General features: G+C 59.6%; 54 protein-coding genes and 1 riboswitch (1 of these 55 only partly in view). Of the genes, 27 read left to right on the forward strand and 27 right to left on the reverse strand.

Annotation, left to right across the window (positions count from 1 at the left end; all coding sequences use genetic code 11):
* A protein-coding gene (dgt, locus tag G5221_RS18285) for a dGTPase (protein ID WP_216952917.1) crosses the window boundary here: on the reverse strand, positions 1-377 show its 5' portion. It extends 988 nt beyond the left edge of the window; 377 of the gene's 1,365 nt are visible here — the first part of the coding sequence; it begins with the start codon at positions 375-377; the stop codon falls past the left edge of the window.
* Between the two features lie 51 nt (positions 378-428).
* Positions 429-2,741, reverse strand: a complete 2,313-nt coding sequence (arcB, locus tag G5221_RS18290) for an aerobic respiration two-component sensor histidine kinase ArcB (protein ID WP_216952916.1) — start codon at positions 2,739-2,741, stop codon at positions 429-431.
* A 204-nt stretch (positions 2,742-2,945) separates the two neighbouring features.
* Here arcB and G5221_RS18295 point away from each other — a divergent pair, with 204 nt between their 5' ends.
* Positions 2,946-3,941, forward strand: coding sequence for a DUF2860 family protein (locus G5221_RS18295; RefSeq protein ID WP_216952915.1), 996 nt, complete (start codon positions 2,946-2,948; stop codon positions 3,939-3,941).
* Positions 3,942-4,008: 67 nt separating this feature from the next.
* Here the strand turns inward: G5221_RS18295 and G5221_RS18300 are convergent, their stop codons facing one another.
* The 4 genes from G5221_RS18300 to G5221_RS18315 all read right to left on the reverse strand — a co-directional run bounded on the left by G5221_RS18300 (position 4,009) and on the right by G5221_RS18315 (position 6,931).
* On the reverse strand, positions 4,009-4,710 hold the full coding sequence (locus G5221_RS18300) for a DUF3334 family protein (protein WP_227341980.1): 702 nt from the start codon (positions 4,708-4,710) through the stop codon (positions 4,009-4,011).
* Positions 4,711-4,799: 89 nt separating this feature from the next.
* Positions 4,800-5,246: an HIT domain-containing protein gene (locus tag G5221_RS18305; RefSeq protein WP_266135438.1), complete on the reverse strand. Its 447-nt coding sequence runs from the start codon at positions 5,244-5,246 to the stop codon at positions 4,800-4,802.
* A 72-nt stretch (positions 5,247-5,318) separates the two neighbouring features.
* Positions 5,319-5,960, reverse strand: a complete 642-nt coding sequence (locus G5221_RS18310) for a DUF2057 domain-containing protein (RefSeq protein WP_266135439.1) — start codon at positions 5,958-5,960, stop codon at positions 5,319-5,321.
* Positions 5,961-6,031: 71 nt separating this feature from the next.
* A complete protein-coding gene (locus G5221_RS18315) occupies positions 6,032-6,931 on the reverse strand; it encodes a LysR family transcriptional regulator (RefSeq protein WP_266135440.1) in 900 nt (299 codons plus the stop codon).
* Positions 6,932-7,028: 97 nt separating this feature from the next.
* Here G5221_RS18315 and G5221_RS18320 point away from each other — a divergent pair, with 97 nt between their 5' ends.
* Positions 7,029-7,631 (forward strand): short chain dehydrogenase, encoded by a 603-nt coding sequence (locus tag G5221_RS18320; RefSeq protein ID WP_266135441.1) that lies wholly within the window; start codon positions 7,029-7,031, stop codon positions 7,629-7,631.
* A 128-nt stretch (positions 7,632-7,759) separates the two neighbouring features.
* Here G5221_RS18320 and G5221_RS18325 read toward each other — a convergent pair whose 3' ends face one another.
* The 3 genes from G5221_RS18325 to dapA form a co-directional block, all read right to left on the reverse strand.
* Complete coding sequence (locus tag G5221_RS18325) at positions 7,760-8,863, reverse strand: phosphoribosylaminoimidazolesuccinocarboxamide synthase (protein WP_245147344.1); 1,104 nt, start codon at positions 8,861-8,863, stop codon at positions 7,760-7,762.
* Between the two features lie 168 nt (positions 8,864-9,031).
* Positions 9,032-10,159 (reverse strand): outer membrane protein assembly factor BamC, encoded by a 1,128-nt coding sequence (bamC, locus tag G5221_RS18330; RefSeq protein WP_005349235.1) that lies wholly within the window; start codon positions 10,157-10,159, stop codon positions 9,032-9,034.
* A complete protein-coding gene (gene dapA / locus G5221_RS18335) occupies positions 10,152-11,039 on the reverse strand; it encodes a 4-hydroxy-tetrahydrodipicolinate synthase (RefSeq protein WP_266135442.1) in 888 nt (295 codons plus the stop codon). The genes bamC and dapA overlap by 8 nt, the downstream gene beginning before the upstream one ends.
* Positions 11,040-11,244: 205 nt before the next feature.
* On the opposite strand from dapA, the gene G5221_RS18340 reads away from it, so the two are divergent.
* The 3 genes from G5221_RS18340 to G5221_RS18350 all read left to right on the forward strand — a co-directional run bounded on the left by G5221_RS18340 (position 11,245) and on the right by G5221_RS18350 (position 12,931).
* Positions 11,245-11,778: a glycine cleavage system protein R gene (locus G5221_RS18340; protein ID WP_216949630.1), complete on the forward strand. Its 534-nt coding sequence runs from the start codon at positions 11,245-11,247 to the stop codon at positions 11,776-11,778.
* A gap of 24 nt (positions 11,779-11,802) precedes the next feature.
* Entirely contained in the window at positions 11,803-12,267 is a 465-nt protein-coding gene (gene bcp / locus G5221_RS18345; protein ID WP_005358255.1) for a thioredoxin-dependent thiol peroxidase, read from the forward strand.
* A gap of 163 nt (positions 12,268-12,430) precedes the next feature.
* A complete protein-coding gene (locus tag G5221_RS18350; protein ID WP_005341125.1) occupies positions 12,431-12,931 on the forward strand; it encodes a YfbU family protein in 501 nt (166 codons plus the stop codon).
* Between the two features lie 59 nt (positions 12,932-12,990).
* On the opposite strand, the gene yfbV is transcribed toward G5221_RS18350, so the two are convergent.
* Entirely contained in the window at positions 12,991-13,431 is a 441-nt protein-coding gene (gene yfbV, locus G5221_RS18355; RefSeq protein ID WP_005339116.1) for a terminus macrodomain insulation protein YfbV, read from the reverse strand.
* A 304-nt stretch (positions 13,432-13,735) separates the two neighbouring features.
* Between yfbV and G5221_RS18360 the strand changes: the two genes are divergently transcribed.
* From G5221_RS18360 to G5221_RS18380, 5 genes are all read left to right on the forward strand, one after another.
* Entirely contained in the window at positions 13,736-14,938 is a 1,203-nt protein-coding gene (locus G5221_RS18360) for an acetate kinase (RefSeq protein WP_005349210.1), read from the forward strand.
* Between the two features lie 54 nt (positions 14,939-14,992).
* On the forward strand, positions 14,993-17,173 hold the full coding sequence (gene pta / locus G5221_RS18365) for a phosphate acetyltransferase (protein WP_005339119.1): 2,181 nt from the start codon (positions 14,993-14,995) through the stop codon (positions 17,171-17,173).
* Between the two features lie 377 nt (positions 17,174-17,550).
* Entirely contained in the window at positions 17,551-17,871 is a 321-nt protein-coding gene (locus tag G5221_RS18370) for a ComEA family DNA-binding protein (RefSeq protein ID WP_216952910.1), read from the forward strand.
* A gap of 96 nt (positions 17,872-17,967) precedes the next feature.
* Positions 17,968-18,879 carry a UTP--glucose-1-phosphate uridylyltransferase GalU gene (galU, locus tag G5221_RS18375; protein ID WP_266135443.1) on the forward strand — a complete coding sequence of 304 codons (912 nt, stop codon included), beginning with the start codon at positions 17,968-17,970 and terminating at the stop codon, positions 18,877-18,879.
* 213 nt (positions 18,880-19,092) lie between these two features.
* Complete coding sequence (locus G5221_RS18380; protein WP_047436211.1) at positions 19,093-20,490, forward strand: peptide MFS transporter; 1,398 nt, start codon at positions 19,093-19,095, stop codon at positions 20,488-20,490.
* Positions 20,491-20,564: 74 nt separating this feature from the next.
* Here G5221_RS18380 and G5221_RS18385 read toward each other — a convergent pair whose 3' ends face one another.
* Positions 20,565-21,536, reverse strand: coding sequence for a response regulator (locus tag G5221_RS18385; RefSeq protein WP_266135444.1), 972 nt, complete (start codon positions 21,534-21,536; stop codon positions 20,565-20,567).
* A gap of 289 nt (positions 21,537-21,825) precedes the next feature.
* Here G5221_RS18385 and G5221_RS18390 point away from each other — a divergent pair, with 289 nt between their 5' ends.
* The 3 genes from G5221_RS18390 (at position 21,826) to G5221_RS18400 (ending at position 24,207) form a co-directional block, all read left to right on the forward strand.
* Complete coding sequence (locus G5221_RS18390) at positions 21,826-22,515, forward strand: DnaT-like ssDNA-binding domain-containing protein (protein WP_421252551.1); 690 nt, start codon at positions 21,826-21,828, stop codon at positions 22,513-22,515.
* Between the two features lie 68 nt (positions 22,516-22,583).
* Positions 22,584-23,438, forward strand: coding sequence for a DnaA ATPase domain-containing protein (locus G5221_RS18395; protein ID WP_021231966.1), 855 nt, complete (start codon positions 22,584-22,586; stop codon positions 23,436-23,438).
* 133 nt (positions 23,439-23,571) lie between these two features.
* Entirely contained in the window at positions 23,572-24,207 is a 636-nt protein-coding gene (locus tag G5221_RS18400; RefSeq protein ID WP_266135446.1) for an NAD(P)-dependent oxidoreductase, read from the forward strand.
* A 109-nt stretch (positions 24,208-24,316) separates the two neighbouring features.
* Here the strand turns inward: G5221_RS18400 and G5221_RS18405 are convergent, their stop codons facing one another.
* From G5221_RS18405 to G5221_RS18420, 4 genes are all read right to left on the reverse strand, one after another.
* The gene (locus tag G5221_RS18405) at positions 24,317-25,513 is read right to left on the reverse strand and encodes an ABC transporter permease (protein ID WP_266135447.1); all 1,197 of its coding nucleotides are present in this window, start codon (positions 25,511-25,513) and stop codon (positions 24,317-24,319) included.
* Positions 25,513-26,667: an ABC transporter permease gene (locus tag G5221_RS18410; RefSeq protein ID WP_266135448.1), complete on the reverse strand. Its 1,155-nt coding sequence runs from the start codon at positions 26,665-26,667 to the stop codon at positions 25,513-25,515. The genes G5221_RS18405 and G5221_RS18410 overlap by 1 nt, the downstream gene beginning before the upstream one ends.
* The gene (locus G5221_RS18415; RefSeq protein WP_080764873.1) at positions 26,667-27,671 is read right to left on the reverse strand and encodes an HlyD family secretion protein; all 1,005 of its coding nucleotides are present in this window, start codon (positions 27,669-27,671) and stop codon (positions 26,667-26,669) included. Before G5221_RS18415 ends, G5221_RS18410 begins: the two co-directional genes overlap by 1 nt.
* 73 nt (positions 27,672-27,744) lie before the next feature.
* Entirely contained in the window at positions 27,745-29,166 is a 1,422-nt protein-coding gene (locus G5221_RS18420) for a TolC family protein (protein ID WP_040065000.1), read from the reverse strand.
* Positions 29,167-29,458: 292 nt separating this feature from the next.
* Here G5221_RS18420 and dusB point away from each other — a divergent pair, with 292 nt between their 5' ends.
* From dusB to G5221_RS18450, 6 genes are all read left to right on the forward strand, one after another.
* Positions 29,459-30,424 (forward strand): tRNA dihydrouridine synthase DusB, encoded by a 966-nt coding sequence (gene dusB, locus G5221_RS18425; protein WP_203119965.1) that lies wholly within the window; start codon positions 29,459-29,461, stop codon positions 30,422-30,424.
* Between the two features lie 26 nt (positions 30,425-30,450).
* A complete protein-coding gene (gene fis, locus G5221_RS18430; protein WP_005309538.1) occupies positions 30,451-30,747 on the forward strand; it encodes a DNA-binding transcriptional regulator Fis in 297 nt (98 codons plus the stop codon).
* A gap of 112 nt (positions 30,748-30,859) precedes the next feature.
* Positions 30,860-31,741, forward strand: coding sequence for a DMT family transporter (locus G5221_RS18435; RefSeq protein ID WP_266135449.1), 882 nt, complete (start codon positions 30,860-30,862; stop codon positions 31,739-31,741).
* 258 nt (positions 31,742-31,999) lie between these two features.
* A complete protein-coding gene (locus G5221_RS18440) occupies positions 32,000-32,818 on the forward strand; it encodes a DUF3100 domain-containing protein (protein ID WP_005339140.1) in 819 nt (272 codons plus the stop codon).
* Positions 32,815-33,264, forward strand: a complete 450-nt coding sequence (locus G5221_RS18445) for a hypothetical protein (protein WP_033114935.1) — start codon at positions 32,815-32,817, stop codon at positions 33,262-33,264. Before G5221_RS18440 ends, G5221_RS18445 begins: the two co-directional genes overlap by 4 nt.
* Positions 33,264-34,445, forward strand: a complete 1,182-nt coding sequence (locus tag G5221_RS18450; protein ID WP_236283346.1) for a M20 metallopeptidase family protein — start codon at positions 33,264-33,266, stop codon at positions 34,443-34,445. The genes G5221_RS18445 and G5221_RS18450 overlap by 1 nt, the downstream gene beginning before the upstream one ends.
* A gap of 89 nt (positions 34,446-34,534) precedes the next feature.
* Here the strand turns inward: G5221_RS18450 and G5221_RS18455 are convergent, their stop codons facing one another.
* From G5221_RS18455 to G5221_RS18490, 8 genes are all read right to left on the reverse strand, one after another.
* Complete coding sequence (locus G5221_RS18455) at positions 34,535-35,494, reverse strand: LysR substrate-binding domain-containing protein (protein WP_266135450.1); 960 nt, start codon at positions 35,492-35,494, stop codon at positions 34,535-34,537.
* Positions 35,495-35,629: 135 nt separating this feature from the next.
* Positions 35,630-36,256, reverse strand: a complete 627-nt coding sequence (locus G5221_RS18460; RefSeq protein WP_266135451.1) for a LysE family translocator — start codon at positions 36,254-36,256, stop codon at positions 35,630-35,632.
* A 104-nt stretch (positions 36,257-36,360) separates the two neighbouring features.
* Positions 36,361-36,855: an acetolactate synthase small subunit gene (gene ilvN / locus G5221_RS18465; RefSeq protein ID WP_005311605.1), complete on the reverse strand. Its 495-nt coding sequence runs from the start codon at positions 36,853-36,855 to the stop codon at positions 36,361-36,363.
* A complete protein-coding gene (locus G5221_RS18470; RefSeq protein ID WP_005339146.1) occupies positions 36,855-38,573 on the reverse strand; it encodes an acetolactate synthase 3 large subunit in 1,719 nt (572 codons plus the stop codon). Before G5221_RS18470 ends, ilvN begins: the two co-directional genes overlap by 1 nt.
* 389 nt (positions 38,574-38,962) lie before the next feature.
* The gene (locus G5221_RS18475) at positions 38,963-39,115 is read right to left on the reverse strand and encodes a hypothetical protein (RefSeq protein ID WP_005339147.1); all 153 of its coding nucleotides are present in this window, start codon (positions 39,113-39,115) and stop codon (positions 38,963-38,965) included.
* A gap of 37 nt (positions 39,116-39,152) precedes the next feature.
* Positions 39,153-40,262 (reverse strand): MJ1255/VC2487 family glycosyltransferase, encoded by a 1,110-nt coding sequence (locus G5221_RS18480; protein WP_266135452.1) that lies wholly within the window; start codon positions 40,260-40,262, stop codon positions 39,153-39,155.
* Positions 40,259-40,762: a phosphatase PAP2 family protein gene (locus G5221_RS18485; RefSeq protein WP_266135453.1), complete on the reverse strand. Its 504-nt coding sequence runs from the start codon at positions 40,760-40,762 to the stop codon at positions 40,259-40,261. Before G5221_RS18485 ends, G5221_RS18480 begins: the two co-directional genes overlap by 4 nt.
* A gap of 126 nt (positions 40,763-40,888) precedes the next feature.
* Positions 40,889-41,509 carry a TetR/AcrR family transcriptional regulator gene (locus G5221_RS18490; protein WP_005349170.1) on the reverse strand — a complete coding sequence of 207 codons (621 nt, stop codon included), beginning with the start codon at positions 41,507-41,509 and terminating at the stop codon, positions 40,889-40,891.
* Between the two features lie 408 nt (positions 41,510-41,917).
* On the opposite strand from G5221_RS18490, the gene leuA reads away from it, so the two are divergent.
* The 5 genes from leuA (at position 41,918) to G5221_RS18515 (ending at position 47,787) form a co-directional block, all read left to right on the forward strand.
* A complete protein-coding gene (gene leuA, locus G5221_RS18495; RefSeq protein ID WP_266135454.1) occupies positions 41,918-43,480 on the forward strand; it encodes a 2-isopropylmalate synthase in 1,563 nt (520 codons plus the stop codon).
* 132 nt (positions 43,481-43,612) lie between these two features.
* Positions 43,613-44,698: a 3-isopropylmalate dehydrogenase gene (gene leuB, locus G5221_RS18500; RefSeq protein ID WP_111900669.1), complete on the forward strand. Its 1,086-nt coding sequence runs from the start codon at positions 43,613-43,615 to the stop codon at positions 44,696-44,698.
* 33 nt (positions 44,699-44,731) lie between these two features.
* On the forward strand, positions 44,732-46,129 hold the full coding sequence (leuC, locus tag G5221_RS18505) for a 3-isopropylmalate dehydratase large subunit (protein WP_266135455.1): 1,398 nt from the start codon (positions 44,732-44,734) through the stop codon (positions 46,127-46,129).
* A 12-nt stretch (positions 46,130-46,141) separates the two neighbouring features.
* Positions 46,142-46,741 carry a 3-isopropylmalate dehydratase small subunit gene (leuD, locus tag G5221_RS18510; RefSeq protein ID WP_421263672.1) on the forward strand — a complete coding sequence of 200 codons (600 nt, stop codon included), beginning with the start codon at positions 46,142-46,144 and terminating at the stop codon, positions 46,739-46,741.
* A 116-nt stretch (positions 46,742-46,857) separates the two neighbouring features.
* Entirely contained in the window at positions 46,858-47,787 is a 930-nt protein-coding gene (locus G5221_RS18515) for a transglutaminase domain-containing protein (protein ID WP_266135457.1), read from the forward strand.
* 30 nt (positions 47,788-47,817) lie between these two features.
* Here the strand turns inward: G5221_RS18515 and G5221_RS18520 are convergent, their stop codons facing one another.
* Positions 47,818-48,108 (reverse strand): PilZ domain-containing protein, encoded by a 291-nt coding sequence (locus G5221_RS18520; RefSeq protein ID WP_005339160.1) that lies wholly within the window; start codon positions 48,106-48,108, stop codon positions 47,818-47,820.
* Positions 48,109-48,197: 89 nt separating this feature from the next.
* A riboswitch (TPP riboswitch) is annotated at positions 48,198-48,288 on the forward strand.
* A gap of 60 nt (positions 48,289-48,348) precedes the next feature.
* On the opposite strand from G5221_RS18520, the gene thiB reads away from it, so the two are divergent.
* From thiB to thiQ, 3 genes are read left to right on the forward strand one after another with little or no spacing between them, the layout of a single operon-like run.
* Positions 48,349-49,329, forward strand: coding sequence for a thiamine ABC transporter substrate binding subunit (gene thiB / locus G5221_RS18525; protein WP_236271637.1), 981 nt, complete (start codon positions 48,349-48,351; stop codon positions 49,327-49,329).
* On the forward strand, positions 49,326-50,945 hold the full coding sequence (gene thiP / locus G5221_RS18530; RefSeq protein WP_421263673.1) for a thiamine/thiamine pyrophosphate ABC transporter permease: 1,620 nt from the start codon (positions 49,326-49,328) through the stop codon (positions 50,943-50,945). Before thiB ends, thiP begins: the two co-directional genes overlap by 4 nt.
* Complete coding sequence (gene thiQ / locus G5221_RS18535; RefSeq protein WP_368208303.1) at positions 50,932-51,627, forward strand: thiamine ABC transporter ATP-binding protein; 696 nt, start codon at positions 50,932-50,934, stop codon at positions 51,625-51,627. Before thiP ends, thiQ begins: the two co-directional genes overlap by 14 nt.
* 78 nt (positions 51,628-51,705) lie before the next feature.
* On the opposite strand, the gene G5221_RS18540 is transcribed toward thiQ, so the two are convergent.
* The 3 genes from G5221_RS18540 to G5221_RS18550 form a co-directional block, all read right to left on the reverse strand.
* Positions 51,706-53,076 (reverse strand): PhoH family protein, encoded by a 1,371-nt coding sequence (locus G5221_RS18540; protein ID WP_005358170.1) that lies wholly within the window; start codon positions 53,074-53,076, stop codon positions 51,706-51,708.
* A 220-nt stretch (positions 53,077-53,296) separates the two neighbouring features.
* Entirely contained in the window at positions 53,297-53,980 is a 684-nt protein-coding gene (locus G5221_RS18545) for an NrdJb (protein WP_144713660.1), read from the reverse strand.
* Positions 53,981-53,990: 10 nt separating this feature from the next.
* Positions 53,991-56,138: an adenosylcobalamin-dependent ribonucleoside-diphosphate reductase gene (locus G5221_RS18550; protein WP_421263674.1), complete on the reverse strand. Its 2,148-nt coding sequence runs from the start codon at positions 56,136-56,138 to the stop codon at positions 53,991-53,993.
* Positions 56,139-56,165: the final 27 nt, after the last annotated feature.

The raw sequence follows: 56,165 nt of genomic DNA on the forward strand, positions 1-56,165 counted from the left end.
AGGGGATCGAGCATCTCGCCGAGCCACTGGCTCATCACCTGCTCGCCAAAGTGGCCAAACGGCGGGTTGCCCACGTCATGAAGCAGGCAGGACATCTCCACCAGATTGATAAAGGCCCCTTCGCAGACCATCCCGGCTGGCAAGGCGGCCAGAATACGGCGGCTGATCTGGCGACCGGTCTCCTGCACCTCCAGCGAGTGGGTGAGGCGACTGCGCACCGAGGCCTTCACATCGAGCGGAAAGACCTGGGTCTTCTGCTGCAACCGGCGCACCGGCGCCGCCTGCACGATACGGGCGCGATCCTGCTCGGTCGCCTCCAGCAAATCCTCGTCCCCCCAAGGGTGGATGCGCGCAGGGGTAATCAAACGGCTATACATCTTGCAGCTCCTTGCCAGCCACTTCCATCAGACTCAAGACAACCTCCAGCCTCAAGACAGCAACCAGCGCCGCAGCCGGGCGATATCGCCCGGATATTCCCGGCGCAACGTCTCAATCCAGTCTTCCACGTTCTCCCACCAGGCGGGATGATCCGGGCTCTGGATCAGCTGAGCCGTCTGCTGCAAACGACGCAGGCCAATGGAGCCTGCCGCCCCTTTTATCTTGTGCGCCTCCTCCACCACCCCCGCCTGATCCCGGGCGATCATGTTGGAGTCGAGCACCGCCATGTAGTCCGGCATCATCTTCTCGAACAGCTCGACGCTGGAGAGCAGCACCGGCTTGCCCACCGTATCGGCATAATCAGTGAGGAAGGGAATATCCAGCAGGGCATCCTGATTGCCCGCATCAGCTTGCTCGTCCGCTTCATCCTCGGCCAAACCGGCAAACAGATGGCCAATCACCTCCCGCACAGCCTTCGAGCCAAGCGGTTTGTTGATCACATCCCGCATCCCGCGCTCCAGATAATACTGGCGATCGCCGGTAGAGTTGGCCGTTAGTGCCACCATGGGCGGCAGGCTGTCGCCATAACGCTCCAGCAGGGTTTTCGCCACATCGAAGCCGGTCATGTCCGGCAGCTGGATATCGAGCAGAATGAGGTCGAAATCATCCGGATTGGCCATCGCCAGCGCCTGGGTGCCATCCCGTGCCACCTGCACCTGATGACCCAACTTGCCCAGCAGGGCGCAGGCCACCGTCACGTTGAGCTCCACATCTTCCACCAGCAGGATATCGAGGGAGGGCATCTCCTCCTCCTGCTCCTGCGGCACTGGCTCGGCGCAAGCTACCTCCAGCTCGGCGGTGAAGCAGGAGCCTTCGCCCGGCTCACTGTCCACATAGAGCTGGCCGCCCATCGCCTGCACCAGCTGACGGGAGACCGCGAGGCCAATACCGGTGCCGGTGGCGTGTTTCTTGCCCTGCACCTGATAGTACATGGCGAAGATCTTCTCCTGCTGGGCGCGCGGGATGCCGATGCCGGTATCCTCCACCTCGAAGTGCAGGGCCAGCTTGCCCGGCTCGTCGGCAGGATGAGAGAGGCAGCGCACGGTGACGCCCCCCTCGTCGGTAAACTTGACCGCATTGCCCACCAGATTCCACAGCACCTGACGCAGACGGGTACCGTCGGCTATCACGAATTGCGGCATGTCGCCATCGCGATCGAAATGCAGATATAGCCCCTTCTGCTCCGCCTGAATGCGCGACAGGGTCTCCAGCTCGTCGAGGAAGGCAGGCAGATCGATGCGGGTCGGCGCAATTTCGAGGCGACGCCGATCGAGTTTGTCCAAATCGATGATGTCGTTGAAGATATTGCCAAGGGTCACCGCACTCAGGTGAATGGTCTTGAGCTGCTGGTGCTGCTTGGGATCGAGGGGGGTATCCATCAGCATCCGGCTTAAGCCCACGATGCCGTTGAGCGGGGTGCGCAGCTCGTGGCTGATGGTGGAGATAAAGGTAGTCTTGTCGCGGCTCGCCTTCTCCAGTTTGTCCTGATACTGCTTGCGCTCGGTGATGTCGCGCCCAAAGCCGAGCAGGCCCAGCCGCTTGCCGAAGCGATCGAAGAAGGGCACTTTGCGCAGCTCGAAGTAGGCCTTGCGGCCATCGGGATACTCCAGCCACTGTTCATAGGTGAGGGGCTCATTGCTGGCAAAGACCTGCTTGTCGGTCTCCACCACCTTGTTGGCAATCTCCTGCTTGTAGACATCGAAAGGTGTGAGGCCAATCAGCTCGCTCTCCGCCTTGCCGGTCAGCTCCTCCATGGCGCGGTTGCAACCGGAGAACTGCTCATCCTCATTGCGGTAGTAGACCAGATCCGGGGAACAGTCGATAAAAGAGCGCAGCAGAGCGGTACGCTCCCCCAGATGAAGCTGGGCTTTCTCCCGCTGGAACACCTCGTTCTCGAGATCCTCGATGGCCTGCAGACGCAGTGCCTCGGCCCGGTTGGTCTCGGCAATCTGGGCATTGAGGCGACTGATGTTCTCCTGCAACTGACTGTTGAGCTCCAGATCCCGCTCGCGCATATCCTGCAGCTTGCGCACCATCCGGCTCAATCGCTGACGGGAATCCTCCAGCTGATCCACCACGATGGAGAGAAAATAGACCGCCCAGGGGGTCACCAGCAGGCCAAAGAAGACCGAGCGCACGAAGTCGATCACATCAATATTGCCGCGCAGGAACAGGGTCACCCCCATCTGGATGGCGACAGCCAGCACTATGATGCCAGCCGCCAGAAACATGCTGAAGCGCACCAGTCCCAGCTTGGTCATCAGATCGACGTAATATTGTGCCCAGGATTTAATCTGCTTCATCTTGTTATTTTCTCCCCCATATCCGCGAACAGAATACCAGCACAGAGAATTGAACTCTTCTTATCTCGCACAATTAATTAACGATTCGCCTAGTGAAATGAGTGAGTTAGGATATTTGATGAAATTCTGTCAGTTGCCATTAAGGGTGGCCCCCTATAATCGCCCACCTGGTAATTTAAACGCGTTTAATTTAGGAGTTATCTGATGCGCAACACTACCCTGCTTGGTCTGGGCCTGCTGGTCGCAAATAGTGCATATGCGGATTTGGGAACCATTCCCAACGAATCGGGCTGGTCCGGTTTCCTGCTTGGCGGCGTCAACGTCATCAATTACGAATCCAACTTTTACAGCGGTGACGACGAAAATCGTCGACTGAGCGGACTGGGCAGTGCAGAGAGCAGCTCCGCCGTCGCCCCGCTGCTCAACGCAGATATCCGTTACACCTTTGCCGATACCCGCACCCAGGTCTTCCTCGGTAACCTGATCCAGGATGCCATCCGTTTCGACTTCACCCAGCAACTCGGTATCCGCCAGGAGATGAGCAACAAGGGCACAGTGGCCGGCTCCGTGGTCTTCAATGCCATGCCAACCGAGCAGTGGAGCGATCCCTTCGCCGTAAGCGTCGATCGCCAGTCGACCGATATCAAGTCAAAAGGGGTGCGCTTCGCCTGGGACAATATCTGGGGCAGCAACTTCTTCGGCAGCCTGACCACCCGCAACATCGAAGTCGATGAAGAGCGCAGTGGCAGCCAGTATGGTGCCGACACGGCGGCCAAGCTGGATCGCAACGGCAAGATCCACGCCCTCGACCTCTCCTACAAATGGCAGCTGGCAGCCGGTCAGGTGCTGGAGCCGGCTTTCATCCACCGTCAGGCTGACCTGGACGGCAGCGCCCAGAGCTACAAGAGCAACGGCCTCCAGTTGACCTACGGCAAGCGGGCATCCCAGTGGTCCTTCGTCAGCAACCTCTATCTGGGTCAGACCAAATATGATGAAGCCAACCCAATCCCTGACTTTGGTAACAAAAAAGCCGACTCCGACGAGTTTGCCCTGACCGGTACCTTCTTCTGGCACCGCCTGTTCGGTATTGCACCGCTCTCGGCAACCTTTACCGCTGGCTACGCCAAGTCCGATTCCGACATCAACTTCTACGATTCTGAATCGGTGATGTTCAACACCGGCCTGCTCTACAACTTCTAATAACGGTTGTGAGCACCGATACAACAAGGCCACCCGAAGGTGGCCTTGTTGCTATCCGGCATTTGCCTCAAATACCCAAAGAGTCGAGCAGATCATCGTGATCATTACTGGCTGGCGCAGCGGCTGCCGGGGCCGGCTTGGCGGCATCCTGCTTGGCTTGGGCGATCAGGGCGTCAGGATCCAGCTCCTCGTGCTCCATCCCCTCATTGTGAATGCGAATAAACTCGGTCTTGTCCATCGCCAGCTCCAGATAGAAGATGTTGTTGCGGGCGGTGAAGAAAGTGACGCGGCGGGACTCCGGACTGTCAAGATTGGTATCGACGCTCAGCATCACCTGCTTGTTGAGGGCCAGCATCTTCGGCTGGTTCTGGGTAATGTGAGTCTGCAAATCCCGGCCCACCTTGACGGTAAAGCTGCCAACGATCTGGTTCATCAGTTCGCCCATCACGTTGCTCACCTCGTCAGAGGTATGGGAGATGGCGAGATCCTCCTTGGAGAGCCCCATGCTCAGCATGTAGCTCTCGTACAACTCCATGGCGGCAGCGGCGGAGAAGTTGATCACCACCAGACCGGAAAAACCGCCATCGAACAGCACGAAGCAGCCGATATCCGGCTTGAGGCAGGTCTTGCTGATCCGCTGCACCATGCCGGAAAACCGCACCTGACTCATGGTCGCGGCACTCAACACATCGGTCACCGAGTTGCACAGGCTGAGCAGTACATCCTCAGTCGTCAACACGACGTCATCATCGGCTCTTGTCACTATCATGGGACCTTCCTGAACATCGAGAATGGGCTTATCTATACCATAACTCTAACAGATGGCGCGGCCCGAAGACTGAAATAGCGACACGCCTCTCAGTTGACGCCGTTATCAGCAGCCGCAGGGGTAAAACCGCTCAGCTTGGCGAGCCGGTCACGCCATCTGTCGGCCTGCTGCGCCAGCACCTGTGGCTCATAAGGCACGATCGGATGAGCCCCCCAGATGGGGCCGGGCCAGGCAGCATCGGTGGCGAAACGTGCGACATGGTGAATGTGCAGCTGTGGCACCAGATTGCCCAGCGCCCCTATGTTGATCTTGTCCGGACTGAGGGCCTGCTCCATCAGGGCGGCGACGGCGCAGGACTCCTGCATCAGCTGTTGCTGCTGCTCCGGTGCCAGATGATGGATCTCGCGCAGGTTGGCTACTCGCGGTACCAGGATCAGCCAGGGATACTGGCTGTCTTTGGCCAGCAAGACACGGCAGAGGGGCAGATCCCCGAGCCACCGGGTATCTGCCTGCAGGCGTGAATGCAATTCAAACATGAAAACCTCGTTGAGTACGATGAACAGAGCGCCTGAAAAAGGTTGTCCACGTTACTGCAACGGGCAGAAAACTTAAAGCTGTGGCACGGCCCAACCGATAAAGCGCTTGCGCAGGGCCGGATCTGCCTGGAGGAACAGCTGCTGCAACTGCCCTTCCAGCTCGCTGGCTGCCACAACGGGTTGCCCCCCACCGGATAGCGTAGCCGTTGGTTGTGTAGTCACAGCGACGGCCGTCAGCGCCGCCTTGCCGCCGCTGCGGTTGTATTCAGCCAGTTTGCCGCTCCAATCCACCCCAAGCAGCATGCCGCTGGTCACCAGCACATCCTGCAGGATGGCAAGCGCGCGGCCATTCTCCTGCAGCGCTACCACAGGAGCCTTGGCATACGCCTGCATCCCCCGCTCGTCTCCCGGTACGCTGGCCGTCAGCTGCAAATGCTGATTGCTGCCCTGATAGCGCACCACCTGCGGCTCGGAGCGTACCTGCCGATCATTCTCGCTGCTGCTGCGACTGGGGATCACCCCCTCGAAGCGCACCAGCAGTTGCTGCTCGCCATCCGCCAGGGTGGCATGCTGCTCGTCTTGCAAGGTGCCGTTGCTCACCGCGAGGATGCGGAAATTCTCCGGCACCTTCACGTCCACCATGGCCTGCACACTGCCTGCCCCCAACACTGCACAGAGCAGCACAAACCCGGTCAACCCTCTATTATTCTTCATTCCCGCTGATCTTCCTGATGCCGATGATGGGCGCAGGGTAGCAGCCGAAGATGACAGAAAAATAACGCCGCTCAGAGCAGGTAGTGGGGTCGCTCGGCAAACCACTGCGCCAGCACCTGCTTGAACAGCCGGATCTTGCGCGGCACCCGTCGCTGCTGGGCATGCAGCACATGGAGCTGATGCAGGCCACTCTGCCACTCGTCGAGCACAGTCACCAGCTCTCCTGCCGTCAGCAGCGATTCCACCAGCATTAGCGGGCACTTGGCATAGCCCATACCGGCGCGCGCCAGTTGCAGCACTGTGCTGTAGTGGTTGGCCCGCACCTTGCCCTGCACCAGAATGTGGGCCTCCTCCCCCTCACAGATAAAGTGCCACTGCTCCCAGGCCGGATTGTGCCCCTGCAACAGACAGTTGCGCCCGCTCAGCTCATAGGGCGTGGTAGGACTCCCCTCGCGCGCCACCAGTGCGGGGCTCGCCACCACCACATCCTTGAGCCGCCCCAGCGGCAGGGCCACCAGATTATCCGGCACCTCGTTCATAGCGCGCAGGGCGATGTCGTTCTCCCCCTGGCTCATGTCGACCATCTGGTTGGTGAAATTGAGCTCCACCTCCACCCCCGGGCAGAGCGCGGCAAAACTGGTCAGCAGCTCACTCACCATGCGATCGCCGGTACTGACCGGGCAGGTAAAACGCAGTCTTCCGCTATCCTCTTCGGTCAGCGCCTGAATATCCTGCTCCGCCTGCCGAACCAGCGCGAAGATCTCCCCCGCCTGCTGGTAGAGGGTCTTGCCCGCCTCGGTCAGACTGAGGCGGCGGGTGGTGCGCTGCAACAGTTGCGCATTGAGGGAGGACTCCAGCGCGCTGACGTGGCGGCTCAGCATCCCCTTGCTGACCCCCAGCATATCGGCCGCAGCCGAGAAACTGCCGCGCAGCACCACCTCATAAAAGCTGGCCAGATGGGCGATATCCATCATTAGCTCCAATATGGAAACAATGGGTTTATTTTACGCGCTTTTTCACATTTTCTGTTGCGCTAGAATCGATACATTCCAACCAGGAGTGATGCAGATGAAAATTGTGATTGTGGGTGCCTCCGGCACCGTCGGTTCCGCAGTCAGTGAACTGCTTGCCAAAGATCATCAGGTGATCCGGGTCGGCCACAGTCGTGGCGATGCCACGGTCGACATGCGCAATCCCGCCTCCATCAAGGCGCTGTTCGCCAAGCTGGGCCAGTTTGATGCACTGGTTGTCGCCAGCGGCAGCGTGGCCTTCAACGGCCTGACCGAGATGACCGACGAACAGTGGCAGGTGGGACTGGAGAGCAAGCTGATGGGCCAGATCAACCTGACCCGCGCCGCCATTCCCTATCTGACTGACAAGGGCTCCATCACTTTGATCAGCGGTATTCTGAGCGAGGAGCCGATCAACTGGGGCGTGAGCGCCAGCACAGTCAACGGCGCTATCGATCACTTTGTGAAAGCGGCCGCCTGCGAGTTACCCCGCGGCCTGCGCATCAATGTGGTGAGCCCCACCGTGCTGGAGGAGTCGATGGACAAATACGCTGACTTCTTCCCGGGCTTCGTACCGGTACCCGCCGCCAAGGTAGCGCAGGCCTACAAGAAGTCGGTGCTGGGCATCCAGACCGGCCAGGTGTTCAGGGTCAACGGCTAATCGCCGCTCGCTTGCCGCCAGACCAGCAATAAAAATGGGCCCCATAGCGGGGCCCGTCTGTTTATCTGCCTCTCTCCTTCACCATCAGCAAACGTTTGTTTGTTGGCGACAAAAAAAGAGCGCAACCCTTAGTCGATCAGACCGTACTGATCGCGCAGCACCTCGATGATCTCCTGCTTGGGATTGGCAGAACGCGCCAGCTTGTGGCCGATAATCTTCTCGGCGATCCCGACATAGGTGTTGGAGATATCCATCATCACTTCGGTCGGCAGCTTGTTGTCGCGGGCCAGGGCAAAACGTTCCGGCATGCGGTTCTTGTTGAGCAGGATGTCCGGATCCGGGAAGTGGTTGAGCAGCCACTGACGGAAACCCTCTTTAGACTTCTCGACAATCTGGCCGTCGCGCAGGGCGGCGCCATCCCAGATACGGGAGCTGTCGGGGGTGCCCACTTCGTCCATGTAGATCAGCTTCTCGTTGCCTGCCGCATCGTGGACATAACCAAACTCGAACTTGGTATCGACGAAAATCTGATCCAGCCCGGCCAGCGCGTCGCTGATGACGTTGAAGCCCTCTTTGAGCAGCACTTCGTAGCGGTCGATGTCGGCCGGCTTGCTGAAGTTGAAGCCCTTATAATGGCGCTCGATATCGGCACGGGAGACGTTGACGTCATCGGCTTCCGGCACGCCATCCAGCCCTTTCAGCACGCCCTTGGTGGACGGAGTGATGAGGATCTCCGGCAGCTTCTGATCCTTTTTCAGCCCTTCCGGCAAGGTGATGCCGCAGAACTCGCGCTCGCCATCCTTGTAGGCACGCCACATGGAGCCGGTGATGTACTGGCGGGCAATCGCCTCGATCATCACCGGACGGGCTTTTTGCACGATCCAGACGAAAGGGTGCGGAATATCCAGAATGTGGCTGTCGGCCAGTCCCTTCTCCTTGAACAGCTTGAACCAGTGGCTGGAGATGGCGTTGAGCGCCGCCCCTTTGCCCGGTACGCCGTTCAGGCCATCCTCACCTTGCCAAATGCAATCGAAGGCCGAGATGCGATCGCTGATCACCATGAGGGCGAGGGGCGCATCGGCCGGCACATCATAGCCTTTCTCTTTTATGAGCCGGGCACTGTCTTCGGGGGTCAACCAGTAGACGCTGCGCACTTTGCCGGAATGGACAGGTTTATCGGTACGGATCGGCAAATCGTCATTCACCGCCAATACTTGATCTGCAAGACTCATGGCTAATAACACTTCCTGTTTGTGGGGGGGTAAACATCGCGAGTCCCTCACCTGCGCGCTCTGTTTGCAACGGGCTGGCAAGGGGGCTCGCATCATCGAAAACCGCTCGGAATCCCCGCGTTTTCAGGGGGATTTTGATAACAAAACAGGGGCACAAGGCCCCTGAATTTATTCTGCTTTTGCTGCTGCCTGATCGGCCAGCCCCTTGGCGAACGCCTCGGACAGGCTGATATACATCTGGGAAATAACCCCGGACGATACCGGCTTCTTGTCCTTGTCGAACAGGGTGATGGAGGTCTTGCCTCCCGCCATTTCGCCAAGCTGGAAGCGGTATTTCTCCTCCTCCAGTTTGAACGGCTCGCTCCCTTTCGCCTTCCAGAACTCGGCACCCGGCTCTTCGTACTCGACGTCGATCCAGCCCAGTGACTGCTGGGTATCCTTGATGGTGAAACCGTAAGCAGGCAGTACCTGGTTGAGGCGACGCCACACCTGATCAAAGGAGCCTTCGGCAATCCAGGCGCTCAGTTCGTTGTTGTCCAGACCCAGTTGCAGACCCATGCCATCGTTGGACTTGTGCTGCTCGCGGGCTTTCAGCTGGCTGTCGTAATAGAGAGAGAACTGGTTCAGCACTCGCGCGGCATAGCGCTGGGCATCGGCAGGGGTCAGCTTGTTGCTGGTCTCGCCGTCGATGGTCTCTTCGTGATCCAGTACCCGGACCGACATATTGACAGCGTGGCGCTGGGCATCGTTGCGCACGGTGAACTGGTAACGCTGACGGATTTTGAAGTCTTCGTCATCTTCACCCCAGCCATCGAGAGCGACCGTGTTGTCAAACCAGCCGGTCTGCAATACGCCATCCTGCTGATCCAGCTTCTCGGTGGTGACCTTGTATTTGGCCAGGAAGTTCATCAGGAACGACCAGGTATCGCGCTCCACGCTCTGGCTGGTGCTGAGGGCATAGAAAGCAACGGTCGGTTCGGTTGCGCTCTGCACCACCTGACTGCCCGGTACCACGGTCAGCAGCTGAGCGGGTGGGCGCACATCGACCTGGGCGCCGAGGGCACCTTCACGGCTGCTCTCGGGAAGCGGCGGAATATCGTACTGGCTGTTGAAGGTGGGGGCACTCAATCCTGCGGGGATCAAGAACGCGCGGCCCTCGAGGCGGGCATCTTCATAACCGAAGTCGCGGTTGGCCATTTTGCGATCCTGGGGGGTGCTGCAACCGGCCAAGACGGCCACAGTCGCAACGCTCAGCACCAGACGGGCTCTATTTCCCTTTCCATTAGATTTAAACACTCGCCATCAACTCCGCTGTGGTCAGTGCTCGCGCCATCAGCTGTTCGCCCTCGGGAGTGAGGTCAACCAGCGGCAGGCGCAAGGTGGCTGTTGCAATCAACCCCAGTTGGGCACAGGCCCATTTCACCGGGGTGGGGCTCGGTTCGCAGAACAGAGTCTTGTGCAACGGCATCAAGAGATTGTTGATGTCATGCGCCTGTCCGGCATCACCGGCCAGCGCAGCACGACACATGTCGGCCATCTGGGCCGCTGCAATGTTGGTGGTGACCGAAATCACGCCATCGCCACCTTGCAGCATAAAATCACAACCAGTGGCATCGTCGCCACTGTAGAGAGCAAACTCCGGCCCGCACAGCTCGCGCAGCCGCGGGGTGCGGCTCAAATCGCCGGTTGCCTCTTTCAAACCGATAATGCCGGGAACCTTGGCCAGACGGGCCACGGTCTCCGGTTTGAGATCGCAACAGGTGCGACCGGGCACATTATAAAGAATTTGGGGCAGACCACTAGCCTCGGCGATCGCACAATAGTGGCGATAGAGACCTTCCTGAGTGGGCTTGTTGTAGTAAGGAGTCACCGAGAGGCCCGCCACCACGCCGGTTTTGGCCAGTCGCTTGGTCAATTCAATGGCATGGGCAGTATTGTTGGAGCCGCAACCGGCGATGACGGGAATGCGTCCGGCGGCATACTCAACGGTCTTTTCAACGACGGCGATATGCTCCTGCTCGCTCAGGGTCACCGATTCCCCTGTGGTACCCACCGCAACAATGGCGCTGGTTCCGGCGCTGACATGATAGTCGACCAGTTTGGCCAGACTGGCCCAATCGACCCCACCTGAAGCCAGCATGGGGGTAACGAGCGCAACAATACTACCGCGTAACATGGACTTTTCTCCCGATTTTCAGGGGCGTAATGGTAAAGCTGCCCCCTTTGAAAAACAAGGGAGAGAGGGGGCAAGCCGTGATACCATCCGGAACAAAAAGTAATGGACGAAAGTCGGCAGCGTCCCTCAGGGAGTGGTCATCAGGGCCGGAGGGTTGGCTTGCCAGCGCGGCTTTCGCAACGAAATAACGGACGAGAGAAGATTTATGACTCACTACCTGGTCGTAACGGCCATCGGCACGGACAGGCCTGGCATCGTCAATGAAGTGACCCGCCACGTCAGTGGCTGTGGTTGCAACATTGTGGACAGCCGCCTTGGCATCTTCGGCAATGAATTTACCTTTATCATGCTGCTCTCGGGCGACTGGAACAGCATGATGCAACTCGAAATCAGCCTGCCCCTGCGTAGCCAGGAGTGGGATCTCATCACCATGATGAAACGCACCGAACGCCACCAGTCCCTGCAGTATGACGTCCGCGCCAGTGCCGACCTGTTGATCCGCGACGAGCCTGGCATCGTAAGCCAGTGCACCCAGTTCTTCAGCGAACATGGCTGGAACATTCAGGCGATGCAATCCATGACCCTGGAGCAGCAGCCGTTCAACCTGCTGAAGATCAGTTTTCAGCTCAATCTGGCCAGAGAGGGTGAAGTGGAAGGTTCGCAAACCGCCTTCGCCGAATTCTGTCGTCAACTGGGTGCCGAATCGTTCGAGTTTACCGTCAATCGCAAACACGCCTGAGGGCGTTTTACCCGAGGAGACACCATGCAACCACTACAAGCTGGCAGCCCCGCCCCCGATTTCTCCCTGCCCGACCAGAATGGCAATCAGGTCAGCCTCGCTGGCCTGCGCGGCAAGAAGGTGCTGGTCTATTTCTACCCCAAGGCTATGACCCCCGGCTGCACTACCCAGGCCTGCAGCCTGCGCGATGTGAACGCCGAGTTGGCCGCCCTCAATGTGGTGGTGCTTGGCATCAGCCCGGATCCGGCCAAACGGCTGAAAAAGTTCGAAGAGCGGGACCAGCTCAACTTCACCCTGCTGGCCGATGAAGACCACGCCGTCGCCGATGCCTTTGGCGTCTGGGGCCCGAAGAAGTTCATGGGCAAGGAGTATGACGGCATTCACCGTCAGAGCTTCCTGATCGATGAAGAGGGCAAGATTGCCCACCACTTCGACAAGTTCAAAACCAGCGATCACCATCAGGTGGTACTGGATTTCCTCAAGGGATAATCCTCCCCTGCGTCATTGAAAGGCCTGCCATGCAGGCCTTTTTTGTCTGGTCAGCCGCCCCTTGCCAGCGGATTTTTCTCACCAACTCCCCCGCCCAGATCAAAAAATTCATTTTATATATGGGTTAACGTGACCCCAGAATCATCTTCCAGCGAGATATCCCATGAACATGAGCAACACAGAACGTTTGATCCTGAGCAACCAGTACGAAATTCTGGCGAAACTCAATCCGGAGAAAGCGGACGTCTACCAGCGCGCCAGCACCATCATCGAGCGCGGCTACTGCCTGCAGATCCTCGAGCTGGAGAAGAGCTTCGGCCATCTGGATCTGGCAACCTGCCAAGAGGTGATCGACACCCTGGAGCTGCACCACGCGCTGGCCATCTCATGGGGCAATCTGGATGCAGCCGATCAGGGCGAGATCAACGCCAGTCGGCTGGAGTTCAACGGCTACAGCCGCAGCCAGGAGCGTGAGCTGGCTGACTACGTCTGCTTCCTGCTGGAGGTGGACAAGCGCTTCCCCGAGCTCAAGTGCCCGTGCGACGAGCTCTCCAGCGACATCGCCATGCGCGACAAATACCAGCGGATGCTGCAGGTGTGGCGTCAGTGTCCACGTCAGTACAAGCTCTCCATCCAGGAGATCCGCAAGGTGCTGGCGGCCTGATCCGCATACCAACCGCAACAAAAAAGGCGCCACTGGCGCCTTTTTGCATCTGAAACGGGTTATTCGTAGAGAAAGGATTTATCGAGCTGCTGGAAGGCGGCCTTGAGGGTATCGGCCAGCTCTTCATAGCGCGGCTGGGAAACCAGCTGGCGGCGGCCACCCTGCTCGTTCATCTTGCCGTTGATCTCCCGATACCAGCTCGCCAGCGACGGGGGCAATCGGGTATCGGCACGCTGGCCGAGCCAGTAGTAGCCCTGCAGCGGCAAACTGAGCAGAAACAGCACGGAAGTGATGACAGAAGGCCAGTAGTGCAGCTCGCCAAACTGGAACTGCAGCATCACGCTCAACACCGCCAGTGCGGGGATCACCTTGAGGGCGAACTCGGTCGCCTTGATCACCCGATTTTCAGGAAACATCGAATTGAGCTCGGGACGGCGCGGCCAAAGCGTCATATAATGGCGGCCTTGCTGTAACTTAGTTCCAAAAATGTTCATGCTCATACTACCTCCGAGCGCTTTTTGAACGTACTAACGGCAAAACCTCGACAAAATTTGATGCAAAGTAACAAAGGTTGAGGATGACTTTGTTATTTTTCAACAATCGGGTTATCCTTTGTACGCCCATTTTTGCGTCAAAAGCTTCTTGCTATTGACCTGTCAGGGACGTCTGGATTTCGGGTCTTGTATCACTATACAAGGGGCAAGCAACAGATTGCCAACCCTCATAAGGATAAGTTGAAAGTTTTTGGCCGCACCGCGTCCAACGCATCCGCCTACACAACCCAATCTGCGATAGGATTTATTCATGAGTAAGCTGGTTCTTGTTCTTAACTGTGGCAGCTCTTCCCTGAAGTTTGCCGTCATTGACGCAACCACCGGTGATGACCTGCTGTCCGGCCTGGCCGAGTGCTTCAACCTCGACGATGCCCGCATCAAGTGGAAACTGAATGGCGAGAAAGGCAGTGCCGATCTGGGCGCGGGTGCCGCTCACCAGGAAGCGCTGGACTTCATCGTCAACAAGATCCTGCCGCTCAATCCGGAACTGTCCAAGAACCTGATCGCCATCGGTCACCGTGTTGTTCACGGTGGCGAGCGCTTCACCTCTTCCGTTGTCATCTGCGAAGACGTGATTGCCGGCATCGAAGCCGCCGTTCCGTACGCACCGCTGCACAACCCGGCTCACCTGATCGGTATCCGTGAAGCTCGCCGCGTATTCCCGGCGCTGGCTGACAAGAACGTGGCCGTATTCGATACCGCGTTCCACCAGACCATGCCGGAAGAAGCCTTCCTGTACGCCCTGCCGTACAAGCTCTACAAAGAGAACGGCATCCGTCGCTACGGCGCTCACGGCACCAGCCACTACTACATCAGCCTGGAAGCTGCCAAGCAGCTGAACAAGCCGGTTGAAGAGCTGAACATCATCAACTGCCACCTGGGCAACGGCGGTTCCGTCTGCGCCATCAAGAACGGCAAATCCGTTGATACCTCCATGGGCCTGACCCCGCTGGAAGGTCTGGTGATGGGTACCCGTTCCGGTGATCTGGACCCGGCTATCATCTTCTTCCTGCACGACAAGCTGGGCATGAGCGTGGCCGATATCAACACCATGCTGACCAAAGAGTCCGGCCTGCAGGGTCTGACTGAAGTGACCTCCGACTGTCGTTTCGTCGAAGACAACTACGACAGCAAAGAAGAAGCCAAGCGTGCTATGGACGTTTACTGCTATCGCCTGGCCAAGTACATCGGCGCCTACGCTGCCGCCATGGACGGTCGTCTGGACGCCGTTGTTTTCACCGGTGGTATCGGTGAAAACTCCGCCCCGATCCGTGAAATCACCCTGAACAAGCTGGGTCTGCTGGGCTTTGACGTCGATCACGACGCCAACCTGAAGGCTCGTTTCGGCAAGGGTGGCGAGATCACCAAGGCTGGTTCTACCAAGGCCCTGGTTATCCCGACCAACGAAGAGTGGGTTATCGCCCACGACGCGCTGGAACTGGTCGGCGCTTAATTGACGCAGTAACTCGAGGCCGCCCACAGGGCGGCCTTTTCCTGATCCCAAAAAATGAACAAGGGGTATAAAGTGGCACGCACTATTATGCTTATCCCGGTCGGCACTGGTGTCGGCGTAACTTCCGTGAGTCTGGGCGTTGTTCGCGCCATGGAGCGTCACGGTGTCAATGTCAGCTTCTTCAAACCGGTTGCCCAGCCGCGTCCGGGTGAAACCGGTGCCGAGCGCTCAACCGCCGTTATCCGCGCTGCTGCCAACATCAATCCGCCCGAGCCCTTCACCCTCTCCTACGCCGAGAACATGATCAGCTCCAGCAACACCGACATCCTGCTGGAAGAGATCGTTGCCCGCTTCGAAGAGCACGTGAAATCCAGTGGTGCCGAAGTGCTGGTTGTCGAAGGTATGGTGCCGACCGACAAGCAGCCCTTTGCCAACAAGCTGAACTACGACGTCGCCAAGGCGCTGGACGCTGACATGGTATTCGTGACCCACCCGGGCCATGACTCCAGCCAGAAGCTGAAAGAGCGCATTGAGCTGGCCTGCTCCAACTTCGGTGGTGTCAACAACCCCCGCATCGTTGGCTGCGTGATCAACAAGGTTGGCGCGCCGGTTGACGAGCATGGCGTAACCCGCCCTGACCTGACCGAGATGTTCGAAGCCCATCACCACGCTTCCGATGCTGCCCACAACCTGGAAGTGCTGCAAGTGTTCGGCAAGAGCCCGCTGCGCATCCTGGGTTGCATCCCCTGGAACACCCAGCTGATCGCCCCGCGCGCCAAGGATCTCGCCAAGCATCTGGCCGCCAAGATCCTGCACAAGGGTGAGCTGGACAGCCGTCGCCTGCAGACCGTGACCTTCTGCGCCCGCTCCATCCACAACATGGTCGAGCACTTCCGTCCGGGCAGCCTGCTGGTGACCTCCGGCGACCGCTCCGACGTCATCGTCTCCGCCTGCCTCTCCGCCATGAACGGCGTCAAGCTGGGCGCCCTGCTGCTGACCGGTAACTATCATCCGGAGCCGCAGGTCATGGCGCTGTGCCAACAGGCCATGGCCACCGGCCTGCCGATCATGATGACCGGCACCAACACCTGGCAGACCGCCGTCAGCCTGCAGAACTTCAACGTCGATATTCCGGAAGATGACCGCGAGCGTATCGAGCTGGTACAGGACTACGTCGCTGGCCACATCGACAAGCACTGGATCGAGTCGCTGACCGTCAGCTCTACCCGTTCCCGTCGCCTGAGCCCGCCGGCGTTCCGTTATCAGCTGACCGAGCTGGCCCGTCAGGCCAACAAGCGTGTCGTGCTGCCGGAAGGCGACGAGCCGCGCACCATCAAGGCTGCCGCCATCTGTGCCGAGCGTGGCATTGCCCGTCCGGTACTGCTGGGTAACCCGGAAGAGATCCGTCGCGTTGCCGAACAGCAGGGTGTAGTTCTGACCGATCGCGTCGAGATCATCGATCCGGCCGTTGTGCGCGAGCGCTATGTGCCGCGTCTGGTCGAGCTGCGCAAGAACAAGGGCATGACCGAAGTGGTTGCCCGCGAGCAGCTAGAAGACAACGTGGTACTGGGTACCATGATGCTGGAGCGCAATGAAGTTGACGGCCTGGTATCCGGCGCGGTGCACACCACTGCTAACACCATCCGTCCGCCGATGCAGATCATCAAGACCGCTCCGGGCTCTTCCCTGATCTCCTCCATCTTCTTCATGCTGCTGCCTGACCAGGTGCTGGTCTACGGTGACTGCGCGATCAACCCGGATCCGACTGCCGAGCAGCTGGCCGAGATCGCCATCCAGTCCGCCGACTCTGCTGCCGCGTTCGGTATCGAGCCGCGCGTCGCCATGATCTCCTACTCTACCGGTACCTCTGGCGCCGGTGCCGATGTAGAGAAAGTGCGTGAAGCGACCGAGCTGGCCAAGGCCAAGCGCCCCGACCTCATCATCGACGGCCCGCTGCAGTACGACGCGGCCATCATGGAGAACGTGGCCAAGTCCAAGGCACCGAACTCACCGGTTGCTGGTAAAGCTACCGTGTTCGTCTTCCCTGACCTGAACACTGGTAACACCACTTACAAAGCGGTACAGCGTTCCGCTGACCTGGTCTCCATCGGCCCGATGCTGCAAGGCATGCGCAAGCCGGTCAACGACCTCTCCCGTGGCGCCCTGGTGGACGACATCGTCTACACCATCGCCCTGACCGGTATCCAGGCAGCTCAGGCTGACGAACAAGCTTAATCAGCATCCGCCTGAAAAAACCGATCACAAAGGCTGCTCACCCAAGGTGAGCAGCTTTTTTTATTGGTACTCTTTTGCCAACCAGAGAAAAACTCCACCAATCTGGCGTGTAACAGAATAATGCTATCCGTTCTATCGGAGTTCGGAGCTGACAGAACACTAGGAAACCAGCGTGACGCCCGATCGAAACAGAGTTTAAAAGACATGCAATATCATATGGTTGGTAATAGATAACGGCGCAGGCTGACTGCTTATAGCAAATTTTCAGTCATTGGGAGGAGGAACAAGCCTGTCAATAATTGCAGTGAAAAAGACCCACTCGATACGCTATTCATCAATGTGCCACTCGGCAATATCCACATCATGGAGGAATGGAAATGCTGATGAAGAAGCTCTCTGCAGTGATGTTGCTGGCCTGCTTGCCCCTGTTGAACCAACCCGTGCTGGCGGCCGATAAAACCGTTCCCAAACAGACAACTGCGGCGCCCGCAGCTGTTGAGAGCGGGAAGGTAAATATCAATACCGCCACCCTTGCCGAACTCACCAGCCTGAAAGGGATTGGTGACAAGAAGGCACAAGCCATCGTCGACTATCGGGAAAAACAGGGAAAGTTCACCTCGGTCGATCAGCTGGCAGATGTCAATGGCATTGGCCCGGCCACGCTGGAAGCCAACCGTGACATGATCATCGTCAAATAACGTCCGAGCTCTGCATATACGAATGGGGTAGCCTGTGGCTGCCCCATTTTTCTTGGAGTATCATGGCCGCACTTTAATCCCGCTGGATAGTTTTCCATGAAAAAGACTCCTCTGACAGTTCGCAAGGCCGTGCTCCCGGTAGCCGGTCTGGGTACCCGTATGCTGCCAGCCACCAAGGCCATCCCGAAAGAGATGCTGCCGGTGGTCGACAAACCGCTGATCCAGTACGTAGTGCGCGAAGCCATCGCCGCCGGTATCAAAGAGATCGTGCTGGTCACCCACTCGAGCAAGAACTCCATCGAAAACCACTTCGACAAGAGTTTCGAGCTGGAAGCGACCCTCGAGAAGCGAGTCAAGCGTCAGCTGCTGGAAGAGGTGCAACAGATCTGCCCGAAAGACGTCACCATTATGCACGTCCGCCAAGGGGAGGCCAAAGGGCTGGGCCACGCTGTCCTCTGTGCCCGCCCGCTGATCGGTGACAACCCGTTTGCCGTGCTGCTGCCTGATGTGCTGATTGATGAAGTGGCCAGCGACCCGAAAAAAGACAACCTGGCCGAGATGGTGCATATGTTCGAAGAGAACCAGATCAGCCAGATCATGGTGGAAGCGGTTCCGGATAGCGAAGTGGACAAGTACGGCATCGCCGACATCAAGGGCGAGGCCCTGAGCGAGGGGATGTCCCTGCCGATGCAGGCCATTGTCGAGAAGCCACCCCGTGACGAAGCCCCCTCCAATCTGGCGGTGGTGGGTCGTTATGTCCTCTCCTCCAATATCTGGCCGCTGCTGGAGAAAACCCCGGCCGGTGCCGGTGACGAGATCCAGCTGACTGACGCCATCGCCATGCTGATGGAGCAGGAGCAAGTCAACGCCTACTTCATGAAGGGCAAGAGCCACGATTGCGGCAGCAAGCTCGGTTACATGAAAGCCAATGTGGAATATGGTGTGCGCCATCACGAGCTAAATGGTGAATTCATCGGCTGGCTGAAGCAGTTCGTCAAGCAGTTGTAATCGCTGATAAATCTGTTTTTTATAGACGTATTTAAGGGGCATCAAATGATGCTCCCTTTTCATTTTTGCAACAAAAAATCAATCAAGAGTAAATAAACTCTCAGCAAATCATAATGTTGTAATTTATTCACACATGCTCTATAAGGATTGAGGCGTGTTTCTCGCCCTTGCATAAAAAACTCAAAAAAATATAAAACACAGGTGGAAGTTCCAATGAATAACCCGTCAAAAGGGACCTTTTTAGGTCACCCTAAAGGGCTTTTTTTGCTCTTTAGTACCGAACTGTGGGAGAGATTCTCCTATTACGGCATGCGTGCCGTGCTGGTGCTCTATTTGACCGACCTGACTGCCAACGGCGGTCTGGGCTGGAGTCAGGCAGATGCCCTCAAACTCTACGGTATCTATACCGGTCTGGTTTATATCACTCCGCTGATCGGCGGCTGGCTGGCTGACACCTTCCTGGGTCAACGTCGCGCCATCCTGATCGGTGCCGTGCTGATGGCCGCAGGTCAGTTCACTCTGGCACTGCCCCACGCCATGTTCCCGGATATGGTCAACACCATGTTCTACGCGGGCCTCGCGTTGCTGATCGTGGGTAACGGCCTGTTCAAACCGAACATCTCCACCATGGTGGGTGACCTCTATGAAGAGGGCGATCATCGCCGTGATGGTGCTTTCACCATCTTCTACATGGGTATCAACCTGGGTTCCCTGCTGGCAGGCGTGATCTGTGGTGCTGCCGCTACGGCCTACGGCTGGCAAGCCGCCTTCGTCGGCGCCGGTATCGGTATGCTGCTCTCTCTGGTGATCCAGGCCACCATGGCCCAGCGTTTCCTGGGTGACATCGGTCGCGTCACTGCCGCCCAGCGCGCAGCCGCCCTGCGTACTACCGAACAGAAAGCACCGCTGACCAAGCAGGAAGTGGATCGCATCAAGGTTATTCTGGTACTGGGTCTGTTCACCATCATCTTCTGGGCCGGTTTCGAGCAGGCCGGTGGTCTGATGAACCTCTACACCCAGGAGTATACCGACCGCATGATCGGCAGCTTCGAAGTGCCGACCGCCTGGTTCCAGTCCCTGAACCCCTTCTTCATTATCACCCTGGCACCGGTCGTTGCGGCCATCTGGATCAAGCTCGGCAAGAAAGAGCCGAACTCTCCGGTGAAATTCGCCATGGGTCTGCTGTTCCTGGCTATCGGCTTCCTGTTCATGGTTGGTGCCGTGCTGCAGCAAGGTGGTGACAACACCGTCAAGACCTCCATGTTCTGGCTGGTTGGCGCATACCTGTTCCACACCCTGGGCGAGCTCTGCCTCTCCCCGATCGGCCTCTCCATGGTGACCAAGCTGGCTCCGCTGCGTCTGGCTTCCCTGATGATGGGCGCCTGGTTTGGCTTCGTTGCCCTGGCCAACTACGCTGCGGGCTTTATCGGCTCCTTCGTGGGTGAAGCCGGTCCGATCGCCATCTTCGGTGGCATCGCCCTGGCGGCGGTACTGAGCGCCCTGATCCTGCTGACCATGGCCAACCGCCTGGTTTACTGGATGCACGGTGCCGAAGGCCCGGCCAAAGAGCCGCAAGCTCAAGAGAAGAAACTGCACTCCGCCACCGTCTAAACGGTCAGGATTGTAAACAACAAACAGGGCGCCCATCGGCGCCCTGTTTGTTTTAGCCTGTTTATCAGGCGGCATCAGTGATGACGAACCTGCACATCCAGCGAGCCGCCGCTGTCGCTGCGAAACTGCAGGGCGAACGGCTCATGCCAGCTGCGTTTGTGCAGAGCGTAGTGGCTGCTGCGCATCAGACCAAGGGGTAGGCCGCCGGAGCGCATCAGCCAGTGGGGAGAGGTGAGCCCTGCGTTGGCAAACACCAGCCCATCATGCTGATCAAACAGCAGCGCCGCCATGGCAAAAGAGTGGCGAAGCCCGGACGCCATCAACTGATGGTTGAGGTAGTCGAGCAGCCGGTGCGGCTGGCTCAGCAACCGGCTCTCGTTCTGCTGAAACTGGCGGTAGGGGACGTTCATCAAGGATCGCACCAGTGCCCCACAAAATGCCGCATCCGTCCCCATGATCGGCAGCTCCATCACCAGCACCAGCAGCTTGTCTTCCACCTTGAAGGTATCTGGAATAAACAGCTGCCCCAGCCCCTTGAACGTGACCTGCCAGGGGCCCCATTCCTGCAAGCCCGGCGGCTTGAGCCCCGCCAGCAGGCGGCTGGCCGCCTTGTCGTGGGCACTGAAATAGTCGAGGTGCCCCATCAGTTCCAGTTGCTGCGCCCGGTTGGCGCTGCCGTTGAGACACAGTTCGATACTGCGCTCGACCAGTGCGTAATCCTCGAGGGGTTTGAGCAGATAGTCCCGCGCACCGGCACGCAAGGCGCTGGCGACCGCCTCCATGGTGCTCTGGGCCGAAATGACGATAACCGGAATATGGGGATAGCGCGCAGAGAGGCAGGCGATCACCTCGTGGCCATCCATATTGGGCATATTGAGATCGCAGAGCACCACATCGGGATGGTAGAGGGCCGCCGCCGATAGCCCCTCAATACCATCTTCGGCCTGAAAGACCGTTGCCCCGTCCCGCGCGAGGTAACTCACTAACGAATGGCGAAAAACTGCTTCGTCTTCCACCACCAGGATCCGCAGTCCGGGTTTTGGCATGTTGACAAAAACCTTATGAGTCAATTGTTTATTTAAGTAATAAGACTAGTCTAAATCAGCAGAAATGCCGCGTGCCTTGCGTCACAAATAGCCGGATTGGCTAATCTGCATACCAAAATAGTGCAAGCTGCTGGATTATCGACACAATCCCGCTCTCCCTGCTCAACGCTCCGCGGTACGCTCAATTTTCACCACCCGACCATGCAGGGCACTCACTTGCAGTGTGACGAATTGTGCAGGAGAGCACCATAGGGGATAATGCCCCCCACTCCAGCTCGTGAAGAAGACCATGACCCCAGCCGAATACAGCGCCCTTGCCCACCCCAGATTGTCCCATCCGGCTCGCAGCCTCTATACCCTGCAGCTGCGCCGACTGGTGCTGGAAAATCAGGCGGCCCGGCTCAACTATCCCGAGCTGGGTCGGGCACTGGCAGTGGTCGATCCGGGTGATCCCTGCGGCTTCTCGTTTCAGGTCAATGCCCGTCAGCTCACCGAGCTGTTCGATGAACTGATGGAGGCGGGCCTGCTGCAGGTCGAGGCTCAGCCCGAGAGTGAGCACTACCATCAGTGCCCGTTCCAATTGCCACTGCTGACCCAGAAATTGCGCAGCCCGCTGCCGGAGCGCCCCTTCCAGATGCATCTGCAATGGCGACCGGACGAGGAGCTGCCCGCCCTCGCCCGTCTGTGCGGGGTGATCGATGCCAGCTATAGCGAAGAAGATCTGGGGGAGTTTATCGCCTACTGGCTGGGGCGCCCCGAGGTGTTCGACTCCCAGCATCAATGGATGCTCAAGTTCATTCGCGCCCTCAAGACCCGCCGCTATACCCGTCGCAAGCCGATGGAGGTGCAGGGCTACCAGCAGGTGACGCCGGCCCCGGCAGAGGCGGGCCCCAGCAAACGGGCCCAACAGATGATTGAAGAGGCAAAGCGGCTGGCAGAGAGCCAGCAGATGCCTGCCCAGACACCGGATAATGATTGATACCATCTGCCTGCTGCAGGCAGAATCAGACCCCTGTCCCATCCCTGATCAAGCAGAAGGAGCATTCCATGACTGACCCGCAAGATCCCCTGCGCCAGGAGCTGGAAGAGATCGAAGCCAAGCGCCAGAAGATCGCCAAGGCCAAGCAGGACCACCGTGTTCACGACCCGGAATTGAGCCGTCATGTAGGTGGCCTGCTGGAACGCATTCGTCGCCTGCAACAAGAGACCGGTGGCGGCCAGTATGACTACGAGACCCTGCGCAAGGAGTACGACGCCAAGGCCAACGCCGAGGTGCGCGAGCTGCAGAAGGCGGCCCGTCAGGAGCGGATCCAGAAGCTGATCGCCCAGGCCGACCTCAACCCTGACTGGGTGTTCGACAAGATGGATGCCGGTGACCCGGCGCTGCAATACCCCATCGAAACAGCCCGTTACTTTATCAGCGGCTTCGAGCACTGGGAGAAGAGCGGTGGCGGCTGCATGCTGATCTACGGCGACTACGGCACCGGCAAGTCAACGCTGGCGGGAGCGGTGGCGCATGAGCTGATCGCCCGTCACCAGAAATCGGTGATCTTCCAGCAGTGGGCCTCCATCGTCGATCGGCTGTTCTTCAACGTCATCCCCGACCAGGATGAGCGCAACCAGTACCGCCGCGCACTGGAAGAGGTGGATCTGCTGATCATCGACGAGGTATCGGCCAACCGCGCCAAAATGGCGGAAAGCCAGTCCAGCTTCCTCGGCCACCTGCTGCGCCGCCGTCGCAACCTGTCAAAGAGCGTCATCATCATCACCAACCACACGCCCCAGAGCCTGCATCAGGCGATCGGTGATTTCAGCTATGAGGCGATCAAGGCATTCAATCCGGTGGATATCCACCTGAGCGGCCCAAGCCGTCGCCCCAGCATCGGCAACTACAGCGGCTGATGCCTCTCAAAGAGTGCGAGTCGCTGGCGGCTCGCACTCTCTCCTCCCTGCTAGCTCACAAATAGAAACAACTCTCATTTACAGCAAGCGAACAAGCCACTAGGCTAGCCCCTTTTGCCAAGGGAGCTCATCTATGCCAACCACACTGATTTTCGGAGCCAGCCGCGGGCTGGGCCGCGCCTTTACTCACCACGCCCTGAGCCAGGGTCACCGGGTCGTTGCGCTGGTGCGCAGCCCCGAGATGGCCATGGAACTGAGTGCACTGGGAGTTGAGGTGATCGAGGGGGATGCGCTGGATCCGGCTGCGGTGCAGCAGGCATGTGTCCGTGCAGGGCAAGATGCACAGGTCGTCTCTACCCTCGGCAGCTTCCGTCAGACGGCGCCGGTGGACTATCAGGGCAACCGACATGTGATCGATGCCATGGAGCAGGCAGGCCTGAAACGGCTGCTGCTGGTCACCTCCCTCGGCTGTGGCGACAGCTGGCAGTATCTGCCGGAGCGGGCACGCGCCGCCTTCGGTCACGAGGTGCGTCTCAAGAGTCTGGCGGAGAGCTGGCTGCAGACCAGCTCCCTTGCATGGACCATTCTGCGCCCTGCGGGCCTGCAGGATGGCGACGCCACCAGCCGTGCCGAACTGAGTCAGGGCAAGGAGGTACACGGACTGGTGCGCCGCGCCGATGTGGCCGCCCAAGGGCTGCGCCTGCTGGCGGATGAGACGGCGGTGGGGCAGATCTACGCCATCGGGGATCCCACACTCCAGCGTGGCTAAAGCAGCAGTAAACCGCTTAACCCCACCACATAACAAAACGGTCAGCCCAAGGGCTGACCGTTTTCGCTTTACCGCACACGCTATCTCACGGGCACTTGCCCTATCCCGCTTAACCGGCGGTCGTCTCACTCTGCACGATCGGCTGGCTGGCCACCGGCAATGACTGCTGCCGCCAACGCAGCAGCAGGCAGGCCAGCGCGCCGTAGAGCAGCGCCAGACCCCATAGTTGCCACCAGTAACGGGAAACCTGCGCAAAGTCGGCCCCCATCTGGTTGAGCCGCAGAAAACCCTCGATGGCGGGGATAGTGGGCACCCACTGAGCCAGCCAGTTGAGGGGGGCCGGGATCAGCTCCAGCGGCCAGATAAAGCCCGCCAGAAAGACCAGCGGCAGGGAGGAGAGGAGCACCACCTGAGTGGGCAGATCGCGCCGGGTAAAGATCGCCCCCAACACAATCCCGAACCAGCAGGTCGCCAGCAGGAACGGCAGAGCGAACAACCACAGCTCCAGCGGATCGGCATGACGGGCGATGTTGTAGTGATCGAAGCAGAAGCCCAGGAAGTAGCTCACCGGCAGCAGGAACAGCCCCGCCAGCACCAGGGTTCTGGCCAGCAGCAGCGGCAATACAGGCGCGCTTTGCCAGTAACCGTGCTCGCCGCGACAGCTGCGCTGGTTCTGGGTCGCCCCCAGGATCCCCGCCCCCATCAGCAACACCTGATGGAGGATCAGCACGAACACCGCCGGCACCACGTAATTCACATAGCCCATGGTTGGGTTGAACACCGGCACCACGTTGAGGGCCACCGCATTCCAGCCCATGGCCGCTTGTGGCAGCGCCTCGCCATGGCTCAACAGCCGCGCCACCTTCACCTGCGCGGCGAGAGTGCCACCGGCCTGCGCCAGTCCTTCGGCAATGGTGCCGTAGACCAGAAAGTAGGAGGCATCACCGGCATAGCTCAGGGTGACGCTCTTGCCCAGCATCAGATCACGATAGAAGTGGTTGGGGATGTGCAGGATGCCGCTCGCATCCCCGGCCATCATCAGCTGGCGCGCCTCGGCCAGCGAATTGGCTCGCGCCACCAGCTTTACCTGCGGCGTGGCATCGGCCATAAACTCCAGCTGACGGGACAACTGACTGCCATCGTCGTTGACCACCACCACCGCCTCTTCCCGCGGCAGCTGATGCAGATAGGGCTGGGGATAGAGAAACGAGTAGAAGATCACCCCGCCAAACAGGGTCAGCATGATGGCGCGATCCGCCAGCAGGGTGCGCAGCTCTAGGCGCAACAGATCGACAAATCCCAACATCACTCAGGCTCCTTTTCGGCGACCGCCACTGCGGCTGATTGACGGGCCAGCTCGGCCTGCTGCTTGTAACGTCGTACCACCAGCAGCAGGGGGAGCAGGAACAGCAGCAGCGCCCCCAGTTGCGGCAGCGCCGATGAGAGGGGCAGACCGTAGTTGCTCTGACCAATCTGCAGCTCCACATAGTGAGAGACCGGCAACAGGCTGCGCCAGAAGCGGGCGAAATCTCCCATGGCACTCACCGGAAAGGTGACCCCCATAAAGGCGAAACCGGGCGCAGTGTAAGCCCCCGCTAACGACAGGGCGCGGGCCGGATCCCGAATGATGCCGTAAAAGAAGGCCCCCATGGTGACGCAGGCGGCCGAGGCGAGCCCCAGCCCCACCAGCAATACCAGCCAGCTACCGTGCATGGGGTATGAGAATCCCTTGAACAGCAGCAGCGTCCAGACAATCCCCCAGCCCCAGCCAATCAGCACGTGGGGCAGCAGGGTGCGCCAGAGACCAAACCAGACACCGCGCGTGGTCCAGTCCAGCCCCAGCCGATCGGTACGGGCCAGCGCATTGAGGCCGAACAGCACCACCAGGATCTGCCATACGGCTGGCAGAATGGCACTCAACAGAAATTGGGCGTAGCTGGAGTTGAGGTTATAGAGCGCCGTTACCTGAGTGCTGATGGGCACCGACTGCCCGAGTGCGCCGGGCAGCGCCTTGCCATCGGCCATCGCCTCCAGCACGCCGACCTGACCGTTAAGGGTACCTACCACCTGCGCCAGCGCCGAGTTGACCAGCTTGGCGATCAGGATGAACTGGCCGTTGTTGAACACCGTCACCTGCGGCTGGGTGCCCTGACGGGCATCCCGCTCCAGATGGTTGGGGATCACCACCAGCGCATAGATGTCGCCACCGCGCAGGGCGTGGGCACCGGCATCGATGGAGTCAAACTGTTGCGCCACCTTGAGCCCGGCCGAGCCATCCAGCGAGAAGGCGAGCTGGCGCGAGAGCACGCTGTGGTCGAGATCCACCAGCCCTACCTTGAGGTCGCGGGCCAACCCTGCCGAGAAGATCCAGCAGAGGATCCCCATCAGCAGCAGCGGCACCCAGCTCATCAGGGCACGACTGAACGGATCCTGCCACAGCAGCCGAAATTCACGTCCCATCAGAGTTCAACCAGCACACTCATGCCAACCCGCAGCCCCTCAACCGGTTGCAGCGGGCGAGCCTCCACCTGGAAGCTCTTCATATCGAAACCCTGACGGGTATCGGTGGCGCGCCAGGTGGCGAAATCACCCATCACGGCCACATGAGTCACCTTGAAGCGCACCATCTGATCGCCAAGGCCCGGGATGCGGGCATCGAACTCGGTACCGACCGGGAAGCGGGGCAGCAGATCCTCGCGAACGTGGAACTGGGCCCAGGCATCGCTCATGTCGAGCAGGGTCACCACCGGGAAGCCTTGCGGCGCCAGCTCGCCGCTGCGCAGCAGCACCTGACTTACCTCGCCTGAGTGGGGGCTGACGATGCGGGTATCGGCCAGATAAGCCTCAACCTCGGCCACGGAACCCGCCGCCATTTTGGCCTTCTCGCGAGCGGCGATCTTGGTCTCTTCCCGCGCCCCTTCCAACGCCATCTGGTACTGCTGCCATGCCATCCCTTCGCTATAGCGGGCGGCTTGCCAGGCGGTCCAGGCCTCATCACGTTTTTGCAGCGGCATCACGCCGTCACGGTGCAGGCTGGCAACCCGCTCATAGGTCTTGCCGCGCAAGGCGGCTGCCGCCTTGGCTTTTTGCCACTGATCCTTGGCAGCGGCGATCTGCTGGGCTCGCGCCCCCTTCTCCGCCTCCTGCGCCAGCGCTCCCGCCGCCGCTTCACCGGCCTTGGCCTGGCTCAGCTTGGCCTCAATCTCGGGGCTCGCCAGGGTAAAGACCAGTTGATCCTTGGTCAGCTGATCACCCTTTTTCACCAGCACCTCGTCGATGCGCCCCGGCACCTTGGAGGAGACCGAATACTGCTGCGCTTCAATCTGCCCTTGCAGATGCACCGGCTCCGGCTGATAGGCGAGCCAGAAACGCCAGCCGAGCCAGACCACCAGGATCACCAGCGCCAATGGCAACAACAGCGGTTTACCCTGGCTCATCTTCTTTTTGATGGGGGGATGGCTCATCACTTCACCTCGACAAACGGGCGACCCTTGGCGGTCGAAACAGAGATAGAAAAAAGAACGGACTGGAGTGCGATCATGAGCTCACCTCGATCACCTGACCGTGCTGATATTGATTGAAACTGTTCATCTGGCCGGAGAGCGCCAGCAGGCGGGCCAGCGACACCACATATTGATAGGCCGCCGCCGCACGTTGGGTCTTGACCCCCGCCAGCTGGTTCTGGGCATCCACCACATCAAGGGAAGTAGAGAGCCCCTGCCCGAAGGCTTTGTCCCGCAGCAGCACGTTCTCCTCTGCCAACGCCTGAGTGGAAGAGAGGGATTTATACTCCTCCAGCCCCTGCGCCGCTTCGCGCCAGGTCTTCTCTACCAGCAACTCCAGGTCCTGGCGGGTCTTGGCCTGCAGCAGATTGACCTGCAGCTCGGCGCTCTTGGCGGCCTGCACCGTCTCGGAGCGGCCATCGCGGCTCACCAGCGGCATGCTGACCCCCACCCCCACCAGCCAGTCCGGCGCTGTTTTGGAGGCGAGTGAATCATCTTCATAGAGGTTGTAGTTGCCGAACAGGAACACCTCGGGGGCATATTTGCCCTGCTCGACCCGGATCATCCCCTTGGCCTGCTCCTTCTTGGCAGTGAGCAGCTTGAGACCGGGGTGCACCTCCAGGGTCTGGCTCACCAACCCCTCGAGGCGCGGCAGCTCCTCATTGACGAACAGGCCGCTACCCGGCTGGGCATCTGGCAACTTCAGCATGCGGCCAAGGGCCAGTTCGGCGATCTCGAGACTGCGGCGCGCCTTCTGGGTATCGATGCGGGCCCGATCATAGGCCGACTGGGCGGAGAGGCGCTCCACCTTGGCAATCTGCCCCTGCGCTTCGAGCTTCCTGGCGTGATCCAGATGGCGGGCCAGCCCGTCCTCAATATCCTGCTTGGTCTGTACCACCTGACCTGCCAGCACCACACCGAAATAGGCCTGGGAGAGGCTCTCGAAAGTGGACTGCTCCTTGAGCACCAGCAGCTGTTGCGCCTCGCTCACCTGCGCCTGGCGGATATCCTGCGCCGCATCGATGCGACCGCCGGTAAAGAGCGGCCAGAGCATCTTGACCGAGCTGGTCACGACATTCTGTTTGGTCAGCGGAGTAACAAAGTCGTCATGTGAGAGTTGGGGAAGAGGTACCGGAAATTGGCCCAGTATGCCCTGCAGCGCCTTGATCATCTCCGGATGGTTGGCGATGGGGTTGAGATCCATCATGTCGAGTTCCATCGGCTGATCGAGGTGGGTATAGCTGGCCCCCACATCGACCTTGGGCAGATACATGGATTTGGCAGCCTCGCGCAGCTGCTTGGCCCGATCGACCCCGGCCTGTTCGGCAGCCAGCCCTTCATCCTGTTGGATGACCCGGGTCCAGGCTTCGCCGAAACTGATGGTTTGCGCCTGCGCCGACCCCAGCACGGCCCCCATCAGACACGGCCAGAGTGATTTAATGAACCTTGACGTCATAGATCCCCAATCCGCTTTTGTTGCATAAATGTTTGGAGCATTTGCTCGACTTAAGCCCGCTATCATAACGCAAAGCGAGCCTGCAAGTGGACTGACAATTATGCAGGCGTCCGACCCGAATGGTACAGCGCTCACTCTCCGGCAATCTGGCCGTTTTTCAATAACTCCAGAATTTGCAAGCCTTGGCGCGACGTTTTTTTCAGAAAAAAATGGCTGACGCTCAAATACTAACCTTTTCTCCTGCCTAAAAAATGCGTAATATACGCCGCCCTAAGCCGATGGTAACCGTGGAATGCAGATAGGTCCCCACACGCTTGAAACTCCCTTGATTGTGGCTCCCATGGCCGGTGTAACTGACCGACCATTCCGTGAACTTTGTTTGCGATTGGGGGCTGGCATGGCCGTTTCCGAGATGCTGCTGGCCAACCCGGATGTCTGGGATACCCAGAAAACCCGGATGAGGATGGATCACTCTGCAGAAGGCGGATTGCGATCGGTCCAGATTGCCGGAGCCGACCCCGAGATGATGGCGTTTGCTGCCCGCTACAACGTGGAGCAGGGCGCACAGATCGTCGACATCAACATGGGATGTCCGGCAAAAAAAGTGAATAAGAAGTTGGCAGGTTCTGCCCTTCTGCGTGCCCCCGATCAGGTCAAAGCAATTTGCCAGGCCGTGGTGGATGCAGTGGAGGTGCCTGTCACCTTGAAGATCCGCACAGGATGGGATCCGGATAACCGCAATGGCGTGGAGATCGCCCGAATCGCCGAAGATTGCGGTATCGCGGCCCTTGCCGTGCATGGTCGTACCCGTGCCTGCCTCTACCGGGGCGAAGCGGAGTACGACACGATCAGGGCGATTAAGCAGGCCGTATCGATTCCTGTTGTCGCCAATGGTGACATCAACAGCCCGGAGAAAGCCCGGTATGTCCTCGACTATACCGGTGTCGACGCCGTGATGATCGGCCGAGCTGCGCAAGGACGACCCTGGATTTTCCGGGAAATCCGTCATTTTCTTGAGACGGGCACCAAGCTGCCGCCTCCCGAGAGGGAAGAGGTTCGCACCCTGATGAACGAGCATGTAACCAACCTGCACCGGTTTTATGGTGCATATCTGGGAGCGCGCATAGCCCGTAAACACGTGGGCTGGTATCTGGATGAAGAAGAGACGGGCCGAGAATTCCGTAAGCACTTCAATGCCCTGGATTGCGCAGACGCGCAACTTGAGGCACTCGAAGCGTATTTCGATGGATTAGGTTAACAAGATAACTAAAGAGCCGACCGAATATGTTCGAACAAACCCTGACTTCTGATGCATTGGTAACAACTACTCACAATCACGCTGCCGAGCCGACCCAGCGCCCCCTGCGTGACTCTGTGCAACAGGCCCTGCGTAACTACCTGGCCCAGTTGAACGGTCAGGAAGTGATTGATCTGTACGATATGGTTCTCTCCGAAGTCGAAGCGCCGATGCTGGACGTGATCATGCAGTACACCCGTGGTAACCAGACTCGCGCTGCCGTGATGATGGGCATCAACCGTGGCACCCTGCGCAAGAAGCTCAAGCGTTACGGCATGAACTGATTGCTGGCCGCGAGCCGCGACGGCGGTTCAAGGCAGATGCGAAAGGCGCCAGGTAGCAATACCTGGCGCCTTTCCTTTATGCTCTCCCCTCCATTTCACCATGACGACCCCGATGAACCGCACTCCCCTGCTGCTGATGGTACTGGTCACCCTGCTGGCCGCCGCTGGCTGGCTCTTCTCGAAAGAGGCGATCCGCGAACTGCCCCCTGCCGCCTTTATCGGCAGCCGCTTCCTGCTGGCCGCCCTGCTGTTGCTCCCCTTGGCTTGGTTGCGTGAACCACCGCCCACCCGCGCTCAACTGCTGCGCGCTGCCGGTTGCGGCACCCTGCTCGGTGCCAGCCTGCTGCTGTGGGTCACCGCCATCAGCCAGAGCGATGCGCTGGGCAGCGGCGCCTTTGTCATGAGCGTCGCCACCCTGATGGCCCCGCTGGCCGCCTGGGCCGCCTTTCGGGCCAAGCCCGGCCGCCACTACTGGCTCACCCTGCCTATCGCCATCGCCGGTTTGCTGCTGCTCTCCAGCACTACCCACTGGGGCGTGTCGCTCTCGCTGTTCTGGTTTCTGGCGGCGGCCACCACCCTCGGTATCCAGCTTGCCGTCCATCGCCACTTCGCCCAATCCATTGCCCCCACCTGGCTCACCTGCATCCAGCTGGCGATGACCGGCCTGCTCGGCACCCTGCTCTCCCTGCTGACCGAACAGTGGCCCGAGGCAGGAGTCAGCCACGGCATTTGGGGCTGGTTTGCAGCGAGCGTCTTGATCGCCACCACATTACGCTACTGGCTGCTCACCCACGCATTGAGCAAGATGACTACCGCCCACGCCGCCCTGATGATGCTGCTGGAACCGGTCTGGACCCTGCTGCTGAGCACCCTCTTCTACAGCGAACCCCTCGGCGGCGCCAAACTGGCCGGTGCCGGACTGGTACTCGGCGCCCTGGTGCTCTACCAACTGCCCCTGCTGTTGCGTAGTGCCCGCCTCAAAACGCCCGCCTGATACGCGTCACCGCCCTGCTGGGCGGTGTCCCCATTTCCCTCCTGTTTGCTTATCTTGTCCTGCCAATGCTGACGTTCTGTTAACGGCATTTAACCCTTGGTATCCAGAGGGTTAAAGGGCATACCCCATGAAAAAATGCCATATGGCCAGCTTGATGAAGGTCACATACCTGCCCCTCTTAGCTCCCTATGATGCCCCCATCATCGGTCTGGACAATCCTGACGATGGCCACACATGGGAATAACAAGAGAAAAAACTATGCAGCAAACCAGCCCCCTCAAGACGGTCACGGTCAGCATATTGGCAACCGCCATGCTGATCTTTGTGGCCCAGTACCTGATAGGCAAACAGGAGATCAAGATCGGCATCGCCATCATCCCGATCCTGCCGATGCTCTTTGCCGTCATCATCGGCATGATTGTCTCCGCCAAACCGGTCAAGGATCGCATACCCGGCTGGAAGCAGCTCTTCACCGAGAAAGAAGAGGGCTTCTGCGGCAAGATGGTGGGCTTCAGCCTGCTGATCCTGGGCACCCAGTACGCGGGGATGATCATCCCCAACCTGAAGATGATCCTGAGCGTCGGCGTGCCGCTGTTCCTGCAGGAGATTGGCAACCTGCTGCCAATCCTGATCGCCATTCCGCTGGCGGTGAAGTTCGGCTTTGGCCGCCGCGCCATCGGGGCCTGCTCCTCCATCAGTCGCGAGCCGTCCGTTGCGGTAATTCAGGGCAAGTTCGGCACCGGCTCCCAGGAGTACATCGGCGTGCTCGCAATCTACCTGTGCGGCTCCGTGATCGGCACCCTCTGGTTCAGCGTGCTGGGCAGTATCGCCCCGCTCACCGGCCTGCACCCGCTGGCGCTGGCTGCCGGCTCCGGTGTGGGCTCAGGCTCCATGCTGAGTGCCGCCTCCGGCGCCCTGATCAACGGTCTCGACGAAGCGCTGGCTCAGCAGGTGTTGAGTATCGCGGCAGCCTCGAACCTGCTCTCATCTGCCCTCGGCGCTCTCTCCCTCACCTATCTGGGTCTGCCGCTCGCTGAAAAAATCTATGCCCTGACTGCCAAAGGAGAGAAAGCATGAAAAGCATCGTAATGGATATGCGGTTTGTCTTTCTGGCGATCCTGCTGGCCATGTTCACCCAGACCCTGACCACCGGCACCCCGCTCTGGCTGATGGGTGACAGCTTCATCGCCATGTCGCTGGTGGTGTTCGCTTCGCTGATTGCCAAGCGCTATCTGCCCTCCTCCCTGCCGGCGTTTGCCTATGCCACCATCATCGGCATTCTCATCTGCCTGCCGGAGACCCCGGTGCGCGGCCTCTTCATTGACGCCGTAGCCAAGATCTCCTTCCTCTCCTGCTGCGTACCGCTGCTGGCCTTCGCCGGTCTCTCGGTGGGCGGTCAGCTGGAAGAGCTGAAGAAGATGTCCTGGAAAGTGATCCTGATCTTCATGATCGTCTCCACCTGCTGCTTCTTCGGCGCCTCGCTGGTGGCCCAGCTCGGCTTCTCCATTCAAGGGATCATCTGATGAACAACATCCACATTGAACCGGCCCTGCTGGCCCTGCGCGACTTCAGTCAGGAAGTGCGCCACCATCTGCACACCATTCCGGAAGCCTCCGGCGTCGAGTTCAAGACCTCGGCCTACTGCCGCGAGCTGATGGCAGGCTTTGGCTACCGCCTCACCGACTACCCAGGCTTCACCGGTTTTCACGGCGATCTGGTGGTTGATCCTGTGCTGCCGACCATCGCCTTCCGGGCCGACATGGATGGCCTCGAGATGCACGACATGAGCGACGTTGCGTTCAAGTCGACCCACGAGGGAATGGCTCACAACTGTGGTCACGACTCCCATATGGCGATCGCCCTGACCGCGGCCAAGTTTCTGGCCGCCAACCGCGATCGCCTGCTGTACAACGTCCGCTTTATCTTCCAGATGGCGGAAGAGGATATGCGGGTGCCGGGCGCCGAGAAGATGGTCGAACTGGGCTGCATGAAGGGGGTGGACGAGGTCTATGCCCTCCATAACGACGGCGCCATGGAAACCGGCACCATCAAGTTCAACCACGGTGTCATGTCCTCCTGGGGCTCTGCCTGGACGCTGGATGTGCACGGTATCTCCGCCCACGGCTCCACCCCCCACAAGGGGCTGGATGCCATCCGTGAAGCGGTGCGGATCATCGAGGACATGGACTACATCGTCGCCAAGCGCACCAGCCCGTTCAGCCCGGCGGTGTTTGGCTGCGGCATGATCAACGGCGGCACCATCCCCAACGCCATCGCCGACCATGTGCAGGCGCGCGGCACCATCCGTGCCATGGATGCCGAGACCGACCAGATCCTGAAGAACAGCTTCAAGGAGATCGTGGCCCAGAGCGAACTTCGCGGCTTCAAGACCAAAATGGTCTATGCCGGGTATCCGGCGGTCGAGAACCACGCCGATGCCTGCGCCCGTCTGCTGCAAGCGGCCGCCGACGTATTGCCCTCCGAGGGGATCAACGCTCAGGGTCAGCCGATGACCGGCAGCGAGGATTTCAGCTACATGGTCAACGCCTGCCGTGGCCGCAAGGGGGCCATGTTCTTCCTCGGCAGCGGCTGTCAGGCCAAGGGGATCTGCAACTACCTGCATGCCAACCCCTACTACCTCGATGACGACTGCCTGCTGGTCGGAGCCCAGATCTTTATCAATCTGGCGACCCGCAGCGCTTAATCCCGCATACCGATAAAACCAGAAGAGAGGCCAAGGCCTCTCTTTTTTATCTCAGTATTTTTGCTCTGTACGCGGCAGACACCCCGCGGCTAGAGCCACGGCAACTCCACCATATTGACGGCGGGCGGCTGGTTGATAAGGTGCAGCTGCACCGTCTCCCGGCTGATATGGGGGGCATAGAGGTGGATGAAGTCGTACATATAGTCGCGCAGGTGGGCATGTTTGCGCAGACAGATATGGGTGGTGCTTGAGGCAATCAGGTGGTCGATGTTGAGGCTCACCAGATCCTCCCTGTCCCCCTCGTCGAAGGCCACGCTGGCGATCACCCCGACCCCCATACCAAGCCGGACGTAGTGCTTGATCACATCGGTATCGGTGGCGGTCAGCACGGTTTTCGGCGAGAGGCCGTGGCGGCTGAAAGCCTTGTCCATCTTGGAGCGACCGGTAAAGCCGAACACATAGGTGATGAGGGGATAGCGGGCCAGATCCGCCATCGAGAGCGGCTGGCAGTCGATCAGCGGATGACCGTGCGGCACCACTACGCTGCGCCCCCAACGATAGCAGGGCACCGCGGCCAGCTCATCGAACAGATACATGGACTCGGTGGCGATCGCCATATCTACATCGCCGCTTTGCACCATCTGGGCCAGTTGGGCAGGCGCCCCCTGATGGAGCTGGATCGCCACGTCAGGGTAGCGACGACTGAACTCGGTGATCACCGCTGGCAGCTTGTAGCGCGCCTGGGTGTGGGTGGTGGCGATACGCAGCACCCCGCTGGTGGCCAGCTGCTCCCCGAGCGACAGCTGGTTGATCTGCTCCACCTGTGCCACCACCCCCTTGGCCAGCTCCATCACCTGCTCGCCTGCGCTGGTCAAGCCGACCAGATTCTTCCCCTTGCGGGTAAAGAGGGCGAGCCCCAGCTCATCTTCCAGCATCTTCATCTGCTTGCTGAGGGTTGGCTGGGAGGTGTAGAGCTTCTCCGCCGTCGCCGAGATGTTGAAGTTGTTCTTCACAATCTCGGTAAAGTTCTTGAGCCGGGCGATGTTCATCTGGGCAAGGGATCTCGCTGCTGCGGCCAGTGGGGCTGACCTGAAAAAGAGAGAGCGGGGCTGGCCCCGCAGCTGACTGCCGACCATACCACAGCGCGGTGCACGATAATCTGCCTCAGGTCAGAAAGCAGCGAGCTAGTCGCTGGCGAGCTTGATCCCTAGCCCGACAAACAGGGTGCCAATGCCCCGGTTGAGCCAGCGACCGAGACGCTGTGACAAGCGTACCTTGTGGCTGGCATAGACGGTAGTAAAGACCAGCAGGTGACACCAGATGATGCCGCCCAGATTGAAGATGCAACCGAGCAGAATAAAGGCGAGCGCCTTGTCGGGGGCATCCGGCGCGATGAACTGGGGCACGAAGGCGAGGAAAAAGAGTGCGACCTTGGGGTTGAGCACATTGGTCAGCACCCCTTGCTGGTAAATCTGGCCATAGGAGAGGGCAGGTAAAGTAGCCCCTCTCTCCATTGCCCCCGTTGCCTGCTGGCGCAGCAGAGAGAACCCCAGATAGATGAGGTAGATGGCACCAACCAGCTTGATAAGGGCAAACAGCTCGGCCGAGGCACTGAGCAGGGCCGACAGACCGAGGGCCGCCGCCAGCACATGCACCATGACACCGGTGCCAATGCCCAACGTCGCGACCGAACCGGCACGCCACCCTTGCGAGCCGCTGCGCAGCATGACCAGCAGGGAGTCGGGCCCCGGCATGATATTGAGCAGCAACCCCGAGACCATAAACAGTGCAAGATCATGAATACCGAACATCACCCCTCCCCTCGTAAAGAAAAACCAAACAAAAAGGGCTCCGCAGAGCCCTCTTTTCTTTCACTCTGCGGCAGCTGACGTGTCATCAGCTGTCCCGCCAGCGATCAGGGCCGCAGCGCCTTGTCCGCCCGCGAGATGCCGCAGACGCCGGAGCGCACCACTTCGATGATCTCGTTGGTCTGGGCGGCAGTCTTGATAAAGGCATCCAGCTTCTCGCTGGTGCCCACCAGCTGTACCGTGTACTGCTCCGGGGTGACGTCGACGATCTGGCCACGGAATATATCCGCCAACCGTTTCAGCTCATCACGGGCCCCACCGGCGGCGCGCGCCTTGACCAGCGCGATCTCCCGCTCGATATGCTCCCCTTCGCTCAAGTCACACACCTTGAGCACATCCACCAGCTTGTGCAGCTGCTTCTGGATCTGCTCCAGCACCCGCTCGTCACCCATGGTGACTATGGTCATGCGTGACAGGGTGGGATCCTCGGTCGGTGCCACCGTCAGGGTCTCGATGTTGTAGCCGCGCTGGGAGAAGAGGCCCACCACCCGGCTCAGGGCGCCGGATTCGTTCTCCAGCAGAACGGAAATTATATGTCTCATCAGGTTCTCTCCGTCTTGCTCAGCCACATCTCATCCATGGCACCAAACTTGATCTGCATCGGATAGACGTGCTCATCCGGGTCGACCGAGATATCCATGAACACCAGCCGATCCTTCATGGCGAAGGCCTTCTCCATGGCGCTCTCCAGCTCCGCCGGATCGCTCACCGCGATGCCGACGTGGCCGTAGGCTTCCGCCAGTTTGACGAAGTCCGGCAGGGACTCCATGTAGGAGTGGCTGTGACGACCGCCGTAGAACATCTTCTGCCACTGCTTGACCATGCCCAGCGCACGGTTGTTGATGGAGATGATCTTGATGGGCACTCCGTACTGCATGCAGGTAGAGAGCTCCTGAATGTTCATCTGCACCGAGCCATCCCCGGTGACGCAGCAGACCACCGCATCCGGGTTGGCAAACTGGGCCCCCATGGCGGCCGGAATGCCGAAGCCCATGGTGCCGAGGCCCCCTGAGTTGATCCACTGGCGCGGTTTGGCAAACGGGTAGTAGAGGGCAGCAAACATCTGGTGCTGGCCCACGTCGGAGGCGACGAACGCCTGACCCTGAGTCACTTTGTAGAGGGTCTCGATAACCTGTTGCGGCTTGATCTGGGTGGCCGACTTTTCGTAGGCCAGACAGTGACGGGAGCGCCACTGGTTGATCTGGCTCCACCAGTCCGCCAGCGCCTCCTTGTCGTTATCGAAGCCACACTCGCGGATCACTTCCAACATCTGCTCCAGCACAGTTTCCACCGAGCCAACGATGGGCACATGGGCCTGCACCGTCTTGGAGATGGAGGTGGGGTCGATATCGATATGAACCACGGTGGCATTGGGGCAGAACTTGGCCACGTTGTTGGTGACGCGGTCATCGAAGCGGGCACCCACGGCGAAGATGAGATCCGCGTTGTGCATGGTCTTGTTGGCTTCGAAGGTGCCGTGCATCCCCAGCATACCGATAAATTGCGGATGAACACCGGAGAAGGCCCCCAGCCCCATCAGGGTGGTGGTCACCGGCAGGTTCAGCAGCTCCGCCAGTTTGGTCACCAGATGGTCCGCATTGGCGTTGATGGCGCCACCGCCCACGTACATCACCGGGCGCTGGGCTTCTACCAGCAGCTTGGCTGCCCGCTTGATCTGCCCTTTATGGCCAGACTTGGTCGGGTTGTAGGAGCGCAGGGAGACCGTCTCGGGATACTGGTAGGGGAATTTCTCTTTCGGGTTCTGCACATCTTTGGGCAGATCCACCACCACCGGCCCCGGGCGGCCGCTGGCGGCAATGTAGTAGGCCTTCTTGATGGCCTCGGGAATATCGCTCGCCTTCTTGCACAGGAAGCTGTGCTTCACCACCGGGCGGGAGATACCGATCATGTCGGTCTCCTGGAACGCATCCTCACCGATCATGCTGGTCGGCACCTGGCCGGAGAGGATCACCAGCGGAATGGAATCCATATAGGCGGTGGCAATACCGGTAATGCAGTTGGTCGCTCCCGGGCCTGACGTTACCAGCACAGTCCCCACCTTGCCGGTGGAACGGGCGTAACCGTCAGCCATGTGAACCGCGGCTTGCTCGTGCCGCACCAAGACATGCTCCATCTTGCCGTTTTCGAAGAGAGCGTCATAGATGTCGAGCACTGAGCCACCAGGGTAGCCGAAGACGTGCTCAACTCCCTGATCTTCCAGCGCTCTAACCACCATCTGGGCGCCTGATAACATCTCCATGATAAAGCCCTCCAGGCTTTGCTCCGTTTAGCGAATCCCGCCGACGATGCCGTGCTTCCCGGCACAGCCCGATCCGTTTCTTGTTGTTATCTGAATGCAGATCGGCCCAATTCAGCCCCGTCGACAGTAGAAAAAAAGGATTTTTCCGTCATTCACCCGAAAATAGGGTGAAAAACCAACTTAACCCGCTTCATAACGCTTGTCCACGGCTTTATCTGACCAGAACAGTCATACATTTCAACCGACTATTAACATTCAATGACTTGCCGTAGAGACCATGAGACAAAAGGGAAGGAAGTCGGGGAATGGCCAGCGGATCATTCCGCAGAGGGGAAAACAGCCACAAAAAAGCCCACCGCTCAGCGGTGGGCTTGATGCCGAATGATGACTCAGTTCTCCTGATCCGGCTCCGCCAGCCAGATCTGCTGATCGGGATCGGTCTCTTCACTGACCGAGATGCTGACACCCATATCGAGTAACTCGTGCAGGGTGAGATTGTCAGCCAGGTTCATGACTTCGCCGTTTTCATTGGTAAAGCGCATTTGCTCCGTCCTCTCCTTGGTGGGATCGCCTTTCAGTCTAGTCAACAACGCTCACTTGCGATAACCAGCAACTGGATAAACAGTCGCCCCCATCCAGCTCGCTCAGGCGATCACTAACCTCCTCCGGAAACAGGGTGCGAGCCCAGAGCCGCCGCGACAGAGAGGCCACGCTCTCGTCAGCGCCCGCAGCCAACCAGCGGGCCAGCTCCCCCGCTACATCGGGGTAACAGACTGCCCCCGGCGAGGCGCTGTCGAGCCAGGTACGCACCAGATTGGCATCGAGCACATCCATCAGAGTTGCCAGCCCCATCATCTCCAGAGTCTTGCCATTGGTCAGCTGCTCGAACTGACCACCGAGGGGTTTAACCAGCAGCTTCTTGCCGAGGGTGAGCGCCTCGGAAGCCAGCTCGAAACCCGCGTTGGATATAACGCCGCGACAACCGGCCAGTACGGCGATAAACCCGTGCCGCGATGGCGGTTCGAAGCGCAGGTTGCGCCATTGGCTGGAGGTACGAATGGCGGGGTGAAAGCAGACGAAGCGCTGCTGACCAAAGCGCGACAACAGGGCGGCGATCGCCTCGGTCTGCTCGAATGGCAGATAGACCAGGATCTCGCCGTTATCCGGCGCAGCGGCGATAGGGTCGATCACCGGCGGCAGCAAGGGATGACCGAAGTGAAACCAGTGCAGCCCGAGCGGCTGATCCACAGGAGCAAAGTGGCGCATCAGCTGGCGGCTGACCCCATCCTCCCCCCAACGCGGTATGGGCCAGTTGAAGCTGGCCTGATGACTGACGGTGAGGCTCGGCTTGCCATAGCGGCGGGCAGCGTGGGCGGTCAGCGGCTCAAAATCGCTCACCACCAGATCGTATTCGCTGCAATCGAGAGACCGCAGATCCCGCCAGAAGGTGAGCGGCGAGGCGGCCTGCAGGGTGCGCCACGGAGAAACTCGCCCCTCGTGACTGACAAAAGTGAGGCCGAGAAAGGCGCGGTAGGCGCCGAACTCCTCCATGTCGAAGTAGCGGTCGGCGGGGCGGCCGCTAAACAGATAATCCACCTCGACCCCTGCCGTGCGCAGCGCCCGCGCCAAGGTGCGACTGCGACTGATATGACCGTTGCCGGTGCCTTGCACCCCGAACAGTATCCTCATGAATGGCTCCAGCCGAGCGCCAGCACGGCGCAAGCGCCCCCCAGCAGAGCACCGGCTACCAGATCGCTCAGGTAGTGTACCCCGAGCAGCAACCGGGATGCCCCCACCAGTGCCGCCCAGCCAAACAGCAGGGGTGCCCAGAGCGGAAAACCGGTGGCCAGTATGGTGGCCATCAGAAAGGCTGCGGCGGTATGGCCGGAGGGAAGGCTGTAGCGATCGGAGGGGGTGATAAAGACCGGCAAACCGACTGGCCGTTGCCGTTTCAGGCTGTTTTTTAGCAGCAGATAGAGGGGCAGTTCGATGGCGAAGGCAAGCAGCGCCAGTCGCACCAATTCCCGCTCTGCTTCCCCCTGCCACCAGAGCAGGGCGGCCAGCACGGCGTAAAGCGGGCCATCACCGGTACGGGAAATGAGACGACTCACCCTCGCCTGCTGCCGGTTGTAGCCGTGAAGCAGGCAGACACGGCACACCTGCAGGTCCCATTGCTGGATCTTGTTCATATCCCCTCCTTCCCTGAATTCTGCTTGCAGAGTAAGAAAGCGGGATGACGTTACGTTGAACAAGGGATAACAGATTTATGAAAAAAGGGCCGAATGGCCCTTTTTAATCTCGATGTTTCGGCAAAATCAGTGGCTGCCGCGCAGACCGGTCTCCATCAGACGGCAGTTGTGGTCAGCCAGACGGGCCATAAAGTGCTCATCCACTTTCAGGCCAAACACCTGCTCGTAGAGATCTTTCATCACGAATGGCTGCCACATCATGCTGAGGAAGGAGATCTTCAGCATGTCGGGATCCAGGTTGTCACCCAGCTCGCCGTTGGACTTCATGGTTTCCAGCAGGGCATCGAACTGCGGCAGCTGGCGTTCCAGCAGGCGGTTCAGCACAAAATCCCGGCCCGGGCTCTTCTCGGTCGACAATGCGCTGGAGATGGCAGAGGTCAGCTCGCTGTTGGGCGCCATCACCTGATAGTAGGTATTGAGCAGCTCGTTGAGGCTGTGATTGCTGTGTTCATCTTGCCAGGCATGGTCGAGGGGCTCGGCGACATCGCCCAGCACCGCCTTGTAAAGACCCTCTTTACTGCCGAAGTAGTAGTGGATCATTGCCAGATTGGAGCCAGCAAGCTCCGCGATTTCGCGTGTAGTTACCTTGCTATAGGGAGTATTGAGAAAACGCTCACGGGCGGCAGCAAGTAACTTGTCACGAATGTCAGAACGTCCGACCGGACGACCAGGTCTACGTTTTTCCATTTAACACCTCAGATAATTCAGCCAATGCTGATAAGTCGATCTGGTTGTGCAGAGAATAGAGCACAGCAGGAATGACCAGATAATCGGTCATGGGCCGAATATGGGACAAGGAAATTTGCAATCCTTTACAATCCGATTAAATACGTCAGCAGATTGCCCCTGACCTTCCGTGTTGACACAGCATAAAAATCTCGATATTGGTAAAAGCGTTATCGACTGGAAGGAATAACAACGTCATGCGTATCGCCACCCCGCTACTACTAATCTCCCTAATCGCGTTAACTCGCGCGGGATCCTTGTAGCCGGGCTAAGGCATAGCCGGAATTTACAAAAACCCGTGCACCCTGCACGGGTTTTTTTATGCCGCCGCAGGATGCACGTTACCGAACTTAGGAAGAGGGAAGTCACATGTCAGATCGGGTCATCATATTCGACACCACCTTGCGTGATGGTGAGCAGGCCCTGGCGGCCAGTTTGACAGTCAAGGAGAAGCTGCAGATAGCCCAGGCGCTGGAGCGGCTCGGTGTCGACGTCATGGAGGTGGGCTTCCCGGTCTCTTCTCCCGGCGATTTTCACTCGGTGCAGACCATCGCCCGCCATATCAAGAACAGCCGGGTCTGTGCCTTGGCCCGCGCTCTGCCCAAGGATATCGATGCCGCCGGTGAGGCCTTGCGAGTTGCCGACGCCTTTCGCATCCACACCTTCATCTCCACCTCCTCCATCCATGTGGAGAGCAAGCTGAAAAAGAGCTTCGAGGATGTGCTGGAGATGGGCACCAGCGCCATCAAGCATGCGCTGCGCTACACCGACGATGTGGAGTTCTCCTGCGAGGATGCGGGCCGCACCCCCATCGATAACCTCTGCCGCATGGTGGAGGCCGCCATCAAGGCGGGCGCCCGCACCATCAATATCCCGGATACCGTCGGCTACACGGTACCGACAGAGTTCTCCGGCATCATCCATACCCTGTTCAACCGGGTGCCAAACATCGACAAGGCCATCATCTCGGTCCACTGCCACGACGATCTGGGGCTCTCGGTAGCCAACTCCATCGGCGCAGTGCAGATGGGAGCTCGCCAGATCGAGTGCACCATCAACGGCATCGGCGAGCGGGCCGGCAACTGCTCGCTGGAAGAGGTGGCGATGATCCTCAAAACCCGCGCCGACCTGCTCGGGGTACAAACAAATATCCGCCACAGCGAAATTCATCGCACCAGCACGCTGGTCAGCCAGCTCTGCAACATGCCGGTGCAGCCCAACAAGGCGATCGTCGGGGCCAACGCCTTCTCCCACAGCTCCGGCATCCATCAGGATGGGGTGCTCAAGGCGAAAAATACCTACGAAATCATCACTCCCGAGAGCATCGGCCTGACCCAGAACAACCTCAACATGACCTCCCGCTCCGGCCGCCACGTTATCAAGCACCGGATGGAGTCCATGGGTTATGCCGAGAGCAGCTACGACCTCGACCACCTCTATGGCAAATTCCTGACCCTGGCCGACAAGAAGGGTCAGGTGTTCGACTACGACCTCGAAGCGCTGGCCTTCTTCAGCCAGATCCACGAAGAGCCGGAGCACTTCAAACTGGAGTACCTCGGGGTGCAGAGCGGCAGCTCGGTACTGGCCACCGCCTCGGTCAAATTGAAGGTGGGTCAGGATCTGATCTGTGAAGCGGCCACCGGCAATGGCCCGGTGGATGCGGTCTACCAGTGCATCAACCGCATCACCGGCTATGAGATCCGCATCGACAAATACGCCCTCAAGAGCAAGGGCGAAGGGGAAGATGCCCTCGGTCAGGTCGATATCGTCGCCGAGTACAAAGGGCGCAAATTCCACGGCATGGGACTGGCCACCGACATCATCGAATCCTCGGCCCACGCCCTGCTCCATGTGATCAACAGCATCTGGCGCGCCGATCAGGTCGCCGAACAGATGGAACGCAATAACAGCATCAAATCAGAAACCGTCTGAGCAGGACTCGCTGCCACACAGACGGCATGGAATGACAACATCAAGACGGGGAACGTCTGAACCGGCAACCGCGCGCAGCGTCGGGGAAACCGGACAGAGGGATCTCAAAGACAATATCAGGATGGAGAGTGTATGAGCAGTTATCGGATCGCAGTATTGCCGGGTGACGGCATTGGCCCGGAAGTGATGGCCGAAGCCGTCAAGGTGCTGGAGAAGGTGCAGGCCAGGTTCGGCCTCGCCTTCGAGTATGATAACCATGACGTGGGCGGCATCGCCATCGACAACCACGGCACCCCGCTGCCGCAAAGCACGATCAAAGGCTGCGAAGCGGCCGATGCCGTGCTGTTTGGCTCGGTGGGCGGCCCGAAATGGGAGCATCTGCCGCCCAACGATCAGCCTGAGCGTGGTGCCCTGCTGCCCCTGCGTGCCCACTTCAAACTGTTCTGCAACCTGCGCCCGGCCCGCATCTACACCGGTCTGGAACAGTTCTCCCCGCTGCGTGCCGACATCTCGGATCGCGGTTTTGACATCGCCTGCGTACGCGAGCTGACCGGCGGCATCTACTTCGGCCAGCCCAAGGGGCGCGAGGGAGAAGGCGCGAAAGAGAAGGCGTTCGACACAGAGGTGTATCACCGCTTCGAGATTGAGCGCATCGCCAAGATTGCCTTTGAGTCGGCGCGTGTGCGCCGTGGCAAGGTCACCTCCATCGACAAGGCCAACGTGCTCGCCTCTTCCATTCTGTGGCGCGAGGTGGTGACGCAAGTTGCCAAGGATTATCCCGATGTCGAACTGAACCATATGTATATCGACAACGCCACTATGCAGCTCATCAAGGATCCATCCCAGTTCGATGTGCTGCTCTGCTCCAACCTGTTTGGCGACATTCTCTCCGACGAGTGTGCCATGATCACTGGCTCCATGGGGCTGCTCCCCTCCGCCAGCCTCAACGAATCGGGTTTCGGCCTGTTCGAACCGGCCGGTGGTTCGGCCCCGGATATCGCCGGCAAGGGTATTGCGAATCCCATTGCCCAGATCCTCTCCGCCGCCCTGATGCTGCGTTGCAGCCTAGGCCAAGAGGCTGCCGCCCAGGCCATTGAGCAGGCCGTGGCCCAGACCCTGGCCGAGGGTTACTTCACCGCCGACCTGCATCAGGCCAGCGCCCGCCATCCGGTGCAGAGCACGTCCGAGATGGGTAGCCAGATCGCCGCCCGGATCTGAGCCACATAACAGAGAACAAGGAAGAGAGAAGCAATGGCCAAGACCCTCTATCAGAAAGTATTCGACGCCCACGTGGTACGGGAAGTGGAGGAGGAGACCCCCCTCATCTACATCGACCGCCATCTGGTGCATGAAGTGACCAGCCCGCAGGCATTCGACGGCCTGCGCGCCATGAATCGCCAGCTGCGCCGCCCGGATCTGACCTGGGCCACCATGGATCACAACGTCTCCACCACCACCAAGGACATCGCCGCCTCCGGCGAGATGGCCCGCATCCAAATGGAGACGCTGGCGGACAACTGCAAGGAGTTCGGGGTTCGCCTCTACGATCTCAACCACAAATATCAGGGGATCGTCCATGTGATGGGCCCCGAGCTCGGCATCACTTTGCCCGGCACCACCATCGTCTGCGGTGACTCCCACACTGCCACCCACGGCGCCTTCGGTTCGCTGGCGTTCGGCATCGGCACTTCCGAAGTGGAACATGTGATGGCAACCCAGACCCTGAAACAGGGCCGCGCCAAGACCATGCGCATTTCGGTCAACGGCAAGCTGGCCGAGGGCATCAGTGCCAAGGACGTGGTGCTGGCCATTATTGGCAAGGTCGGCCATGCCGGCGGTACCGGCTATGTGGTGGAATTCGCCGGCGAGGCCATCGAAGGCCTCACCATGGAAGGGCGGATGACGGTGTGCAACATGGCCATCGAGCTGGGCGCCAAAGCGGGGATGATTGCCCCCGACCAGACCACCATCGACTACATCCGTGGCAAGGAGTTTGCCCCCAAGGGCGAGGTACTGGAGCAGGCCATCGCCTACTGGCAGAGCCTCAAGAGCGATGAAGGCGCCCACTTCGATGCCGAAGTGGTGCTGGACGCCGCCGATATCGCCCCGCAGGTCACCTGGGGCACCAACCCGGGGCAGGTGATTGCCGTTAATGAACCCATTCCGGCGCCGGAATCCTTCAGCGATCTGATGGAGCAGCAGTCAGCCCGCAAGGCGCTCGCCTACATGGACTTGCAACCGGGTCAGAAGCTCTCCGACGTTGCCATCGACAAAGTATTTATCGGGTCGTGCACCAACAGCCGCATCGAGGATCTGCGCGCCGCCGCCGCCATCGCTCGCGGTCGCAAGGTTGCCGCTGGCGTGCAGGCGCTGGTGGTGCCGGGTTCCGAGCAGGTGAAGGCGCAGGCCGAAGCCGAGGGGCTGGACAAGATCTTCATCGAGGCCGGTTTTGAGTGGCGCCTGCCCGGCTGCTCCATGTGTCTGGCCATGAACAACGACAGGCTGCAACCGGGGGAGCGCTGCGCCTCCACCAGCAACCGCAACTTCGAAGGGCGTCAGGGCCGCGCCGGCCGCACCCATCTGGTCAGCCCGGCCATGGCCGCCGCTGCCGCCGTCACCGGCCGCTTCGCCGACATTCGCGCACTGTAAGAGGACATTTCGATGACAGGATTCAAACAGCATACAGGGATCGTCGTCCCCCTCGACAGCGCCAACGTCGACACCGACGCCATCATTCCCAAGCAGTTTTTGCAGAAGGTCAACCGCATCGGTTTTGGCAAGCACCTGTTCCACGACTGGCGCTTTCTGGACGATGCCGGCCAGCAGCCAAACCCCGAGTTCGTACTCAACCAGCCGCAATTCGCCGGTGCCAGCATCCTGCTGGCGCGGGAGAACTTCGGCTGCGGCTCGAGTCGCGAGCACGCCCCCTGGGCGCTGGCCGACTACGGCTTCAAGACCATCATAGCCCCGAGCTTTGCCGACATTTTCTACGGCAACGCTATCAACAACGGCATGGTGCCGGTGCGTCTGAAGGAGGAGGAGGTCGACGCCCTGTTCCAGCTGGTCGCCGCCCAGCCGGGCATCCAGATCGAAGTGGATCTGGAAGCGAATCAGGTACGTGCAGGTAGCCTCAGCTTCGGTTTCGAGATCGACGAATTCCGCCGTTATTGCCTGCTCAACGGCTTGGATGCCATCGGCCTGACCCTGCAGCACGAGGCCACCATCAGCGCCTTTGAGGCAAAGCAGCCGAGCTGGATTTAATCAGCCAGTTGCAAAAAACGAGTAGAATCAACAGGGAGCTTCGGCTCCCTGTTTTACTGTCCGCGACGCTTCCCACTTTGGACCACCGGAACTGGCCCGTGCCACAGGAAAGGATGATGAAGAGACCGACGGCAATTCCTCTGCTCTGTGCCCTGCTGCTTGCCCTGCCTGCGGGGGCCAGCCAAACCAGCTTCAACAACAGCCTCGGCCAGATCAGCGTCGGCTGGCAGGATAGCGAAGGCAAATCCCAACAGCTCACCTACCGGCTCGAACAGGGCAAGTTACCGCCTCTCATCGCCTATCGCCCGGCCAGAATGCAGGAGGAGGTATTGCAGGTATTGCTGCGGGAGGTGCGCCAGAACTACCCCGAGGTGCAGTTCACCCTCTCCCGCCCCTCGCTGGAGCTGCATCTGAAAAGCCGCAATCAGGACAAGGCACGCGAGGCGATGGCCTTTCTGCAGTCCAAGCGGAGCAAAGAGGAGCAGGCGTGGCTGACCAAACACTACTTCCAGTACTTCAACACCCCCGACGGGCAGCTGGCGGTGAAGCAAGATCATGTGCGCATCGCGCTGGAGAGTCGCAGCGGGCTGGCTCCGCTGGCGGATCAGCTCAAACAGCAGGGCAGTACCGAAACAGAAGCGCGCCAGAAAACCGTGGCCCATATGCTCACCTTTATCCAGAGCATCCCCTATCAGCAGCTCGACAGCCTGAATGGAAGACAGGGCAAGGGCTTCCTCCCGCCCCGTCAGGTACTGGAACAGAACCGGGGTGATTGCGACAGCAAGGTGACTCTGATGGCCGCCATGCTGGCCCAGCTCTTTCCCGAGCTGAAACAGGCCATGGTGTTCGTCCCCGGCCATGCCCTGCTGGCTGTTGACCTGCCCGCCAAGCCGGGGGATGCGACCCTCAACTGGCAGGGGCAAAACTACCTGCTGCTCGAACCCACAGGCCCCGCCACCTTGCCTGCGGGCCAAATAGCTTCGACCAGCAAAACGCTGGTCGATAGCAAGCAGTTGAGTGTGCAACCGGTTCAGGAAAAAGGCTAACCCCCTCCCTCTGCCGATGAGGAGAGAGGATTAACCCTGAGGCAGAAACTCCACCGCCAGCAGCAACCCGCTCTCCTCCTCCAGCACCCGGATAATACGGGCATGAGCTTCAAAGGGAGGCAACAGGTTGTTGTTGGTGGCAAGACTGATCCGGATGGGCTGATTGATGTCGAGCTGGTGTTCAGAGACCGCAATTCCCATGCCGTTGGCACTGAGATCCCGGCAGATCCCCTCCAGCACCAGCTGCTGCTGATAGACGGTGACCGGAGCATTGATGACCATGCGCGCAAAGGCACGCCTTTCCTTGGTATTGGTAAGCACGCGAACATCCTCTGTTGGGTGGGCGTCATCTCATGGGTATTGCACAATTGTGCTGGTCTACCCAAAAGAACGTTAATACAATGCGGTTCGTTTCTCAAACGGGGTGCGGTTTACCGCTGAGATTATACCCGTGTACCTGATCCAGATAATGCTGGCGGAGGAATTTGAGGCATGGCGCTCATTTTTTGCGCCCTCACCCGCTGGCACCTCGTTATTAACAAGTAATAGGGAGTGCCACCCATGAAGACCCTGCTGCTGGTCACCACCGGCCTGCTGTCGGCCAATGTGTTCGCCGCCGACACCCTCACCGTCTACACCTACAGCTCTTTCACTGCCGAGTGGGGTCCGGGGCCCAAGATCAAACAGGCCTTCGAGAAAGAGTGCGACTGCACCCTCAATCTGGTTCCCCTCGAAGATGGGGTCGCCATCCTCAACCGGCTGCGGCTGGAGGGCAACCACAGCAAGGCCGATCTGGTGCTGGGGCTCGACGATGCCCTCATCAGCGAAGCCAAGCAGAGCGGTCTGTTCGCCCCCCATCCCGCCAAGCTGGATGGCATCAAGGTGCCGGGTGGCTGGCAGGATGACACCTTCGTCCCCTACGACTACGGCTACTTCGCCTTCGTCTATGACAAGGACAAACTCAAGCAGCCGCCCAAGAGCCTGAAAGAGCTGGTGGAGCGTCCCGACCTCAAAGTGATCTATCAGGATCCCCGCACCTCCACCCCGGGGCAGGGGTTGATGCTGTGGATGAAGTCTGTCTACGGCGACAAGGCGCCTGCCGCCTGGGGCGAGCTTGCCAAAAAGACGGTTACCGTCACCAAGGGGTGGTCAGAGGCTTATGGCATGTTCCTCGATGGCGAAGCGGACATGGTGCTCTCCTACACCACCTCTCCGGCCTATCACCTGATTGCCGAGAGCAAGCCCCAGTATCAGGCTGCGGCATTTGAAGAGGGGCACTACCGTCAGGTAGAAGTGGCCGCCAAGCTGAAGAGCGCCAAACAGGAGAAGCTGGCTGACCAGTTCCTGCAATTTATGGTGAGCCCCGCCTTCCAGAACGAGATCCCGACCGGCAACTGGATGTATCCCGTTATCGACACGCCGCTGCCCAAGGGCTTCGAGCAGATGATCACCGTAGCCAAGCCGCTCGCCTTCAGCAGCGATGAGGTGGCCGCCAATCGCAAAGGGTGGATCCGCGAGTGGCTGCAAGCCGTCACCCAGTGAGCCATTATCTGAAACTACAGGCTCGTCCCCTCTGGTGGTTGCCGGGCAGTGTAGCTACCCTGTTGATCCTGCTGTTATCCCTCGGGCCGCTGGCGGCCCTATTGTGGCAGGCCGGTTCACTGGCCCCCCGCACCCTGCTCGCAGATCCTTATCTGCGTCATGTGCTGGGCTTCAGTCTGGGGCAGGCACTGCTCTCCACCCTGCTCAGTCTCGGGCTCGCCATTCCGGTGGCCCGCGCGCTGGCGCGGCGGCGCTTCGTTGGCCGCACCCTGCTGATCAAGTTGTTTGGCCTCTCGCTGGTTCTGCCGGTCATCATCGCCATCTTCGGTATCGTGGCTGTCCACGGCAAACAGGGATGGCTGCCGCAGCTGCTGCGCACCTTGGGGCTGGATCCAGGCAATTATCTCTACGGCCTGTTCGGTATCCTGCTGGCCCACGTCTTCTTCAACATGCCGCTGGCGGCCCGCCTGATGCTGCAGAGCATAGAGAGCATCCCCGAATCGAGCTGGCGCCTTGCCAGCCAGCTCGGCATGCGCTCATCCCATATCTTCCGGCTGCTGGAGTGGCCTCTTATTCGCGGCATATTGCCGGGGCTGGCCAGCCTCATCTTTATGCTCTGCTTCACCAGCTTCACCACAGTGCTGGCGCTGGGAGGCGGTCCGAAATCCACCACGCTGGAGGTGGCCGTCTATCAGGCGCTGCGCTTTGACTTCGATCTCGCCACCGCAGGCGGACTGGCGCTGGTGCAGCTGATCCTGACCGCCGCCCTGCTCGCCCTGCAGCACAAGCTGCAGAGCACCCCGGCCAGCAGGGTGACACCCCGTCGTCCCTGCCTGCGGCCGGATCGCCATCAGCCAGGCACGGCCGTGGTGGATCTCCTCTCGCTCAGCATCGGGCTCGCCATCTTTCTGCCACCGCTGCTGGCCATCGTGGTGGCAGGCCTTCAACCCGACCTGCTGACGGCGCTCACGTCCAGCAAGCTGTGGCAGGCGAGCGGCCAGTCACTGTTGATTGCGCTGGCGGCGGGCACCCTTGCCACCCTGCTTGGCAGCGGCCTGTTGCTCACCAGCCGTCACCTCAAGGTGCGCACCCGCCAGCGGCGCGCTGCGGCCCTGTGGGAGGCCAGCGGTTCGATGATCCTGATGATCCCGGCGGTGGTGCTCTCCACCGGACTCTTTATCCTGTTTATGCCCTTTGCCGATGTATTTGCACTCGGCCCATGGCTGGTGGTGCTGGTCAACGCCCTGATGGCGCTGCCCTATGTGATGCGCACCCTCTCTGCCCCCATGCAGTTGGTGGTACGCCAGTACGATCGGCTGGCGGACAGTCTGGGGGTACGCGGCCTGCATCGCCTGCGACTGGTGGAGTGGCCGCTGCTGCGCCGCCCGCTGGCACTGGCGATGGCGCTGTCGATGATCCTCTCGCTGGGGGATCTTGGCGCCATTGCCATGTTTGGCAGTCAGGAGCTCACCACTCTGCCCTGGCTGCTCTACCAGCAGCTCGGCAGCTACCGATTGACCGAGGCAGCCGCCACCGCTCTGCTGCTGCTGACGCTCTGTTTCTCCCTGTTCTGGCTGGTGGAGCGGGGGCTTGGAGGAAAACATGCTGAACATTGATACGCTGGTGACCAGCTACCCCGACTGGCGCGTCAGCTTCAACGCGAAGCTGCCCAAGGGGGAGATCACCGCACTGATCGGCCCAAGCGGCGCAGGCAAGTCGACCCTGCTCGGAATGATCGCCGGTTTCGTGCCGGTGGAGTCAGGCAGCCTCAGCTTCGATGGTGAAGATCTGCTGCCGCTGGGGCCAGCCGAGCGGCCAGTCACCACCCTGTTTCAGGATCACAACCTGTTCCTCCACCTGTCGGTGTTCGACAACATCGCCATCGGCTTGCACCCGGGCCTGCGCCTGAGTGCAGCCCAGCGGGTACAGGTGATCGATGCAGCCGCGCGGGTTGGTCTTGGCGAGATGCTAAGCCGCCTGCCTGAACAGCTCTCTGGCGGCCAGCAGCAGCGGGTCGGGCTGGCTCGCGCGTTGGTGCGCGGCAAACCGCTGCTGCTGCTGGATGAGCCCTTCTCTGCCCTCGATCCGGCCCTGCGTCGGGAGATGCTGGCCGAAGTGGCCCGCCTCGCCTGCGAGCAGGGCATTACCGTGTTGATGGTTTCCCACAATCCGGAGGATGCCCAGCTTATCGCCGATCAGGTGCTGTTTGTCGACGAGGGGCGCATCGCCCTGCAAGGCAAGCCGGATATTCTACAAAATAGCGACCACCCGGGGCTGCTGCGCTATCTGGGTCAATAGCCCTTGGCACAAGACTGCGCCGGGATCAAAAAGGGAGGCCGATTGGCCTCCCTTTGTATCTGGAAATATTCAGTTTAATCAGAGGTTTTCCTCGGCGAACGAGGCCAGTCGGCTGCGTACCACGCCGTTGAGGAAGATGTTGGCACTGCCGTCAAAATCCTTGAAACGCTCGACGATGTAGGTCAGACCCGAGGTCACCGGGCTCAGGTAGTTAGAGTCGATCTGGGCCAGGTTACCGGAGCAGACGATCTTGGTGCCCTCGCCGCAGCGGGTGATGATGGTCTTGATCTGGGACGCGGTCAGGTTCTGGCACTCATCCAGCAGCACGAAGGTGTTCTGGATGCTGCGCCCGCGCATGAAGTTGACCGATTTGAACTGGATGTTGGCCTTCTCCATGATGTAGCTGAGCGAGCCGCTCATGTTCTCGTCCTGCTTGTGCAGCACCTCCAGGGTGTCGGTCACCGCCGCCAGCCAGGGCATCATCTTCTCCTCTTCGGTGCCGGGCAGGAAGCCGATGCTCTCAGCAATTTCCGGGGTATTCCGGGTGACGATCACCTTCTCGTAAATGCCCTTCTCAATCACCAGCTCCAAAGCCGCCGCCATGGCCAGCAAGGTTTTGCCGCAACCCGCAGGGCCGGTCAGGATCACCAGATCGATGTGCGGATCGAGCAGTGCATCCAGCGCCATCCCCTGATAGACATTCTTGGGGTGTACACCCCACGCCTTGCGAGACATCAGTCGCTCGCGGCCCAGATCCTTGATGCGGATCTTGTTGCCATCGTGGCTGAGCACCCGGGCGGCGAAGAAATTCTCTTCATCCACCAGATACTGGTTTACATGAACCCCTTCCAGCAGATTGGCATCGATCACATGGATGGTGTCGCGGCCATGGGTCTCGCTCTCGCACTCGCCAACCCGCTCCCAGAAGCTGCCGGGCACCACCTGAAAGCCTTTGGCCAGCAGGCGGATATCATCGATCAGCTGGTCACTACGGTAATCTTCAACGTGAGCAAGCCCGGCCCCCTTGGCCTTGAGGCGCATGTTGATGTCTTTGGTGACCAGCACCACCTGACGCTTCAACTCGTGCTTTTGCAGATAGAGGGCCGCGTTGATGATGCGGTTGTCGGCCTCCTTGTCGGTAAAGACCTCGGCATCCTGCGGCAGATGGTGATCGCTGAAGATGCAGATATTGCCGCTCGCTTCGCCAGCCAGCGGCACGCCCTGGGTGATCTGATCCGGGGTTGCATCGCGGAACACATCTTCCAGCGCACGAATGGCCACCCGCGCGTCGCGGCTGACATCCTTGTTGCGATCCTTGATGTTATCGAGCTCTTCCAGCACCGTCATGGGGATGAGCACGTCGTGCTCTTTGAAGGAGTAGATAGCGAGGGGTTCGTGAAGCAGAACGTTGGTATCCAGGATAAACAGCTTTCGGTCCGTATTGTCCATAAGCATCCTCCTTGGCACTGAAGGGCCACGTGTGTGAATCTCAGATGTCATTGAAACCACACGGCCGTGACAGTTTTATTACCCTCAACGCTACGCCCGATTTTACTATCGCGCAACAAATCACTGGGCCGCCTGATTTGATTGCGCATAAAAACAGCAATACAAAGACCGGCACTGTGGCCGGTCTTTTTTCTATCGTTCAACTACTTGAGCATGTTTGTCAGCCGCACTTGGAGTCGCCACAGTTGAGGCAGGTCATGCAGCCATCCTTCAGCACCAGCGCCTTGGTGTGGCACTTGTAGCAGAGCGCGGCATTGGCCGGGAAACCACTGCCAGTCTGTTGCTCTTCAGCCTCCTGAGCCGCCTTCAACTCGGCCTGCTTCTCGGCCAGAAACGCCTGCTGATGCTCGTCCAACCCCGGCGCCTTGAGCATGCCTATCTCGGTGAGATGGCTCTCGATCACGTTGCCAATTTCGGCGATCAGCGATGGAACGTACTTGCCCTTGTTCCAGTATCCGCCCTTGGGATCAAACACCGAGCGCAGCTCCTCCACCAGGAAAGTGACATCCCCACCCTTGCGGAATACCGCCGAGATGATGCGGGTCAGCGCCACGATCCACTGATAGTGCTCCAGGCTCTTGGAGTTGATGAAAATCTCGAACGGACGGCGAGTTTCGTGAACCGTGCCCTCGTTGAGAATGATGTCGTTGATGGTGATGAACAGTGAGTGCTCGGAGACATGCTCCGGCGTCTTCAGCTTGTAGGTGGTGCCCATCAGCCGCTCCGGGCGCAGCACGGTTTCGTGCATGTGCACCACGTCATCCTGCGCAGAGAGATCTTCTTGCGGCTCATCCTTGGTACGCACCTTGTAGGCGACGATTTTTTTGTCGATCTTCTTGACCATAATGTCGTTCTCAGAATTTACCGTAATAGCCTTCTTTCAAGGCGTCGTAGAGGTTGGCGGCCGTATGCAGCTCGCCATCGTATTCGATCTCTTCGTTCCCCTTGACGGAGATGACGGAGCCATCCTCCAGAGTGAACTCATAGAGGGTGTTCTCCAGATCTTTCTCCTTCACCAGCACGCCCTGGAAGGCCTCCGGATTGAAGCGGAAGGTGGTGCAGCCCTTGAGGCCGGAGTCCGAGGCATACATGTAGATATCCTTGAACTGCTCGAACGGGAAATCGGTCGGCACATTGGCAGTCTTGGAGATGGAGGAGTCGATCCAGCGCTGGGCCGCCGCCTGAATGTCCACATGCTGCGCCGGAGTGATGTCATCAGCAGTAATGAAGTACTCAGGTAGGCGGCTCGCCTCCTCTTCGCTGTACGGCATGGCGACCGGATTCACCAGCTCGCGGTAGGCCAGCAGCTCGAAGGAGTAGACATCCACGCTCTCCTTGCTCTTCTTGCCCGGCTTGATGACGTTGCGGCTGTAGTGGTGAGCAAAGCTCGGCTCGATGCCGTTGCTGGCGTTGTTGGCCAGTGACAGCGAGATGGTGCCGGTGGGCGCAATACTGCTGTGATGGGTGAAACGACCACCCACTTCCGCCAGCTCGGCGACCAGCGCAGGATCCACCTCGGCAACCTGCTGCATGTAACGGCTGTAGCGTGCGTGCAGCACCTTGCCCTTCACCTTGTCGCCCACCTTGATGCCATCAGCCGCCATCTCGGGGCGCAGACGCAGCATCTTGCCGGTCACTTCAAACTCCTGCTCCATGATGGGGGCCGGGCCCTTCTCCTTGGCAAGACGCAGGGACTCCTGCCAGCCGGTCATCGCCAGCTCCTGGGATACCTGCTCGGTGAAGGCGACGGACGCGGCAGAACCGTACTTGATCTGCAGCATGGTCAGGGTCGAACCAAGACCCAGGAAACCCATGCCATGCCGGCGTTTGGCTGTGATCTCCTCGCGCTGTTTGGCTAGCGGCAGCTGATTGATCTCCACCACGTTGTCGAGCATGCGGGTAAAGATGGCCACCACCTTGCGAAACGCCTGCCAATCGAACGCAGCGCTTTCAGTAAAAGGGTCGCGCACAAACTTGGTCAGATTGACCGAGCCCAGCAGGCAGGCGCCATAAGGCGGCAAAGGCTGCTCGCCACAGGGGTTGGTCGCGCGGATCTCTTCACAGAACCAGTTGTTGTTCATCTGGTTGACCTTGTCGATCAGGATGAAGCCGGGCTCTGCATAGTCATAGGTCGAGGTCATGATGACATTCCACAGCTTGCGGGCGGGCATGGTCTTGTAAACCTTGCAGGCGACCTGCCCCAGCTCGTTGAATACAACCCCTTCCTTGTTGGGCCAGTCGGCCCATAGCACCTGAGCAGGATCGTCCAGCGCAATGCCATCCTGCTCCACCTCTTTGGCGGTGTAGGGGAAGATCAGCGACCAAGGTGCATCCTCTTTCACCGCCTTGACGAAATCTTCGGTGATGAGCAGGGAGAGGTTGAACTGACGCAGACGGCCATCTTCACGCTTGGCCTGAATAAACTCGATCACATCGGGATGGCGGATATCCATGGTGCCCATCTGGGCGCCGCGACGGCCACCGGCTGACGAGACGGTGAAACACATCTTGTCATAGATATCCATAAAGGAGAGCGGGCCGGAAGTGTAGGCACCGGCACCGGAGACAAAGGCACCCCGCGGGCGCAGGGTCGAGAAGTCATAGCCGATACCGCACCCGGCTTTCAGGGTCAGGCCAGCCTCGTGCACCTTGCCGAGGATATCGTCCATCGAATCTTCGATGGTACCGGAAACAGTACAGTTGATGGTTGAAGTGGCAGGCTTGTGCTCAAACGCCCCGGCGTTGGAGGTGATGCGACCCGCCGGAATGGCCCCATTGCGCAGCGCCCACAGGAACGGCTCATACCAGGCCTCCGGTTCCGGCTCCTGCTCTGCCAACGCACGGGCTACCCGCTGGTAAGTCTCATCGATAGAGTTGTCGATGGGAGTGCCATCCTTGCTCTTGAGGCGATACTTGCTATCCCAGATCTCGAGGGACGTTTCCTGCATGGGGATAAGGCGGGAGCCAAGCTCACTCTCCAGCACCGGGTTCGATTTAGCCATTTTCAATCAACCTTATGTGAATGCATC

This window comes from Aeromonas sp. 602200 (assembly GCF_049173895.1).
Taxonomy (GTDB): domain Bacteria; phylum Pseudomonadota; class Gammaproteobacteria; order Enterobacterales; family Aeromonadaceae; genus Aeromonas; species Aeromonas veronii_A.

What these genes read in the sequence shown, in the direction of transcription:
- arcB (WP_216952916.1), bottom strand. Translation starts at nt 2,741, where the DNA reads ATGAAGCAGATTAAATCCTGGGCACAATATTACGTCGATCTGATGACC.
- G5221_RS18295 (WP_216952915.1), top strand. Translation starts at nt 2,946, where the DNA reads ATGCGCAACACTACCCTGCTTGGTCTGGGCCTGCTGGTCGCAAATAGT.
- G5221_RS18300 (WP_227341980.1), bottom strand. Translation starts at nt 4,710, where the DNA reads ATGATAGTGACAAGAGCCGATGATGACGTCGTGTTGACGACTGAGGAT.
- G5221_RS18305 (WP_266135438.1), bottom strand. Translation starts at nt 5,246, where the DNA reads ATGTTTGAATTGCATTCACGCCTGCAGGCAGATACCCGGTGGCTCGGG.
- G5221_RS18310 (WP_266135439.1), bottom strand. Translation starts at nt 5,960, where the DNA reads ATGAAGAATAATAGAGGGTTGACCGGGTTTGTGCTGCTCTGTGCAGTG.
- G5221_RS18315 (WP_266135440.1), bottom strand. Translation starts at nt 6,931, where the DNA reads ATGGATATCGCCCATCTGGCCAGCTTTTATGAGGTGGTGCTGCGCGGC.
- G5221_RS18320 (WP_266135441.1), top strand. Translation starts at nt 7,029, where the DNA reads ATGAAAATTGTGATTGTGGGTGCCTCCGGCACCGTCGGTTCCGCAGTC.
- G5221_RS18325 (WP_245147344.1), bottom strand. Translation starts at nt 8,863, where the DNA reads ATGAGTCTTGCAGATCAAGTATTGGCGGTGAATGACGATTTGCCGATC.
- dapA (WP_266135442.1), bottom strand. Translation starts at nt 11,039, where the DNA reads ATGTTACGCGGTAGTATTGTTGCGCTCGTTACCCCCATGCTGGCTTCA.
- G5221_RS18340 (WP_216949630.1), top strand. Translation starts at nt 11,245, where the DNA reads ATGACTCACTACCTGGTCGTAACGGCCATCGGCACGGACAGGCCTGGC.
- bcp (WP_005358255.1), top strand. Translation starts at nt 11,803, where the DNA reads ATGCAACCACTACAAGCTGGCAGCCCCGCCCCCGATTTCTCCCTGCCC.
- G5221_RS18350 (WP_005341125.1), top strand. Translation starts at nt 12,431, where the DNA reads ATGAACATGAGCAACACAGAACGTTTGATCCTGAGCAACCAGTACGAA.
- yfbV (WP_005339116.1), bottom strand. Translation starts at nt 13,431, where the DNA reads ATGAGCATGAACATTTTTGGAACTAAGTTACAGCAAGGCCGCCATTAT.
- G5221_RS18360 (WP_005349210.1), top strand. Translation starts at nt 13,736, where the DNA reads ATGAGTAAGCTGGTTCTTGTTCTTAACTGTGGCAGCTCTTCCCTGAAG.
- pta (WP_005339119.1), top strand. Translation starts at nt 14,993, where the DNA reads ATGAACAAGGGGTATAAAGTGGCACGCACTATTATGCTTATCCCGGTC.
- G5221_RS18370 (WP_216952910.1), top strand. Translation starts at nt 17,551, where the DNA reads ATGCTGATGAAGAAGCTCTCTGCAGTGATGTTGCTGGCCTGCTTGCCC.
- galU (WP_266135443.1), top strand. Translation starts at nt 17,968, where the DNA reads ATGAAAAAGACTCCTCTGACAGTTCGCAAGGCCGTGCTCCCGGTAGCC.
- G5221_RS18380 (WP_047436211.1), top strand. Translation starts at nt 19,093, where the DNA reads ATGAATAACCCGTCAAAAGGGACCTTTTTAGGTCACCCTAAAGGGCTT.
- G5221_RS18385 (WP_266135444.1), bottom strand. Translation starts at nt 21,536, where the DNA reads ATGCCAAAACCCGGACTGCGGATCCTGGTGGTGGAAGACGAAGCAGTT.
- G5221_RS18390 (WP_421252551.1), top strand. Translation starts at nt 21,826, where the DNA reads ATGACCCCAGCCGAATACAGCGCCCTTGCCCACCCCAGATTGTCCCAT.
- G5221_RS18395 (WP_021231966.1), top strand. Translation starts at nt 22,584, where the DNA reads ATGACTGACCCGCAAGATCCCCTGCGCCAGGAGCTGGAAGAGATCGAA.
- G5221_RS18400 (WP_266135446.1), top strand. Translation starts at nt 23,572, where the DNA reads ATGCCAACCACACTGATTTTCGGAGCCAGCCGCGGGCTGGGCCGCGCC.
- G5221_RS18405 (WP_266135447.1), bottom strand. Translation starts at nt 25,513, where the DNA reads ATGTTGGGATTTGTCGATCTGTTGCGCCTAGAGCTGCGCACCCTGCTG.
- G5221_RS18410 (WP_266135448.1), bottom strand. Translation starts at nt 26,667, where the DNA reads ATGGGACGTGAATTTCGGCTGCTGTGGCAGGATCCGTTCAGTCGTGCC.
- G5221_RS18415 (WP_080764873.1), bottom strand. Translation starts at nt 27,671, where the DNA reads ATGAGCCATCCCCCCATCAAAAAGAAGATGAGCCAGGGTAAACCGCTG.
- G5221_RS18420 (WP_040065000.1), bottom strand. Translation starts at nt 29,166, where the DNA reads ATGACGTCAAGGTTCATTAAATCACTCTGGCCGTGTCTGATGGGGGCC.
- dusB (WP_203119965.1), top strand. Translation starts at nt 29,459, where the DNA reads ATGCAGATAGGTCCCCACACGCTTGAAACTCCCTTGATTGTGGCTCCC.
- fis (WP_005309538.1), top strand. Translation starts at nt 30,451, where the DNA reads ATGTTCGAACAAACCCTGACTTCTGATGCATTGGTAACAACTACTCAC.
- G5221_RS18435 (WP_266135449.1), top strand. Translation starts at nt 30,860, where the DNA reads ATGAACCGCACTCCCCTGCTGCTGATGGTACTGGTCACCCTGCTGGCC.
- G5221_RS18440 (WP_005339140.1), top strand. Translation starts at nt 32,000, where the DNA reads ATGCAGCAAACCAGCCCCCTCAAGACGGTCACGGTCAGCATATTGGCA.
- G5221_RS18445 (WP_033114935.1), top strand. Translation starts at nt 32,815, where the DNA reads ATGAAAAGCATCGTAATGGATATGCGGTTTGTCTTTCTGGCGATCCTG.
- G5221_RS18450 (WP_236283346.1), top strand. Translation starts at nt 33,264, where the DNA reads ATGAACAACATCCACATTGAACCGGCCCTGCTGGCCCTGCGCGACTTC.
- G5221_RS18455 (WP_266135450.1), bottom strand. Translation starts at nt 35,494, where the DNA reads ATGAACATCGCCCGGCTCAAGAACTTTACCGAGATTGTGAAGAACAAC.
- G5221_RS18460 (WP_266135451.1), bottom strand. Translation starts at nt 36,256, where the DNA reads ATGTTCGGTATTCATGATCTTGCACTGTTTATGGTCTCGGGGTTGCTG.
- ilvN (WP_005311605.1), bottom strand. Translation starts at nt 36,855, where the DNA reads ATGAGACATATAATTTCCGTTCTGCTGGAGAACGAATCCGGCGCCCTG.
- G5221_RS18470 (WP_005339146.1), bottom strand. Translation starts at nt 38,573, where the DNA reads ATGGAGATGTTATCAGGCGCCCAGATGGTGGTTAGAGCGCTGGAAGAT.
- G5221_RS18475 (WP_005339147.1), bottom strand. Translation starts at nt 39,115, where the DNA reads ATGCGCTTTACCAATGAAAACGGCGAAGTCATGAACCTGGCTGACAAT.
- G5221_RS18480 (WP_266135452.1), bottom strand. Translation starts at nt 40,262, where the DNA reads ATGAGGATACTGTTCGGGGTGCAAGGCACCGGCAACGGTCATATCAGT.
- G5221_RS18485 (WP_266135453.1), bottom strand. Translation starts at nt 40,762, where the DNA reads ATGAACAAGATCCAGCAATGGGACCTGCAGGTGTGCCGTGTCTGCCTG.
- G5221_RS18490 (WP_005349170.1), bottom strand. Translation starts at nt 41,509, where the DNA reads ATGGAAAAACGTAGACCTGGTCGTCCGGTCGGACGTTCTGACATTCGT.
- leuA (WP_266135454.1), top strand. Translation starts at nt 41,918, where the DNA reads ATGTCAGATCGGGTCATCATATTCGACACCACCTTGCGTGATGGTGAG.
- leuB (WP_111900669.1), top strand. Translation starts at nt 43,613, where the DNA reads ATGAGCAGTTATCGGATCGCAGTATTGCCGGGTGACGGCATTGGCCCG.
- leuC (WP_266135455.1), top strand. Translation starts at nt 44,732, where the DNA reads ATGGCCAAGACCCTCTATCAGAAAGTATTCGACGCCCACGTGGTACGG.
- leuD (WP_421263672.1), top strand. Translation starts at nt 46,142, where the DNA reads ATGACAGGATTCAAACAGCATACAGGGATCGTCGTCCCCCTCGACAGC.
- G5221_RS18515 (WP_266135457.1), top strand. Translation starts at nt 46,858, where the DNA reads ATGAAGAGACCGACGGCAATTCCTCTGCTCTGTGCCCTGCTGCTTGCC.
- thiB (WP_236271637.1), top strand. Translation starts at nt 48,349, where the DNA reads ATGAAGACCCTGCTGCTGGTCACCACCGGCCTGCTGTCGGCCAATGTG.
- thiQ (WP_368208303.1), top strand. Translation starts at nt 50,932, where the DNA reads ATGCTGAACATTGATACGCTGGTGACCAGCTACCCCGACTGGCGCGTC.
- G5221_RS18540 (WP_005358170.1), bottom strand. Translation starts at nt 53,076, where the DNA reads ATGGACAATACGGACCGAAAGCTGTTTATCCTGGATACCAACGTTCTG.
- G5221_RS18545 (WP_144713660.1), bottom strand. Translation starts at nt 53,980, where the DNA reads ATGGTCAAGAAGATCGACAAAAAAATCGTCGCCTACAAGGTGCGTACC.
- G5221_RS18550 (WP_421263674.1), bottom strand. Translation starts at nt 56,138, where the DNA reads ATGGCTAAATCGAACCCGGTGCTGGAGAGTGAGCTTGGCTCCCGCCTT.